This is a genomic window from Gilliamella sp. W8128 (assembly GCF_016100545.1).
In the GTDB taxonomy this organism is placed as follows: Bacteria; Pseudomonadota; Gammaproteobacteria; order Enterobacterales; family Orbaceae; genus Gilliamella; species Gilliamella apis.
Genome location: NZ_JACFSE010000003.1, coordinates 230,685 through 288,355 on the forward strand (window position 1 = coordinate 230,685; position 57,671 = coordinate 288,355).

Sequence of the window (57,671 nt, forward strand, 5' to 3'; positions counted from 1 at the left end):
TGTATAATCATAATGATTTCGCCTTGCTGTTCAGCCTCTAGCTGTTCATCGGGCGAAATTAGAAAATGCTCTTTTGGATTATCCGACATGTTTTTACATGGTATAAATTTTTGTGTTTTACCTGTATCAACAATCAACCCACAAGCCTCGTTCGGATACTCTTTTTCAGCGTGTTTTAAAATTGAATCAAATAATCTTTGTCGCATATTATTTACCTTGAAGATTAGCCGCGGGAAAACCACCGAACGGAAGGGGGTTATTGCCATGTCTTGCTTTGCAGTCTTTTAGTAAACCACCGCATTCGTCTTTTGATGGGTCGTCGGTCGGTATCCCATCTTTAGTAAAATAGTTATTACCTGCATAATCACAACCTGTACCAGTTCGATACCAACCTCGCATACACCACGTACAAACTGTAGCGATTTGGCGAGTTGGAAGCTGCAAGTTTTGAATATCAAATGGTGAACAAAGTTCAAACTTGATTACCGTTTTGCTTTCTTCTTTCTTTTTATTAATAAAAAATAATTGCAAACGTTCTTGAAGCGGATCGGCTTGTGGGTTACCTTCTTTCCAGTTATCCGAATCAAGATACTTAGCCATCGTAGTATGAATCTTGACTTTAGCTTGTACTAAATCATCGTAATCAAGACAAAGCCGAGTCACCCTACCGTCAATATTACCTACGGATAATTCTGGTGTCGGTTGTGAGCCTGTACTACTTAATTCGATACCGCTTAATTCGTATGGGAACGGCAAATATTCATTACCTTGCCAACGAATTGACGGTAAATTATCGGCAACAAAAGAAGCCCACCCATCCGGAGGTATGTTATGCGCATGAAATCGCAGAACCTCATCAAGTCCAAATTTAGTTCCGTCAACCTCAATAAGCTGTATTAATTGGTTACCTTCAAGCGATTGCAAGTCTTGAGTAATCGACATTTATTTTCTCCAGATAATAAAAAGGTCCACATTTGTGGATTTGGTAGGAATAATATGGCAATTAAGGCGCATAGGATTGTACAAACTGAAACGATAGCGAAACAACTTTACCGCCAGCAAATTCAGATTCGATTGATTTATTGACAACTCGATACAGCTTTTCTTCACCGTATGGGTTTATCCACTTAAAAGAGTTGATAATGTGAGAATTTAAAAAGGCTCTAACTTTCGCTATCTCTTCTTTTTCGCCCGTATATGTTAATTCCCATGTTTCACTATTATTGTTAATACCGTTACTGGATAACTGAGTATAACCATCACCGAATTTAGCTTCATTAACATTAGTTGAATCGGTACACTTCGGAGTACCCATAGTGCGCCATATGAATGTATCCACCATAATTTACCTATTATTTAATAAGTTATATAAATTTCCACCAGGCGAAGCTGATTTTTCAAACATGACATTCACGTCCTCTTGAACAATAGCTTTTACCTGTTGCCTTAGAGATGCCACATTGATATCTGTCTTGTTGGCTTGTGAATCGCTATTAGACTGCATATTAATCGCCACGTTTGTAGTTACATTAATAGCGCTTGATGAATTGTTAGATTTACTAGTAAAAGCTACTGGTGAAGCTGGGCTAAGATTGACATATCCACCTTTTGCATAACCGTGCTGAGCTTCTCTCATTAATGCGTATAAATTTGCTACGCCAAGTCGTTTGGTTGCTTCTTTTGTAAAAACGAATTCACCCTTATGCACAATGCCTGCTGGAGTGTATTTATTACCATTACCAGTAAACCCACCAGGTTCGTCGCTATAACCGACACCGCCACCTTTAGCGTAACCATGAATTAGCCCACCGCTATAGGCTTGTTGTAGCCCACCTGTAGCAGCTCCAGCTCCTGCTCCACCGCCTCCTGAGCCACCGCCCATCCAACCCATTGCGGATTGAATTGCCTGTGCAACTAACAACTTATTAATAATTTCAATAATGTTAGTTAAAATCGACTTTGTTAATGATTTAAAATTCATTTTCCCTGTTGTTACTAAATCAGTTAATGCACTACTAATAGAACTCATGGCATTATTTGCAACATCACGAAAACCTTTAAATACATTTTGCCCATCTTCCGCAAATTCACACATTCCCACTTTCAAACCAGTTAGCCAATCGCCTTGATTTTTGTCTTCCAATTGCCAGCTTTGTTGTAGCGCCTCTTTTGCCTTGTTGTATTCTTCAGTAACCTTGGCTATCTCATTAGGATTACCAGTTCCTTTCAATGCTATATCACGCTGAGCATTTAACTCTGACATTTCATTGTAACGACTAGCATTTTTAGAAGTCATTCCAAACGTGGCCTGTTCAGCTTGAGATTTTGCAACCAAGTTGGTAGAGTACTCTTGCATTTTACGAAGCGCTTTTGTTGCTGTTTCGTATTGTGCAATCTCTTCACTTAAAGCCGCATTTTTCGCTTGCTGTGCTAATAATGCCTCTTTGTGACCTAAAATATATTTTTCCTGTGCAGTAAGTTTGCTTTTATCGGTTTTGCTCTCCAGCACCTCGATTTGCGCTTGTAAGTCAAAGTATTTTTTACGCTCAGATGTGATAGTGTTGACTGTTAATGATTGTTCACGTAATGATTTTAGTTGATTCATCAAGCTGATTTCTTGCTGTCTTGATGATTGTAAAAGGTCATTAAAATGGTTGCCTTTTGTTTTTCCGTTTGAAGAACTTGCTTTGATACCAGCTTCAATTTTCTTCATCTCATCATCAGTGATATATCCTTTATCTGTCGGTTTAAGATGTTTGTTTATTTCATATGCATCTTTGCGCATTTGTGCAATATCTGCTGCTGCGCGTTCTGTAGGTGACATACCAGCTCGTCGCCACCTCTCAAAATTATTCGTGGCAGTTGAAAGTGCATTGATTTTATTTTTAAACAATGATAATACGTCTGCGCCTTCCAGTGCACTCTCCGTTATTTCTGAAATTATTGAAACTAAATTGCGTAAGTTTTCATTCTTTCCACCCGAAGATTTATTTAAATCTTGTAACTTTTCGCTCAGTTCAGCGAGTTTTTCGGCAGCTTTAATTTTGTCTGTTTCTTGTTTTATATCAGACATCAGACTAATTATTGAAACTGCAGTTTCTTCTGTTATGCCGAGTTGCTTCGATAATTCTTGTGAATAAATTTTAATATGACCGTATGACTGATAAGATGATGATGAGAGATTATTCATCAACTCATTAAGATCAACGCCTCTTTTCTTTAACGCATCTACAGACCTCAGCACATCAGAAAATTCGGTCGGCAACATAAATTCGTTAGAAGCTCGTTTATTATATTTATCAAAAATATCATTTATCGCATTAACTGACTCTTTAACAACGCTTTCGGCTGAAAATTTAGCGTTTAAAATCATTGTATCAGCTAGTTTTTTATTTCTCCTTGCAATTTTTGCAATTTCATCTGAAAGAGCTATTGCGCCATCTTTATTGCGAACAAATACTTTATTCAATCGTTCATGTGCATCAGCTAATTTCTCTGTCGCATTCTCAGCTTCAAACAATTTTGGTATCATGCTACCGAGCAATCCGACCATTGCTGAAATACCGATATTAAGTGGATTTAGCGATGTTAATAGCGTGCTAAAAGTGCTACCAATACCGTTTTTCATGATCATCGACATGCCAAGCGAATTCATGCCAGAAAAATTACCTCTCATTAGCTGCATTTGCATTTTAGCGGCTTGATTTGTTGCTGTTCTTGTCGCTGTTTCGTAATTTTTAGTGGCAGTAGAGGCTTGTGCTATCTTTTTAATATAGATATCAGCCGAAGAACTAACACCGAGTTGCGCAGCTTGATAACTTAGTAATTGTTCTTTTGTTAAATTCTGACTTGCTACCTGTGCTTTTAGTTTATTGATAAAGTCAGTTTTGGCTTTAGTTGCTAATGTCTCCGCGATTGTTACTTCTTTTTGTTTTACTGCAACATCAGATAGCAATTGATTATAATTGTTGATATCAATAGCACCAGATTTGTACGACTCTTTTAATTGACCAGTGATTTTCTCTAAATCTTTTGATGCGGTATTGACATTGTTTAATCCGTCAATCTGTTTCCTGTAGCTTGTATAAAGTTTGTCGCCAGATTCAGCAAGTTGTTTCCTAGCAGCCGCAAGCTTTCGTTCTTGTTCTGCCGCAATTCTAGAGGCTTTAGCACCTTTTACTGCATTCTGATAAACACGCTCAAAATCTTTTAACTCTTCATCAGTTACATTTAGTGAACGTTTTTTTGCCGCTGTTAATTCATCAGTAGCTGATGCCGCATCTTCTGCTTTTTTACTGAATGCATCTAATTTTCTGCTTGCTTCGTCAACGCTTTGTGTATTGATTTCAAGTGTAAGTGATGTAATCGCCTCTGCCATTGTTTCTCCAGACATAAAAAAACCGCCAGAAGGCGGTTGAATTAATGCTTTAAAATTTGTTATTCATTTATGATTCTAAGTTTATTGTTTAATAAATAATCTATTTTATCCCAAAAATTAGATTTATTTAGCTCTTTGTGCTTAATGGTTTCTGGGGACATTAACAATAAATCCGTCCCCGAATATCTTTCTACGTTAAATGTAATAGCTTCTAGCTTTGGTAAGTAAAAACCATAATTATCAGCATGGATTACGCTAAATTCACACAGCACAAGAGATTCAGGATTTATGTTAAATATTTTTTGGTCATCATAATCAAGTAGTACGTTATAATTATATAGACTTAAAAGTTTTTTATTGTAATCTTGTTCATACAATCCAAATTTTTTCTTAGAAATATATTTTTCCAGTTCATCATCATTAGCTTTTTTGATTATGACCGTTATTTTTTTAGGAGAATAAAATGACTCTGAATTAATGCTTTTTTTTATTATTGATGAACAATATTCTGCGGACTTGTAATATAGCAAATCATCATCGTGAACATATCTAGTAATATGATTAAAAATGATAATGCATCCTATGGCTGCTAGTATCACAATTAAAGCGACACACTTCAAAATAAACTTTTTCATACCATCTCCTTTTTAGGTAATGGTATGTTATTTAAGGATTTGGAGCAATAAAAAATCCGTCATTTATTTTGTATAAAATTTGATCTACCATGTCAATTCAACCCAACTATGTGACCGCATAGTTGTTAGTTAAATCGAGGTTATGGTTGATATGCTTCAAGAGGAAATAATATGTACGAAGACAATTTAGATTTTTTTAAAAAACTTCACGAGCAACCTGAGAAGGTATTTGAAATATTATACAGCAATAAAAATGCAGTCAATAAAGTTTTGCCTTTTTATTTTGCTGTACTTTTAAAAATGACACCAAATCATGAAAATTTTGGTGAATATATTATGAAAAGCCTTGATAAAATTTATGGCTCAGATAAAACGGGAAAAAGCCCTAAAGATATAGAAATTTCAAAATATGCTCATCAGTTCTATGGTGAGGTATTACACATTTATCAGCAACTAGATAAATATGAAAATTAATAAATATGCGGGTTATCCCGCATATCCTCCATCAATAATTGATTTAGCGTACTCAAAAGCATTTTTGTAAACATCACCCATTACAGTGCTTGGATTTAAATCTTCAACATATTTAAGTCGAACGTCTGCATCAGGAATTAACTTAAGAATACCTTTAATAATAACAGTAATTTTAATGGTTGGTATGAAGCCGTATTTTGATTCAGTATAATTTGGGCGAACGTCACCACTCATGTACATTAGTGTTATATCAAGCCCTTTATATTGAATTTTATCAACCAACATATCTGTACTCATTTATCTACCTACCTATTTTGATTTATGTAGAATTTTCAACGCCTCGTTTTCCATTATTTGAATGTCGTTAAAAATAGTTTCACTTTCTGTAATATTATTAATCTTCATGACCCAACCCATACAGTTATAATCAAGACCTAACACTCCACTCATGCTCGTTCGCCACTGCGTAGACATGGCTTTAAACAACTTGAAAGCATCCAAATTATCTTGCCATATCTCTACATATTCATCATCGTAATCCGATTCAGTTAACCCGAAAGCCGCCAATTCTTCTTTTGACGGCTCAGGTGTATATAGTGCAGTAACGAGCGCTATTAGTTTTTTTCTCGTACGCCGAATAACTCACGAGAATAAGTTTTGATAATAGCGCCACCTGATGCTGGATAGTTTTGGATGAGTGTATCAAGATTAGCCTCATTAAACTCATCATCCAAACTCCAACCTTTGACTATTTTTAAAAGGTAATCTACCAAAGGCTTACCTTCAAACTCAGTTTCAAAATTTTCTAGTTCTTTGGGAATATAATGCTTGAATGTGAATTCGATTTCTCCGTCCTCTTGCCCAGCTCGTGGAATTAAAACTTTGCATTTAAAAGTTGGCTCTGCTACTAATTTGAATTTTGCCATTAATATTATCCTTATTTATCTTTGTAGAAAGTGATTGCCGGTGATTCAACTGTCATGCTGATTTTTACAGTTTCAATCTCATTAATTGTGGTCGCTGGGGTCGGGTCAAACGAAACACGGACAGCATCATAACGAGTCTCTTTCGCCTTCGGCACATACATTTTCATTGCTACAACTTCATTAGTAAGGTCTAATTCCTCTAATAATGAATAAATAGGTAAAGAGCTATCATGAGCAATGGTAAAACTTTTGCTTTTAGCTGATTTAATGGTCGGTAACTGTCGCTCTGCGTCGTCATCTAAAAATTGAATTTGAGTAAATTGTTGTTCACCACCTTCAGTTGCAACTTCTTTGACTTGCGGTAATCGCTCCCATGCAGAAATCTTGGTTAAAGTCCCCTTACCTTCCCCTTCTGGAAATGATTTGGTGTCACTGGTATTAATATTGCCGAGTGTAACATCAGTGTTATTAACTTTAGTCACCTTAGCTACTGCATTATTAATTTTTGACCATCCTGATGTAATGATAACTTCATCGCCAACCACTAGCCCATGATTAGCTTTTAATGTCGCTACAGCCTCTTTAGCATTTGAAATAGTTTCAAATTCTAATGCTGTATCTTTTGATTTTTGCACGTATACACGTGAGCCGTTAGGTAATGCAAATGCCATATAAATTCTCCAATTAAATTGTATCAGCACGGTAATTCATGCTGATTGGTATTGTGTAAGTGGTTTTATCTGTAATCGCAGGATATGCGCTTGGTACAGAATTGATGTAAAGTGAAAGATTACCTTTTTTTAATTCAAGGTTGAGTTGAAAATGCTTGATTATTGATTCTACTATTTGCTGAGAGCGTGATTTACCAGTATTGATTGGAGCCACAACGCTTACCTGATAAACACCTTTATAAATCCGTGATTCGCCGTCTAAATCAAAGCTGGTTGTAATAGCTGGCAGAATATTAGATTTAAGGTAAATTTCATCGTTGGGTGTTGCTGCTATATTCTCGTAGACAATCTGTAAATTCAGTTGATTAGCGATAGTATAAAGGTGTGATTCAAGCAATTCAGAGATTGTTGAAATCAATTATTAACCTCCTTTTGCGGCGTTGTCGAAATGAGCTTGAGTGTTTAAGGCGGCAATTCTAACGATACCGTTAGGCGCTTGTTTAGAGTGTCCAAACTCTAATCTCACACTATAAGGTAGGTTGTTAGTGAAATAGACTGATTTAACGCCGTAAGTATACCGTCCAATTTGTTCTATCCCATCTTTTAACGTGTCCATACCTGTCGGGTCGATTCTGTCAATAGCATTAGTAACAGGAATATCAAATGAGATTTGCCAATTACCACGAAAAAGCCCACCTGAATAGTTTTTAGGTGGTTTGCTTTTCCAGATTGCAGGTTGCCCAACTGGTGACATTCTGATAATGTCTTGCAAAACATTAATACACCCCTTTTTTACTATTAACTCACTATTAGCCTTTGCTTTGTCTACAAATGCGTTAATAGATTGCAGAAAATTAGTGCTGTTGTTTGACATTACGCTTTCCTTAGTTGGGCTTTGTAGCAAATCAAAATATCAGCAGGTTTGACAGGGTTAGGTTGTTTAATTAAGTATTTTTCACCGTCGATAGTCACTAAATCGTTTATAGCCAGTTCTTTATCAGCAGAAAATACCATTTCAACATCACCTGATTGAATGACGGTACCATCAATTTCGATCGGTTTATAATTCTTTTTAATGCCTATCGCGGTGAACGTAACACTTTCTGTTACAACCTCTTTACCATTTACAATAGAGACCTTGCCTTTTCTGTGCACGCTGTATTTTTCGCCATACTTTGCAAGTAGCCTTGATGCGGTGCTCAATGAGCGACCATATAAAGTACCCATTAGCCCCTCTCAGCGATGCAATTTATAGAAAATCCTTCACCCACTACCAACCCCCTAAGAGTTGATATAACGGCAGGATATCGTGGTATAAAGCCTGATTTATCTATAGCGTAAGTAACACTTAGTGCTCCAGCTATTGATTCAGATTGAATTGGTGCGTCTCGAATGCTGGAAAGTAAATCACCTGCAATGGCTTCAATAGCTAGCATGCATTGTGCTTTTGCAACCTGAACTGGAATAACACCGCTAGGTAAAAGGTAACCGTCTAGCACAATATCTTTTCTTGGAAAAGACAAAGGCTGTTCAAGCTTAGCTTTTTTCCCCGCCCAATTAAGTCCATTCAAATAGTCCATAGCTTTAATAAGTAAGGATTCTTTATTGTCAGGTAAAGTAATGCCTCTAGCTTGAGCGAATGCTTCTAACTCTTCAATACTTGCATAACTGTTAAAGTCGTTAGAATTAGGATCGGTGTTTATCATTCATAGCCTCCTAAAAAATAAGGGCTTATGCCCTTACTTTTAAGCATTATTTTTTGCGGCTCTTGTATTCTGTGACGGTGCTTCTAATTTAATTAAAACACCAGCCGTAGATTTGTCACTGTCAAAATGTTTCTTCCAGTTTACTTTATCACTTAGTTTGGCTAAATCAGGATTAGCACCTTTTGAGGTATCCCAACTATAACCTAGTAAATCGATATTTACTGTGCCCTCAGCGCGATAAGCAACGGCTAAGTTTTCTTGATTATCAATGTTGTATGAGCGGAAACCCGGAGCTTGTGACTCTGTAATTTTTACAGCATTAGCGACTAAACCAAGAATTGCATCTGTTGGTGCGCAATCTGTTACAAGAACGGGTTTGCCTAATGTACCTGGTTGACCGCCATATACAACAACTCCCGCTTCTTCGTAGATTTTATTATCTACAGCCTGATCAACAATATCAAAGTAGGTTGTTGAATGCATGACAAACAAAGCAATACGATTAAATTTATCACCGTATTTACGGAAACCTTTGGTTAAGGTTTTTTTGCCGTCAGTTGCAATATCTGCGCTAGCAATCATCGTTGGATTAGCCTCAATAGCCGCTATTGTCGAGCGAATAGCATATTGGATATAGCCTTCTGTGGTTGCATCAGCAACATCAACACCGACTACTTCGGAAAACTCTGACACATCACGACCTCGTCGCTTGAATGCTTCTTCTGTAGTTTCATAGGGTCCGTATTTCCACGGGACTTTTACACCTACAGCTTCACCTGCGCCGATTTTTTTGCCCGCCACTGAAGCGGTTGAGTTAACGTCACGGCTTTCAATTGAACCTCCTACTTTGTAGAATGCTCGTTTACGAAAATCGCCTTCAAGTAGCTCATTATCAATTAAAATTGCGCCATTTGATGCGGTATTGAAAACTTCTAAATTATCTTGGCGGCGTTCTAAAAAAGCAGTTTGCGCCAAGTCATCATAAATGATTAAATCGTTATTTGTAGTAGTTGCCATTATTTAGCTTCCTCTTATTCTTTTGGTAATTTTAAATATGCTTGTTGACCGTATTTTTGGATGTAATTATGCTTTTCCAAACTGGTCATCTTTGAACGAACTAAATTTGAACCGCCAGACTTATGACCGCCACCTCCAGTGCCTTCAGCTTTTGGGAATAAATGCGGTGCATTATCTTTTAATGATTCAACCCATTCTTGTGGTGTTAAAGGGGTTTTACCATCTTTGCCAAGTAAAGGTTCGCCATCTTGTCCTACTGCGACAGCCTCGCCATCATCGCTTAAAACAAACATGCCCTTAGCACGTAAACTTATATCTTCTAATGCCTCCGATAACGCACCTGCTTTTAATGCGGCACTAGTCATCTTGTTGCTCAGAACGATTGAACTATATTTCTCAGCTTTCTTTTGTGCGTTATCAGCTTTTTCTTGTTCTGCTTTAAGTTTTTTATCGAACTCGTTTCTATAACGCTCTGTTCGTTTACTTAAAACTTCATCAATTTTTCCTGCTGAAATTAGTTTAGCTTCTTCATCATCTGAAAATCGCTGTAAGATAGCTTTGACCGCATCAGGGTCGATACCTTCAAACTGTTTAAGTTTTTCTGTCGTATCTTTTAGCTTTCCTAATAATTCGCTGTTTTTGTTCTTTAAACCTAGCGTTTTTTCATCAGAAACTTTATCAATCATCGCTTGAATTTCTGGCGAAATTGAAGAGCCTCCACTGCCTGCTTCTCCGCCTTCCTCTGCCTGTGAATAAAACTTTCGATTAATTTTTTGTAATAACATGATGTCCCCTTAGGATCGTTTTTTTAAAATAAAAAAGGCCGCATATAGCGACCTTAAATTGGATTGTTTTAATTTATTTGTGTTTTACTTTCTGATTTTCGAGTTTATTTATTACTGAGCTCATACTCATTGACATCATACGCTTGATTGGTACGCTTGATTCTTTATCGATCAATGCTTGAATCTGCTCCAATATATCATCACCCCACGGCTTATTTTGAATCAATTCGTGTACTTTTCTAAGATTATCGTTTGTCATGTTTTTTAAACCACTCAAGTATTAATGGATGGATACGTTTTTTTGATTTTTCATCACCTAACATATATAAAGCGAAACTTTCAGAAAATAACTCTTCATTTGAATCAGATGAATAATAACTGAGCACATAAGCCCATTTATCATTATATGCAGTTTGAGTTATTTGAGATAGATATCGTTCATCCTGGTAATATAAATAATGTCCAAACTCATGAGCTATTGTACCTTTAATACTTTGAACAGAAGCATAAGGTAGGACATCTAAGTTAGAAATTATTTTAGCTAACTGTTTTTTATCTGGTGATAAAGCAAGTTCATGGATAACTACATCTTTATACCCAAGCATAGCTGCATTTTCTGCAATTGCCTCCCACTCGCTTGCATCTAACATCCACGATGCCATATGGATAGAGTTTTGGGATATATAATAGGCTCCTGCAGCGCTATCTGAAAAGCCCTCTTTTGTACCAAGCCATGATAATTTAGGTAAATTAAACCGCCTAATAATATCTGACGATATTTCTGCAACTTCTTTCGCGCTTTCTAATGAAGTTCCCTTAGGGAATTGAACGCTATCAGCTATCTTTTTCTTTACCATCCAATTTTCAATATCTTCAATCGTTTTTAAGTTAACGGTTGAATCAACAATGCATTCTCTATTTTTTAACTGTTCAAGCGTTAACAAATGCCCGTCACGAGTAAAGAAATTTTCTGGTGCTATCTCCCCATCCCTCAACAATCTTGCTCGTTCTATACCTAAAATTTGCTCCTGTCTTTCTTTTGATTGTGCTTGTAACCACTCAAGATAGGAGGTTTTAGCTGGAACTTGCCCGTCCATTGATGCTCTTGTACCACTTGGTGCTTCGTCAATATTAATTCCTAATTCTCGATAGCTTTTTAGAATAAAGGTTTCAACTGAGCGACAACAAAAGTGTAGTTTGCCTGGTCCATCACCATAAGGGATATCATGCCCAATAGGCGTGTTATCTAATGTGTACTCTTTTAAATCACGAATTATGCACATTGGAGTGGTGCTAGTATCAAGCGTTGATAGCCATTGTTTACCTTTGATTATATCGCTGTTAGCGTTTCCAAATGATTCTCGAGCAATAGCCGCAGTATGAGAGACAGCAGAACGAATGACAGATGACACATTGCGTTTGCTAGCCTCTAATACACCATCTTTATATTTGTTTTTCTTTGTGCCTCTCACCCTTCTTATTATTTGCTCCGTAGTTTCACCTGTTGCGTAACCGGTCCGAACGGCGTTAGCTACTCGTTTAAGTCTATCATCCTCGATATTGCTCGCCCATTCAGATAATAACCGCCCCTGAAAGGGTTTAGCTTTAACGGCTGTAAATATCTGATTTGGTGATATTTGCATTAGCGGATACTTGCTTTTAACATTATCAGGTAACAATGATTCGAATAATGAATACTGGTAATTGATTTCATGCTCGCTAAGTGAACTCAATTCACCAAATAAGTAATCAGAGACAGATTTTAGAGATTTGGAGCTTGCTAGTATTGATTCAAGACGAGATATTTTAAAATCACTCGGTGATAGGTCTTCTAGCGCAACGTAAAGTTGTGCTGTTAACTCTTTGTCAACAATATCCAGTAATTTCAGTGATTCTCTGATTAGATTATTCTCATAGCCAATAAGATTGAACCGATGATAAATAGCTTCATTGCGGAGCTTTTTATTGATTGTCATAAACTACCCCGTAAACTGAGGTTCTGCGTCCTTTAGTTCTTGCTTAACCAGTTCAGGATCTGCACTAGGGTCAATGATGTCGATTTTTTGCATCGCTCTAATCATATCTTTATCCCTAATTGCTCCAGTTTGCCACGAACTAACAATGGCTGTAATCATCCCTGCATCAGCAACTTTAGAAATAAATTCTTGATTGATTGTATAAGTAACATCATTACTATTTAATCCAAGATAATGAGCGCACCATCTTAAGGCGGTTGTATAAGCCTCTGAGATATTAGAGCAACAAATGCCAAGTACCGATGTTGATGCGGTTTGATCTCCATTAGCTTGAGTAGCTGTTTTTACCGATGAGTTTTGCTCAATTAACCTTGCGCCGAGAGCTACCATGTAATTGCGCTTGTCATCCATGCCCTCTTTCGCTAATGAGTTAGGTTGCGCTTGAGCATAGATAAAACTACCACCCTGAGGTAACATTAATGGAGTACGAGAGCCTATTTTGACCCCGTTTTGTTCCAAATGATCTCGCCACCCTTCATCAAGCCCACTAATAGCTGGTTGCACTTGCCCACAGAAAAATAAGCTGTCCTCATAATCAGCGCTATTCCGATAATGTCCTAAATTGATTTCAATTAGTGAAGATAACGGCGAATCATCTATTGTTGGGTCGTTGCTTTGTGCTCCTACAAAAGTAAAAGGTATTTCATCCCAATTCTCATGACCTTTAGGTTTTGGAAGATAATTAGAACTAATTTCAAATGGTCCGCTGTTATTTTCTCCTGCTCGACGCCAAACACGACATATAAATTTATTATCCTCTATTGCTAATTCTCTATACTGAGTTATGTCTTTAAAACCATAATCTTCTGGTTCTTCGACAACCTCACGTAAAACGACTAAAACAAGTTTATCTTTACCATTAATGCGCTTGGTTCGCCAATTAATGATATCCTCTGCCTTATAAACCAAAATCATTGCCTCATTAGAATCATCGGAGTAATCAACATATAACCCATGCCTTCCAACCTCTAACACTGATTCAAGAGTAGCCTGTGATTGTTGGTAAATACTTGTTCCTGCACCATCAGCATTCGTTTTAAGGTATTCTAACTTATCAGGAAGGCTGACCGTCGGGTCTTTTCGAAATGCCATTCCAATTAACCCTATTTTAGTATTACCAGTAATATTATAAAAAACAGCTCGCTTGATATAATCTTGGTTTCGTCGCTTATTTCGTTCGCTTTCATCGGTAGGATCGAGAAAAGGTAAATATTTATTTCTTTTTGATTTAACTATTTCAGCACCAGCACAAACATCTCGCATTGTTTCCCAATGTATTGATGCCTGTTTATGCTCAGGTCGAATGAATGTAATATCATGTTTCATTAGAATGTTGTATCCATTTTAATAGTGTAAGCTGGTCTGCGTCTATTACGATTAGCAACAGCAAAATAACGGAATGCATCAGCGGCGTGTGATGCGTGGTCATGTAGCGGCTTATCTCGCCAACAACCATTTTTATCATCCCACGCTTTACGATACGCTTCTAAACTAGCAATACCTTGCGCACATCTGTCTGAATCAAATGCACATATTGGTAATAACTCACGAACTGATTCGATACCATCATCAACGCTGTTTTTGGGAACGACTTTAAAGTTAATGCTGTATTTTTCCCCGTCAATTTCGTAACCTTCTTTAGCAATTTGTTTTCGGCTTTTACCATCACCTGACAACTCACGGTTATCAATATCATGAGGTGCCCAATGCTCTGCATACTTATAGCCAAACTCTTCCGCTTTACTTTTAAGCACCTTCATGTAATGTCTTAGCCCTTCGCCACTATTTTCATAGTAGTCAATAATATGGAACTCATCACCAACCTTACGCACAAACCAAATAGCTGTTGAGTCACCCACACCTAAATCCCAGTATGTATAAACATCCAAATGACTATTATCGGGTAATATTGTGATGCGATTTTGACTATATAATTGTCTGAATTGGCTTGCGTAATAAGCGCCCTCTATTGATTGCTCGAACGCTTCACTTGGTATAGATGGATATTCACGCTTCATATCATCACCCAGTGTTTTCTCTTTAGCGTGATACCAAGCTTTTTGCTCTTCTGTTAAATTAATGTTGTGTTTTGATTTAAGTTTGTCGAAATAATCAATTAACCTTTGCGGCAGTTTTTCAACAGGCTTGATTGCATATAAAGGATTTTTCCACCACGAAAAGAAGAAAAATTTCCAGTCAAGTGCAGATAAAGACTTCCTTAAAATGAACGCCTTTTCCGCAGTGTTACAGTAATCATAGAAATAACCGGCTTTACCTTCAGCTGTGCTTTCTATAGTTATGAAACAATCTGTTGCTACAGCCTCAAAAGCACCTGTGACAATCTCTCTTGCTTTATCAGGAAATTTAGCGCAGATTTTACCGAACTCAGAAACATGTAAATATTTTAATGTACCACCACGAAATGAAGTGTTTACATAAACAGAGCCGCCATTATTAAAAACTAATTCACGCGCGGCATCGTTTTTTGCCGGGTTAGCTTGTTTTATTATTTCAGGTAGGTTGTCATAGGCAAACTTAACCTTTTCTCTAAACAGCCTTTTTGCATCTTCGAGATTGTGAGCAATTAACGCACATTTATCAGATTGAAATAATGCGGCGTCTAACTGAATAATACATACTTCAGTAGTGAAGCCGAGTTGACGTGCTTTTAAAATGATATTCCTTGTATGCATCCCGTTAAAATATTCGAGTTGCTCAGGTGTCATTTTGAATTTAATTTTCTTACCTGTTTTATCTGTTATGTAATACAGATGGTTTAATCGCCAGAATCTATCTTTGAGGTTCTTTTTCAATTCATCAAAGTATTGTTTTGATGCTGCCATTTAATTTGCCTCGTCGGATATCTCCTTCATTAGTGACGCCATTTCATCAGCCATGTTAACTGTAGTTTCGGTCTTCTCTTTAAATGCTTGCACACTTATATGTTTACCTAACAATTCAAGATTTTTTGTTTTATCTGGCCACTTAATTTTTTTCATAATCGCTTCAGTGTCTCCGCTTCCAATAATTGCAATATCCAATCCTGATAATGTGGTCCGCCATGTTCTCGGCCATTCTTTAATTGGGAGGAAGTCACCCGATGGGGAGAGGATGTCTAATATATCCATCTGGTCTATCTCAACTAATCGCTTTAGTACATAGTCGGCATCTATTTTATTGCGGTCATTGCGCTGTTGCTTTAACTCCATGATATAACCTTGCACCATAACATTTGATAACAACCTGCTACTCTGTTCTTGTGCCGAGCTTTCCTTATATCCAGCCCTTATTGCTGCCTGTGTCGCGTTTAAATCGATTAGATACTCACGACAAAACAGCTCCTGTTTGTCTGTGAGCTTTGCCATATTTATACCTTTATTTTTTAGATAATAAAAAGCCACACTAAGCGGCTATTTTTTGTTGTTCATCAAATAACTGTATGATGTGATTGCGTTTGAATAATTCCATTAACCTTAATTTCCTTTCTTCAAATTCCATACCTAATTGGATAAAAGTAGTATTAGCTCTTTGAAGATCGGTAATACATTTAATTTGGCATGGTGTAAGGTGATCTCGAATTGATTCGCTTTTACCTATATGATGAACATCTTTGAATTTTGATGCTGTCATACCTAATGCTATACGATTGATTAGGTTTGCTTCATTACTAAAATCATAGTGCTTTGGTGTCTTGCCTTTTATTTCTAGTTCATACTTTAACGCATCTGTCATAGGGCGATATTCAACTTTAGCTATATTCCGATCGTTTATTTTTGCACTTAACAATGATCGCATATCAAAAAATGCTTTTACTAACGTCTTTTTAAACTTAATTACTTGCTCGTTATTTCGCATGTACGTTATTAACAATGTAGCTTGCTGTTCATTTAAAATCGCTACACGAACTTGAGCATTATTATAACCAGCTCGGATTTCAAATCCGACCTCACCAAACTCATTTAAATCATTTAAATTGCGGTCAATTAACTTGATAACAGTGTCATGCGATTTATTAACACCCTGTGCGATTAAATCAGATTGAGTAAATAATTCGAATTTTTTAATTTCTACTAATTTCATTTTAATGTCCTCTATAGAATGAGCCTACGTCTCACACAGAATAAACAGCCCAAGAGTTAGACATTAACTGTCATTCTCATAGACTCATTCTGTAAAGCTCTCGGTTAATATTTGCCGTGTGATTGGCATTGTGATTGTAGAATTGGTTGCGGTGCGTTTTTGCACCGATTGAAGTTAAATTTTTTTGAATTTTAGGCACAAAAAAACCACCGATTAGGTGGCTATATGTCTTTTAGATACAAAAAAACCGCTCTAGGCGGTTTATTGGCAATATATATATTTGTATTAAAATTTAACCAAAAAAGTTGACGTTTGCAAACACCAAAATTAAATTATTTTTTAAATCATTTAAAAACAATTGGTTATTTAAAAGACCCTGTCGTGAAAATATTAAGAATATACTAACAGAGGAACAGGGTACGGTTACTGTAGCTAGATGATTTTTAGTAATTCGGGCTAGCATCTAGCCGTGCCCTTTTATTCTTTCCATGTTTGAGCTTTCACACCAAACATTTGACCTGTTAATAGCGAATGAAAGCTAAGACGCGAGGTATTCCCGTAATTCATCAGAATTAAATGAATAATCAACAATTTTATGTAATGTGATAGCCTTGTTTGGGTAACTCGCCATGAATAAATCATCATGGCTAAATAAAATGAGATCGTTGGGTGACATTGATTTTATTTTCCCTATCGTCTCATTTAAACACTCAATATCGCTATCACTGAGATAATCAAAATTAGCCATTCGTTTTGGCGCCAACATCCTAGCCCCTGATTGCCTAACATGATAGTTCAGAGATTCTGTAATTCCTTGGTAATGATGAAACTTCTTTCCCAAACCATCAATCATGTTGTGTAGAATTAATAAAACTATTTCATCATTTCTAATCACTGCAAAATCATTTATAACGAATCGCCCATATCGCTCCAAGTGATACCTGTTAGCAAAATAAATAATGGTATGTATGCGAGATATGCAGGCAACCCTAGATGCCACATATAGCAAAACCTCTAATCGTTTAGTGTGATCGAGGCGATCAATAAGCATTTGCTAACCTCTCTTATCGCCCTTTTTATTATAAATTGATTTAATTTCTCTTGTTTTTATGTATCTATCCAAGTCATGAGTATGACCGTATTCATCCAAAAAACATTTTCCATCAAACATGTCTAATATGTTCATAACAGAAAAGACCCGAAAACTGCCTATTTCAATCATGCTAACGTCCTTATCTTCAAAATGACGCACAGCTCGGTCTAATTGCACATATAAATACTTATTTACCCATTCAGGCAAATCTTTTCGTTGATTCAAAAGGCGCTTTAATACTATATCAAGTTGCATTTTCCCAAATTTAATATAGTGTTCAGCACCTAGCTCGTCATTATTTTTCATTTATTAATATCCCGAATAGCTCTTTTATCAGCATTACACTTCTCTATAACATTGAGTAAGTGTTCGTTATATTTCACGCTATCACCGAATGTCATTGATTTAGGCGGTAAATTTGGTAGGCAGTCACTTAATAGATTGGCTGGTATTGGTTGATTCACGAAGATTTTTCGCTCGGTTGTACAAGCTACCAGAAATGGGCATAGGCACAAACTGATTAGCACAGTTATTATCTTTGAGTTGCTCATTGATTTGCTCCTGCCGTTCTATTGATTGATTTTCTAGCTCACGTTTTGATTGCTCGTTATCTGCAATGACTTTATTGTTTTTAACGATAGTTTGCTGTAATTGTTCGATTTTATTTGTTAGCTCTAATTTATCGTTTTTGAGTCTATTTTTTTCCTGATAATTGTTGTAACCGAAATAAACAGCTAGCACAAAACTAACGACAATTAATGCAATACCTAATATTTTTGATTTATCCATCAAACTAACCCGTTTAAGTAAACAGTTTTACCGCCCTGTTTAACCGCTGTTAACACTATTTGCCGGTTGTTGTTAGGACTGAATCCAATATGCACCCACTGATTATGCTCTTGAATTAATTTATCGAACTGTACACCTGCATCGATTAAACGTTGGCAAATTTGTTTGGGCGTTCCATACGAACTATGAAAATCAACGGCTAACCCTTTAGTATGAGCACTGGTTGACACACCACCTACACGTTTGTTTAGCTTAGGGCAACGATATCCAGAATTAATAACGATTGGTTTACCTAGCGCCTTTCTTACGACTTCTAACTTGATAGCGGTTAGTTTGACGTTCGGCATTAAATCATCAGGTACAGAATTATCTATTTTCAATTTAGTAGCTGTTGGTGAATATGTGAATTCTTCAAGTTTAAAATGTTCTGTTAGTTGCATTTATTCTCTCCCTTACGTATCTTCCAGCAAGTCAAAATTCTTGGCCATTGCGCAGTCCTAAAAGCGCCCATGACGTTACCTTTATGCGCAACTAGGACTGCTAAAATAAAGCTCCTACCGATTATTTCTGTAAGGTCAATTATTTTGGGTTGTCCGATAAAAACCAAAATCGGGTCTGATATCATCGCTAGCATTAATGAGTAAGCAAAAAGCGAGGGCCAAAATCTAAATTTTGACTTACCTCGTTTATAACAAAATAGAACGCCTGCAGATGACAAGCATAACGCAACAACTATCCATCTAAGAAAAGGCTGTACTGCGTTCATGTCGAAGTTAAATAAGCTTGCTAAAAGATACATTATTCATCCCTCCTCTTGGAGAGCCATTTTATAAAAGTGCTAAAAATAGATTTCTCAACTTCTTGATTTTCAAGCATTGATACTAATACTTTTACTATAAATGCTGATGACAATAATGCGCCTAATGATTGATCAACAGTTAGTTGGACAAACGGGATTAATGAAGCAATGATTTTCCCAACAGCATTTGATGTTGTGATACCAAGAAAAAATGACAATATGAAATACAACCAGCGCCGTTTTAAGCTGATATTATGGCTAGATGTCATATAGAGCGTTGCGCCAGCAAATGAGCTAATAATTACTGGATATGCGTCAGATCCAGAAACAACACCTATAGCGCACATAACCGCCAGAAATGCTGATGTAGAGGCTGGCTCTTGCATGTTTATACCTTAATTAGTTGTTGATAGAAATGACAGCGTACTAGCTAATGATTAGTAGTGTGCGTATCTAGCGTTGCTGTCGATGCTGTAGAAGCCTCCGAGCGTATCTATATCAAAATGATTAGATTGAGATATTAGAAAGTGGCGTAGGAGGACTGTTATTTGAAAAAAGACAATCAGCGAAAACTACATACAGTGTTGTTAAATAAATGCTGATTGCCAGAAAATAAGCATAAAAAAACCGCCATTTAGGCGGCTTGATTAATTAGTACATTTTTCGGTAATGAACTTGTTATCATTACCCTGTATTTGTTCTATTTGTCGATTCCTGTCACATTCCCATTGTTCTGGCGGGTACATATCATTCCACGCCGTCATCAACTTATGGTCAGAATCCGATAAATTGATATTGTATTTATCTTGCATATAAAAATATGTGCGTGCAATCATGCCTCGAATTTCGTCACGAGGTTGAAATTTTCGCTCTTTAAAATCGACAGCTGATTGACATTGCCCGTACTGAGTAAATTCTTTTGTAAATTGTGAGTAGCGATAATTAGAGCGGTCACCGTTCACCTCGCCGATAGCTGGTTGTAGATTGTGTAGGTCGCCTTCCATAGTGTTGAACGTAACATCCTTTTTACACTCTTTGCGACCACCGTCACGCCAACATTGTAGATGCCGACCGAAATTTTCGGCCGGCATGACGTGCTCCCATTCTATACGAGATGCGCGTACCTCATTTTTCCGCGGTGTATAACCGCATTTGCTGAAATCTACAGAACCTTTTTTACCGTCAAATGAAAACTCACATCCGCAATAGAATGTCGTTTGTTCAGGGTTAGATTTATAGATTTTAACTAAATGATTTTTTGCATTATTGAAATTTTGCTGAGCCGTGAATGCTGGTGTAGAGATTAAACAAAAAGATAGAAGAATAAATTTTTTTAAGAATTCCATTTCAGACTCATAAATTTTAGATAATAAAAAAGCCCAACTTTTGATTGGACTTATAATTTATGCGCTTTAAACCGCATCTTACACTAATTATATATGCGCATTTGCGCAAAGTCCAGCATTTTAATAACATTTTTTTGAATTTTATGCTGCTTTTTTGAAAAAATCGTAAATATTACCTCTTATAAACATTTCGGCTTGGTTTAATAAATTAATAATATCGTGAGGTCTTTTGCCTACAGCTTGAGCTTGAGCATTACACGAAATATTACGCAAATAATAAGCAGTTAATACAATCCATTGTGAATAATTATCTAATTTAAGTTTGAGAACCGCATTATCAACAATCAGGGCTTCTTCCTCAGTTAAATACTGACGATAATCAAAATCCATTGGCGCACCATTAATACCTGCCGATTTTGAGGGGTATTCTGTTCCCATTCTTTTTAAAATACGGGTGTTTTTCCACGCCGTTAAAATTTCTTTAGTTTCTCTCATTACGCCCCCAATTTACTTATAGATAATTCTATTCTGCCACCCTTGATAACTTCTTTTCTTTCACTGTGTAATACATCTATTTGCTCATCATCCAAAATGACACCGCTATGAATTAATGCATCAAAAATAGCCTTATTTATATTATCTAGGTCTCGTTTTCTTCTATCTGGCATATAAGCTTTAATTTCAACCATTACCCTTTCAGATAACTTCTTATTAGCTTTATTCTGCAATACGATAGCTATAACGGCGTTTCTAAATTTAATGCCGTCAGGTTTAATGTATCTTCGCTTTCCTGCCGTTCCCCAATAATGATTAACCGTTGGAGGGTAAGGAAGTGTTAGTATAATCATGCTTTCATTACCCCTATTTTCCCTCGCCTTGCTAACTGAATAATTGTTAATACTATTGCTTTATCCAATAAAATTCGTCTTTCTTCTCTTGTTAATTCTTTACCGTTATCAATCTGATAATGACATTGATTACACAATGCGGCACATGCACAGTCATCCGTTTTCATACCCATTCCCTTGCCTTCATTTCTATGCGCAGGCTGAGTTTGACAATAACAACCACATAAGACGCAATATTCTATTGATTTAACAGCATCGAGCCATTTTGAGTTTCGATAAATAACCTGTTTTATCATCATGCCACCTTTGATAACTGGTCTTTGTACTGCTCTGCTAATCGTATGGCTTCTAACGCATCATTACTAAATTTAACGCCATTTTCCGCACCAAATTGTTCAGCACATGTCACCACGTCAGCAAATTCTTTTTTATTCATTTTGCGAGTTGATAGCCCCATAAACACTAGTCCGCCTTGAATGCCTTTTACGCATTTCTGCCCATGCAAATTAGCCGTGATTAAATGCTTCCATTCCTCTGATGTGAGCTTTTCTCCGTTCCATTCAACTTGCTTGGCAATATCATTCAAAACAGCCCACATCATGCGATTTTGTGCTAACGTGCGATTGTCTTCATTAATTACAATCCGCAATGGATGCTCGCTATCGACTGGCAATTGATTTATTACGGCAATCGCTATGTTGCGTGCTAGTTCGTGTGTTAATCGAAATTCTTTAATCACTTCTAAACCCTCACACACTGGAAATTACACACCTCAACATCAACTTTAGTATTGCCAAACGAGTTTTTAACTGTAGCCAGCGTTTTAATTAAACCCTTTTCTGTGAGTTTTGAATCACGATGCAACACGATTGTTCCCCACGCTTGCCAGCCTTTCTTAACTTCTGCTGTTATTTGATATTTTCTAGCCATTTTTGTATTAACTCCCTCAATTTTTCCCTTTCTTCGTCAGTGAGCTTCTTTACCCTTTCATCTAGCTCACGTTTAATTTTCGGTATATTTGTTTTTGGTTTTGGCCTCGCTATACTGATCGCATAGTCATATGCTATTTTGTCCAACATGTGATATTGACCGAGCGAGCAGTGGTTAACTCGCTTTAGCATATTTACGCTCTTTTCTGGCTGGCTCGACATTCGATTGAGCATAAGCCTCTGCCTGATTTATATCGTAAATTCGCGCGTTCTTAATTCCTGCATATACAGTAAAATTGCCTGCGCCATGACGATTTAATGCCACAATAATCTCCATTAGGTTTTTATCTGCCTGATCGTTGTAAACGGAATCGCGATAAATACCGATCCAGTAATCACAATCTTGTTCGATTTGTCCTGTATCTCGGCTATCGCTTGGAACAGGTCGTTTATCACCTCTGGATTCAAGATTTCGATTTAACTGTGTTAATAAAACAACTACACAATTCAATTCTTTAGCGAGCGCTTTAAGCCCTTTAGTTATTACCCCATAAGCTAAATCATTGCGTTGGTCATCTCCTTTTTCCTTGTCCATGAGCGTTAGATAATCGACCATGATCATGCCAATCTGTCCTTTCGCTTTTGCCATTCGTCTTGATTCTGATCTGATATGTGATAATGTGATTGCTGGTGTATCATCAATGTAGATATTGTCGGTTTCAGATAGCTCTTTGAGGTGATGCATAACTCGTGCGAACTCTGAATCAGCGCCTAAACCACCATCATAAAAAATATCGCTACTAACGCCTGATTCCTGCGCTAAAATGTTTTCGAGCATTTGCTCGTCTTGCATTTCAAGTGAGAAGATTAACACTGGTAATTTTTCATTCATTGCACAGTGACGTGCCATGTTAATCTCAAATGTTGTTTTACCCATTTTTGGGCGAGCACCAGCAACAAATAATGAGCCTCGAACCAAACCTTTTGGAGCTAGTTTTTCGTCTAACGCTTTCAGACCTGTAGATAATCCTCTTGCACTGTCGGAATTATCTAATCGTTTTTCAAGCGTTGCTGTCCATTTGTCAGCGATTGTATTTAGTGATTTAAGCCCTAGCGTTTTACCTGTTTTGTTATAGTCATCAATTTGTGTAAATAACGATTGAATAGCGGATAGTTTTTCACTGGTTGATAAATTAGATTTTTCATAAATCATGGCGCTACAATCGTTTAATTTTTGCAATGTGTAACGTTCGATTGCCTTGTCTCTAACAATTCCAGCATATGCAATAACATTCACCATCGATGGCGTGTTTTTAGATAATTCAGCTAAATACGCTAATCCGCCACATTCTGATAATGTGCCTTTTGCCTCCATGCTGTCTGATACGGTGATCAAATCAACTGGATAATTCTTTTTGCTCAGTTCGATAATTTGGCTAAAAATCATCTGATGTTGTTTGCTATAGAATGAATCAGCTTTTAACTGGCGGATCGCTTTTTGACAACGTGGAGAATCGAAATTAACCATCATTGTGCCGAGTACCGCTTGCTCTGCCACTAAATCGTTAGGTGTGATATTCATAGCGACCCCTCAATAAATTTTAAATACGTGGTTGTTTTTACAATGTAATCAAAATCAGCACGCCATCCTCTGTCATTTTCGCCAAAGTAAAACGGTTTTGCGTTGTCCACAAAATCATAAAAATAACCAGCCAAGTTTTGGAATGTTGGTTGTTCAAGCTCTTTAAGTAATTTCTTCACTGCGTTTTTTCTTGCAGGGGTCATTTTTACGACTTTAGGCAATCTGTTTTCTACAGCATCGTTGTATGCATCCATGACTAAATCAAAATCAATTGAATTTTCATTTTTTGGTGCAGATTGGTCATCGTCAGATGACATATTATTTTTATTATTACTTTCTTGTTCTAATACTTTATTGTTCTGTTGGTCATTCTTTTGGTCATTTGATTGGTCGCATCGTTGGTCATTAACCTCATTTGAGGTATTGATACTATTAGCTTTGCATTGGTCATTAGGTTGGTCATTCTTTTGGTCATTTGATTGGTCACAAAAATATGACTGATAAGCGTCATAATTCATGATTGTTATAACAGTACCTAAACGGTTTCCAACCCTTGAAATCATGCCTTGCTTTTCAAAAAATTCTAATGCTCGGCGTATTAATGTTGAGTTTACAGGTTTCCCACCAATTTCGATTTGGCTTGCTAGAATTTCTCTAGTTGTCACTAATTGACCTCTTGTTAACTCCCAATTAACACCCTTAAAATTAACACTTCTGCTTTTATAACTTGCATCGAGTAAAAGGTTTTCCCATAAAGTACGTTTAATTGCGCACTTAGCCCATTCAGCACGTCTAACACTTCGACTTAACGCAATATAACCCTTTTTAAAGTTATCCATGTTTACGCCTTTTTTAGCGTCATAAAAATTAATTACTTCTGCTGTAGACATGACGGCTCCCCTTTAGCTTTTTTAAATTCTTCGATCAACCGTTTCCCAAATTCAGGATTGTTTAATGCAATCATTGCTAACTCGTCGGGTTTATCTGCCCGTTGACATGTCTTACAATTTGTTTTATTCTTTTTCATGTATTTATTCCTTTCAATAAATGCACCCGCCACTAACCGCTAATTAGTGGCTTTTTTATGCCATTTCATCAATTTCTAAGTATTTTCTTGCTAAAGTTTTTATAGATTTCAGCTCTGCTTGTGACACTTCTAACGAATCATCAGGAACAACTTTTAACCCTAAACAAGTTATTAGTTTTGCAATCACGGGAATATCATCGTTTTTTAATCTAGATATTTTTGACTCGCTCATACCCAACTCTATTGCAATAGTTGTCTGTGTTTTTTCTGCAAGACGTTGCAAGATTATGCTTTCAATCTTTCTCGCTCTTTCATTTGTTTTATTCGATAATTTTTCCATTGATTTGATCTCTGTTATTTTTTCGATACAAAGAGCTATCTACCTTTAATTTTCCATTGGTAAATTCTTGTAGACGATACGCGTTTTTTTCTGGGATTATTTCGCCCCACTGGGAAACAGCAGCAGGACTAATCATCAAAGCATCAGCTACCTTTTTGGGGCTTTTAAAATAATTAATAACTATTTTTTTTAGCATAATTTAAATCCATTAATTTAAGACTTCTAAAATATTACATTGTTAGAAAACTTAAGTCAATATGATTTAAGATAACTTAAACAATAAAAGAGGTGTCAAATGGCAACAGAAACAATTGGCCAAAGAATACGGAGCCGAAGAAAGGCTTTAAATCTTACTCAAAAAGACTTAGCTAAATCTTTACAGGACGCTAGCCATGGTTCAATATCGCAATGGGAGTCAGATACTACATCACCTAGTGCAAAAAATTTATTCGATTTATCAATAGCACTTGAATGTGATTTTGCATGGCTTCTGAATGGTGGGGAAGAAGCCAATATTGTGCCTGCATCATTAAAATCTTTCAAGGTGCCATTAATTAGTTATGTACAAGCAGGAGTATGGACAGAGTCTTGTGAGCTTAGGGATTTAACTGGATTTGAATATATTATGACATCATTAGAATTATCAGATAAAGCATTTGCATTACAAATAAAAGGTGACTCAATGGAGCCAGAATTTAAGGAAGGTGATGTTGTTATCATTGATCCAGCCATTAAACCTATTCCAGGTGAATTTGTTGTTGCAATGAATGGTGAATCAGAAGCTACTTTCAAGAAATATCGCGAATTAGGACATGATGAACACGAACGAATGCAATTCGAGCTTATCCCGCTTAATCCAGACTACACAATCATGAGTACATTAAAACAACAAATTAGAATAATTGGTACTATGGTTGAGCACAGAATATTTAGACGTAAAAGATAATAGTTCCAAATAGAACACGGCTAACCGCTTCGGCGGTTTTTTGAGAGTGAAATATAGGTAACCGGAATAAGGTAGTAATATATCATGATAGAAGAAATTAAAATTAAAAAGTATTTAAAATTACACGATATTAGTTTTAAATTTTCAAATAACATCAATGTTATTTCCGGAGGGAATGGTACATGCAAAACGACTATTTTATACATCATAAGTAATTCATTTAAACAACCAAAATTAAAAAACAATCCAAGCTTAAAACTTATTAACTCATTAAACCAACTTATAAATCCAAAAATTGAATCTTTAGCCAAAGCGGGATTAGTAACAAAACAAGATAATAATGAAGGAAAAGTTTTTGATATAAAATATTACGACCGTCCCAATCCTATCCCTTTTAGAGTGAAGGATGATGGAATGTTAAATCGTTATAGAATTATCCCCAATTATGCAAAAGGCAAAAAAGAAAACTTACCTGAAATACCTATAATTTATTTAGGATTACCGAGGCTAATTCCAACTGGAGAAATTCCTGATGACACAGATGTAATCACTATAAAGAAGTTTTTACCACAAGAATATAGGGATAAGTACAATGAATTGTATAATGCTTTATGTAATATTGAAATAGCCGAGATTTTACCTCAAGAGAACATTGCAAACATAAAAAAAAGGCCAACATTTAGAAGCAACATCAGTGGGATTGATTCAAACACAATATCAGCAGGGCAAGATAATATACAAATACTATTAACAGCATTACTGTCTTTAAAATACTATTATGAAAATAGTAACCAAAGTAACAAATACGAAAGCGTGTTACTAATTGATGAGCTAGATGCTACATTACACCCAACACTACAATATAAAATATTGAAAATAATTCATGAGTTTTCTATTGATTATAAAATACAAGTTTTTTTCACAACACATAGCTTGTCTCTTATTGAATATTCAATAAAAAAAGGATGTAATATTTTATATTTGATTGATAACACCACACCTAAAACACAAAGTGGCTCTATAATACTGTTACCTGATCCGACATTACAGAACATATCATTTTTTCTCCAAAATAAAATTGATGACGGGAAATACAAATTAAAAAAAATCCCTGTTCTAACTGAAGATGAAGAAGCTAGAATTTTTTTAAAAGAAATACTTAATTACAAAAGAAAAGAAAATGATGATTTTTCAAAAATAGAAACCGCATTACACTTGGGCCAATTTAATATTGGTGCGCAAACACTGAAGCAAATGAATGATGATGAGTTTTTTTTCCGTTCTTTAACCCCTTCAATAACCATTCTTGATGGAGATGAGAGGCCTTCTAATCAAGATCCTAAAGCTTATAAACAAATTAAAACAATTTATAGCAAAAAAAACATTATTTTTCTTCCAAGTAATAAAAGTCCTGAGAAATTATTATTCGACTATTCATTATATATTTATGACAACGATCCTGATTTTTGGTCCAGTGATGATGTGTTACATGCACAAATAACAAAGGAGTATTATAGAGAAAATATAAAAATAGAAATAGAAAAAATAGATGAAATAGAAAAAAATTATAGAGAAACAATGAAACCATCAAATGGAGAAATTAGAAAGAAAAGAAAAAGCCATTTTAATCAAAATGAAATATTTTTTAAATTATTACTTCGACACTGGCTAGCAAATGACGAAAATAAAACAGCACTAGATGAGTTTATCCATGATTTAGAATGTTCATTTAAACGTGTTTGTACACCGAATGGAATTAATCCAAATATTTGGCCAAATTAAAATTTAGTTCTGGCCAATAAAATATAGTTGATATACACTAATAATCATATTCACTATTTTGATACCATCATGCACTATTCACCATTAAGATATCCTGGGGGAAAATCTAAGTTTTCTCCTCATATTAAAAATATAATAGAAACCAACAATATTGTTGGTTGTGACTATTATGAAATTTATGCAGGTGGCGCTGGTGTTGCTCTTAATCTTCTAATTGATGGTATTTGCAAAAACATTCACATTAACGATGCTGACCCGGCTGTTTATTCATTTTGGAAATCAGCTATATATGATACTGAAAATTTTTTACGTTTACTTAATGATACGCCTATAACAATCGATGAATGGTATAAGCAAAAAGAGATCATAAATAATCCATTAAATAACTCTGAATTAAACCTTGGATTTTCAGCTTTTTTCCTCAATAGAACGAACCGCTCAGGAATTTTAAAAGGTGGGGTTATTGGCGGTAAAAAACAAGATGGAATTTATAGAATAGATAATCGATTTAAAAAATTAGACTTAATAAAAAAAATTCAATTAATTAGCAGTTGGGCCAAAAATATTTTTGTTACCAATCTAGATGCATCGAAATTATTAACTCAAATAAATAAAACTAATAATAAAAATGTTTTTATTTACTTAGATCCTCCTTACTATGTAAAAGGACAAGGACTATATAGAAACTATTATAACCATGACGATCATGTGAAAATCAGAGAAATACTTGATGATGCACAATTCCATTGGTTAGTTTCATACGATAATAATGAGAATATTAAAGAGATATACAAGCAATATCGTCAAAGAGAGTATAGTTTAAACTATAGCGCTCAATTAAAAATGAAAGCTAAAGAAATTATTATTTATAGCGATTCATTAAAAATACCCGACAACTAATTGCTAAATTTTATTCGAGCGACAGAAGTCGCTTTTTTCACGCCCAAAATCCCCACCACAACTTTAAAACACCTTTCTATTAAAAAATAATTTGCAATTCAAAATTACTCATAACCCGCATATTAAAAATCAAGCTATAGAATACTTAAATTTATTTTAGATTTCTTAAATATTTTATTGACAAATAATTTTAGATATCTTAAATTATTACCCATCAAAACAAATCAACCTACCAATCAATTAGCAATACTACGAGTTACTAATTAGGTAGCAAGATTCAAGTAGCTAGCAGAGGCATATGAACATACTGCGGTTTTGGAAAGTAGCAATCACAGCAGTACGCATCGGGTGAGCGACTTAATCACTCCCAGCCTCGACAGAGACCGACTGGCCATCAAGTTCTTTAGTAAACAGATTGCTTAACTTTATATAGTAACCAGAGATTAGAGGCGGCTACTGGTTGCTGATTCCGCCTAGTGGGTAACTGGATGAATTGTGCAGGTAAACCACCAAGCAGGCTGAGAGGTCTGCGCCTAACATTCATAAGTATTTTTACGAGAGTACTTATGAATTACTGACAGCTGGAAAGACAGCACTTACTACATCCGCTTGCCCTCTTTATGAGGGCTTTTTTCGAGGTGATTATGACTAATAAGGATTTTGTCAATGTGAAAACTAAAGATAGGTTTCGCAATGATTATCAACTAACGGATAGCGAAGTTAAATTTGCCCTATTTTGCACTTTTATTGTTGTATTTAGTGGCTTGTTTGGCTTGTTTTATTGGATTTTGCAAATAGCAACGAGGTGATTTATGTCGTTACAAAGAGCTGTAGAGAATTGGCACGAACATGCATATTGCAAAATGATGGATGATGCAGAGATGCAAGATGCAAAAGAAGAATGGATTGAAAGTCGAGCAGAAGAGCTGATTCAAAACTTCGGCAATGACAATGACTGGCAAATTATAGAGCTACTAAAAATCAAGTTAGAAAGTAAAAGCATCGACGCTGATATCTACGATAAATTCGTTGTTGATATCTGCTATTCACAGGCTAATTTCGAATTAAATAAAAAGTTTCAGCATTAAGGCTTGGCGCCTGCCTCGAAAGCGCTATTTATTTCTATCATCCTTTGCCCTCTTTTGAGGGCTTTTTTACAGAGTTAAAACAATGAATTACAACGAATGGAAACAAGAATATTTAGAACTGTTAATTGAGTTAATAAAACAGCATGAGTATTCAAAAAATTACACGCAAACATACATAACTGAATTAGCTAATGAATTACTTGAACGTGGCGGGTTTTATAAAGATTTTGGTCACTGGGAAGTAACACCGCCAGCACAGGCAGTCAAAGAAAGTTTTGAATTATGGTTAACAGATTATTTTGAGGATTAAATTATGAGCGCATCAAAAGAAAAAAACAACAAGAATGATACTTATTCAGAATGTAAAAAATTAATTCAATCATTTTCAATTCGATGCCCTTTTTGTAACGCAGAGGCTGTTCTATATAAATATTCAGATGATTCCGAGCGAATAGAGTGCTTTGGTAATTTACATGAATAACTAAAAAATCACATTCAGGATTGAGGAATAAATTATGAACAGATTAGAAATAACAAAACAAAACGAAGAAAAAATACTTAATTCATTTTATAGCGAATTAGAAGAGCAAGGTTTTTCATTCTCGGTATATGACGGCGAGCTTTTTAATGAAGTGTCCTCAGTTGATGATATTTTAAATTTATATCACAACCTCGATGTAATGCACATTCATGTTCAGAAAGGTGACTATAAAGCTAGTGCGTCATTTATTTTCGGAAATGGAGAGGATGGGATTTATTGTATGTATGATTATTCATATTCATTACAAGAAAAAAATTTACTTACTAAAATATTTGAACTGATTGATGAGTTAGCAGAAGAAAGATGTGAAAGGCTCGCCCTTAGTTAAGGTTTTTACAGAATTTGAGGAAGAAAACAATGATTAGTAACGAAGTTAAAGAAAGATTATTACAAAAGGATTGGCGTGTTAAATGTAAAACTGAGCATGAATTAGCGTTAGTGTTAAATGCATGCTTGGATTCAGGTTTGCATTGGATTAGTGGAGATAAAGCTTCATTCATCCCAGAATCAATTCTTGAAGAGATGCTTGTTTTTATTGCGAGAGACTCTATTTTTGATAAACAAGGTATTTGCTGGGGCAGCTTTGAAGATTTTCTAACTGACAACTCTGATTGCGAAGACATAACTAATTGGTTTTTCGAGGAGTTGAGGAAATAACATGAACAGCATACCAATAGATTTTGTCGGCTGTAATGTTAGACAAACTGACCGAATGGCAATCAATTATGAACTTACTAGGGGCGAGCAAATATACGCCCTTTTTTGTGTCCTTTTAACGACATTTGGCAGTTTGTTTATGTTGTTTAGCTGGATGTTAGATGTGGCGTCGAGGTGATTACATGAAATGGGAAGAAATTTATCAATCGCTGTCAATTCAAGAAAGAATGATCGTTGATGTGGCAGAGGCATACAGAGTTGATTTAACAAAATTAGCTAATTTACAAGTTCAAAAACAAGAAAACGTCACGCATGTGATGGAGGAATTATATGGTAGAGATTAGAAAGGCGGTTAGGAAAAAAGCCAAATTAAGATTAGGTATAGCCGCACCCAGTGGCGCAGGTAAAACATATTCATCTTTGCTGTTAGCGTTTGGTTTGGGTCAAAAGGTAGGGTTAATTGACACAGAACAAGGTAGCGGTGATTTATATGCTGATTTGGGTGACTATGACATTATTCAAATTGAAGCCCCCTACACTATTGATAAATATCTACAGGCAATTAAGGCGTTCGAGCAAGCTAATTATGACGTAATTATTATCGATAGTCTTTCTCACGCATGGGCAGGCGATGGCGGTTTATTGGATAAACAAGGGAAAATCGCAGATAGCGGTAAGGGAAATGGCTACACAGCTTGGAGAAGTATCACGCCGGAGCATAATGCGCTAGTTAATGCAATGCTAGCAAGTCCATGCCACATTATCGCAACAATGCGAAGTAAGCAAGAATATGTGCTACAAGTTAACGATAACGGTAAACAAGCTCCCAAAAAAGTTGGTATGGCACCAATCCAGCGCGACGGAATGGAATATGAATTCACTGTCATGTTTGATATTGATATTAATCACAATGCAACATCAACAAAAGATAGAACGCGGTTATTTGACGGCAAAATTTTTAAGATTACATCAGAAACTGGCGAGCAATTGCTGGCGTGGTTAAATAACGGTGTTACAAAAGAGCAGGCGGAAGTTAATAATTTCAAAGAAAAGACCTCTAATATTTCATCTTTGGATGAACTGCAGAAATTATTCGCTATTAGTTTTAATAACTTACGTGGATGCAGTGAGCAAGAAGAAGTTATAGAGCACTACAATCAGTTAAAGATAAAGCTTTCAGAAGGTGAAAATAATGAGACAGTTTAATATTTATTTCGATATAGAAACAATTCCAACCCAGTCTGACAATATAAAAAACTATATTCAAAGTAATTTAACAGCGCCGGCAAATTATAAAAAACCCGATTCGATAAGTGCTTGGATTGAAGAAAATAAAGAGCCAGCTTATCGGAAAACTGCATTAAATGGTGGTTTTGGTCAAATTGTTTGTATTGGTTACGCAATCAATGACGGAGATGTGAAGGTAATTCATTTTGATAACTGGGCATCATCCGAAAAACAAATATTGCAATCATTTTTTAATGATTTAATTGAGTGTTATAGACCAAGTTCAGATATTACACCACATTTTATTGGTCACAATATCGAAAACTTTGACCTGCGCTTTATTTATCAACGTGCAATTGTGTTAGGTGTAAAACCACCGGCATTTTTACCGCTCAATAGTAAATCATATAACAATATGTATATATTCGACACAATGACGGAATGGGCAGGTAAACGTAATTACGTGTCTTTGAATGAAATTTGTTTGTCGCTCGGTATACAGCCAAAAGGTGACGAAATAGACGGTTCTAAGGTTTGGGATTTTGTGCGGGATGGAAAATTAAAACAAGTTGCAGACTACTGTGCTGATGATGTTGAAAAAGTCAGAGCTATTTATAAAAGAATAACATTTCAAGATGTTGCTTAATTAAACCGCATAACCGTCCAAGTAACGTTTTTTAAAGGAAAGAATTATGACTAGATTAACTAAAACTATCAAAGAACAAGTTTGTAAAAATGCAATTGAGCAATTATTAGTGGAGCAAGAAAATGGCAAATAATTTAAATCAGTGTTTATTCACGGGCAGAATCGGGAAAATTGAAGAACGTTACACTTCTGATAACAAGCTAATCATTAATTTCAGTATAGCAATTGGTAGCTATAAGAAGAATGGTGATAGTTATGAAAACGTCACAGACTGGGCTAATTTACGAGCGTTCGGTAAGATTGCGGAAAAAGTGCTAAATAAAGGCAAAGGCGCTTTTATTCGTGTGACAGCTCGCTATAAAACAGATAAATGGCAGGACCAATACGGCAATAACAAAACAGCTATTTATTTTATAGTTGATGATTTTGAAGCGTTAACGTTCGATAAAGTCAACAATCAGTCAGAACAATCACCTGAGCAAACACCAGCACCAGCTCAGGCTCAGGCTCAGGCTCAGCAAGATACATTTGATGATGATATTCCTTGGTAGGTAAATATGGATAAACAAGAAATAATTAAAAGGTGCATTGAGTCTTATTCAAGACTAAAAAATTTAAAATTAGTTGGGCTTGAAGTTGGTATTCCGTGGCAGACGGTTTATGTATATCTAAAACGAGAGGGAATAATGGTTTGATTATAAAGTTAATGAGAATGAACTTGCAGGATTCTTTAAGCAATTAGTTACAATATTATCCACAAAATCTGTTAATAACTCACTGAACAACCACCCTAATCTATTAATTTATTACAAATATCTGCGCTGATTATTTGGCGTGAGATAACTAATGTCTAAAGGAAAAAACCATGACAACACACGAACTAAAAATTAAATCAGAGCATTTTAATACAGAAAATTACTGAGTGTTATTTGTTGATGAGAGAGAATCAGAGGTAATTATGGAAAAAATTATTTTAACAAAGGCAGTATCGTTGCAAGGCGTAAAATCTATAACAAGCTTTAGCCGAGCAACAATATATAGAAAAATACAAACAGAAAACTTCCCAAAACCAATAAAAATATCAGCCAAAAGGGTCGTCTGGGACGAAGCTCAAGTAAAAAATTGGTTGCAAGAAAAGGTTAACTCGTATATTCAATAGTCCACTTATCTATCATATCAGCCCAATCTTGCAATAATTTTCGCCGTTGCTCTGAGTATTCAGCTTTATTGTAAACAGCTCTAACACCTCGTTGCTCATGAGCTAAAGCCTTTTCTATCCAGTCCGAATTGTAACCGGCCTCGTGTAAGTGAGTTGATGCAGTTCTTCTCATATCATGCACAGTAAAATCACCGAGATTAAAACCGTTTTTTTGGGCTAATTGAATAGTATGTGTGCATGCTCTGTTTATTGATGATTTAGATATATTACCGTACTTTGATTGTCCAAAGCTTGGTAAAACAAATGGCGATTCGCTTGATAATATCTTTAGTTGCATAAATAAATCAACAGCTTGTTTAGATAAATAAACAACATGAGGTCTACCTGCTCCCTGCCGGCTCGCTTTCATGCGTTCGGCAGGGATTGTCCATTCCGCATTTTTAAAATCTATTTCATCCCATGTCGCATCAACTATTCCGCTTTTTCTTGTCATTGTTAGCATAATTAGTTTTAATGCGATCTTTAATTGAAGAGAAGTTTTGCTAATTTTCAATGTGTTAAAAAATATACCCACTTCTTGCTTTGTTAACGCTCTATCCCTTGGCGCGAAAGTCGCTATTGAAGATCCTTTTACGTAATCGGCTGGGTTATCATAATTAGCCCCTCTTGCCTTTGCATATGTAAAGACCATACCAACAATATCCCGTGTTCTCACTGCTGCTACAGGAGCACGTTCTTTTAATTTTTCACAATATTGCCTAAGCAATGTCGGTGTTATCTCTGATAATAGTAGTTTACCAAATTTTGGAGTAACATCTCTTACTATTATCCCTCCGACTATATCCCTAGTACTATCAGCATAGCCAGTATCGTTAAACCATTTTTCAAGCCAATACCCAAAAACATCATTATTTTTTGTTTGCTTTTCACGTTGCTTTTCCTTAGCCGGTGAAAGCCCATTTGCAATTAATTTCTTTGCTTCAATTAGCTTATCTCTTGCTTCAGATAGTGATAATTCACCATGCTTACCAAAAGTAATTGTTTCTCGTCGCCCGTTAATGCGATAATCATAACGAAAAGACAACGTACCTGCTTTAGATACAGCAACATACAACCCATCTCGGTCTGGAATTTTGTATTGTTTGTCTTTTGGTTTTATTGATTTAAGCTTGGTTTCTGTTAACATTTTTATCTCCTATACCGTCATTCATGTCGGTAATTTTAGTAAAATATTCTATGTTAAAATTATGATACCGTCAAAGAAACCGTCAAAAAAAGTAAGCTTGTATGATACTAAATGATACTAAGTGATACAAAAAAGCCTTGATAAACAAGGCTTAGAGTTACTAAAAAAGATTGTATGAGACTAAATAATATCTATTGCAACTATTCCCACTCAATAGTCGCTGGCGGTTTGCCGCTGATATCATAGACCACGCGTGATATGCCATTTACTTCATTGATAATGCGGTTTGATACTCTTCCTAAAAAGTCGTAAGGAAGATGAGCCCAGTGGGCGGTCATGAAGTCGATGGTTTCTACGGCACGTAGCGAGACAACCCAATCATAGCGACGGCCATCGCCCATAACACCAACTGAACGTACTGGTAGAAATACGGTAAATGCTTGACTAACTTTGTGGTATAGTTCAGCTTTGTAGAGTTCCTCGATAAAAATCGCATCGGCTTGTCTTAATAAATCACAGTACTCTTTTTTCACTTCACCTAATACGCGTACACCTAAACCAGGTCCAGGGAATGGATGACGATATAGCATATCGTATGGTAAACCAAGTTCTAAACCAACTTTACGTACTTCATCTTTGAATAATTCACGTAAAGGTTCAACTAAGCCCATTTTCATATCTTCTGGTAAACCACCGACATTATGGTGAGATTTGATGACATGTGCTTTACCTGTGTCAGCGGCTGCTGATTCAATAACATCGGGATAAATAGTCCCTTGAGCAAGCCATTTTACATCTTTAAGTTTTGCTGCTTCTTCATCAAAAACAGCAACAAATTCACGACCGATGATTTTACGTTTAGCTTCCGGATCTGCTTCACCTTTTAGTGCCGTCATAAAACGATCTTCAGCATTAACAGCGATAATATTTAAACCAAATTTATCACCAAACATGTCCATCACTTGCTGTGCTTCATTTAAACGTAATAAACCATGATCCACAAAAACACAGGTTAACTGATCGCCGATTGCTTGATGTAATAATAGTGCAGTAACCGAAGAGTCAACACCGCCAGATAGACCTAATAATACTTTATCCTTACCCACCTTCTCTTTGATGCGCGCCACCGCATCAGTGATAATAGAAGATGGTGTCCACAATTTTTCACAATGACAAATATCGATAACAAAGCGTTGTAATAATTCAAATCCTTTAACGGTATGAGTAACTTCAGGATGAAACTGTACGCCATAAAATTGTTTTTCATCATTTGCCATAATGGCAAATGGACAGGTTTCTGTTTGGCCTATTACCGTAAACGAGTCTGGTAGTGAAGTGACTTTATCACCATGACTCATCCAAACATCAAGTTGATTAATACCTTGATCATTAATGCTATCTAAAATTCCGTCTGTTAATTTTGATTTTGCAACAATATCTACTTTAGCATAACCAAATTCACGTTGATTAGATGCAGTAACGACCCCGCCCTTACCTAACTGGATCGCCATTGTTTGCATACCATAGCAAATACCTAATACCGGCACTCCTGCTTTAAACACATATTCAGGTGCACGAGGGCTATTTTGCTCGGTGGTACTTTCCGGACCACCCGATAAAATAATACCTTTAGGATTAAATTGTTTGATTTTTTCTTCCGAAACATCCCATGGCCAAAGTTCACAATAAACACCGATTTCACGAACTCGTCGAGCAATTAATTGCGTTACTTGTGAGCCAAAATCCAAAATCAATATGCGCTGCTGGTGGATGTCTTTATTCATCAATCTTAATTCCTAAAATATGGGCTAATATAAAAATTGGTGGCTATTGTATCATCTAATCATTATGCTTAAATAGCCTAGCAGTATTTTTTTTGTATATTGTGTCTATGTATTAATAGATCGATAACTTGCTTAGAGAAATGAACTGCGTAATGGAAATAATTCTATAGGCACTTGAAGTAATAGTTGTGGGAAATTTTTCAAAATAGTTTATGAAGAATAAAAAAATATATACATAGTAACTATAAAGCAAATTACTATGTATATATTAGTAGATAAAACTAAGCAACTTTATGTATTACCATTGATACTACCATTTGTGCTCAACACCAATATTACCCTGATAACCTTGATGTTTAGCACTACTGAAATTATGTTCGAAGCGCGCATCACCATATAAATAGGTATCTTTAACTATTGGTGTTTTTGCGCCTAAACCAATTTCCCCCCAACTACTGTTATATTTTTCACTTAAACGGTCTCTACCCACTTCAATACTACTTGGTTTAATAAAATCGTGCCAAACATTGGCTATAGTATAAAGAGAAGATCTTTGTTCCGATTGAACCTGATCATTGTAAGCCAATCGAACACCAATGCGGCCACGAAGTAATTTTTGGTTATTTTGATCCACACTTCGATATTTATCCTTAAAGTTATCCAAATTAATATACTGATAGACAAGTTGCATTTGTGGTTCTATTGACCAATCGCTTTGCTTAATATCATTTTGGCCAAAATTAAAAGCAGATCCAGCTTCTGCGGAAACCGCTACACCAAAGCCATTTTGGTGAATTGAACTAGTGCTTTTATGCGCATCGTATTTGTTTCGTAATGCCGAGAATTGGCCTACTAAATCGATGTAACTATTATCAACTGAAAAATAAGTATTAGTTAATCCAAGGTTAAATGCTTCCGAGTTACCTTTACCTGTTTTTTTGTTATGAGCAATTAAACCATTAACTGCACGATATTTATCGGAAAAATCGGTATTGGCTTTAGTATATGAAAAATAGGCACCGATATAATTGTGGCTACCATCGGCAAATAAATTATTTACCAGATCATGACCAAGTTGTAGTCCATAGACATCAGTATCTAAATTCAGCCGTTTTTTCCCATCTAATTTTAGATGTTTTCCTAATATTCTCCCCCATGTTTCACTTAGATAGTTATCACAGGTACTACATTTTGCTAAATTAAAATTGGTATAGCTACCTCTACGTTCATGCAAAGTACCAACACTTAATAGACCTTGCTCTTGGTTTACTCGTGGCATTGAAACATATCCGGCCACTGCATGTGAATAAATCACTTTTTTTGGTGGCGCCGGAGGGACTAGTGATGATGATGGTGTTGTTTGCTTAGCAGCATCCATAGTCCAATAGTATTCATCACCATTAGCTGTTTGGCGTTTTGCTAATTGAATTTCAGTCGCACCTTTGGTTTGAGCATCGCCAATAAAATTGTTTACGGTGGTTGATTTTTCTATTTTAATAATCGGTGTACTATTCAATACTGTAGCAACTTGATGTATATTGCCATCAATAACATTTTCATCGCCATTGGTATCAACTGGTATGATTTTGGTCAAACCTTTAACATCACCAGTAATTTTCAGTAAATCTGATTGCGAATTGTTTGCATAACTATCACTTACATTATTCCATAATGTATTCATCTTAACTATCGCATTATTGGATGCAAAATAGTTACCTTGAATGGTTAAAATATCATTATATTCTCCATGAGAACGGTTATCCATACTGATAATGCCACCATCATTGATAACATTACCTTGTAAAACAAATTCATTGCCGCCGGCATTATCAAATGCCGCATTAAGTACTGCACCATTTGCTAAGGTCAAATTATCAAATAATGCGGTTTTATTAGTACCATTTGCTTTCAAATTCCAAGTAAAACCATTTTTTAAGTTTAAATTAAGTGATGGTGTTTTATCGGTATCTAATACTTCACCCTCTTCTGTTTTAACCAAACCTTTATAAACTAACCCAGTCATACTACCCTTATCAGAAGCATTAAAAGTTACCGATGACGCTAGATAGGCATCATGGCCCTGTTCATCACCAGCTTGATCATAAGTGTTAGAAAAGAATTGATATCCAGAAGCGGTATAATTACCACTCACATTAATAATATAACCAGAATCATTTGCCGTAAGATCTGTTTTATCACCACTAAATGATAAAACGGTATTGACTTGCCCTTGATCGACAAATATTAAATCTTTACGACCTACAGAACCACTAATAGCTGGATCAGCACTGGTACCATTAGTAGTAAATATGGCATTTTTAAAACTAGCACTAACATTATGTGAGGCAGCTTGTTCAAACTCGCCATTTGAATTAGTATCATCATGGGTACCTATTTCAAGTGCATAACCATTGGTTTTAATAATTGTCGAACTAGTATCATAATCAGCTTTCAATAAAGAATTTCGTATCATTTTGATACCAGAACCATTTAAAGCATTAGTCGTATCAATGGTGAGTTCGCCGTGAGATTCTAAAATACCAGGCCCTTCACCCATATTACGTGCCTTACCTAATTTAATACCACTACTATCCCAATCTATTGATGAGCTATCACTACCTTTATTCAAAACAATACTATTCTTAGCTCCTTTTAAAATCACTATTGGTGTCAATTGACCACTAGAACCTGTTTCGTTGGCTCCATTATAATTGGTTGCATTACCAGATACATAAATACCTACAGCACGATTACCTGTCAACGTCATATCCAAATCATCATTAACAATAACTCGGCCGGTTGAACCATCGCCGCTATTAGTATATGCACCTTGAATAGCGCGAATACCATTATTTAATAACGGTGAAGTTTTACCTCCTGATGTTGTTTGATTGATTGTCAATTTATCGACTGTAATTGTGCTATATTTACCATTATAGGCGTTTCCTTCATCTGAATTGATAGAAGAGCCAGCTAATATTCCATAAGCTTGAACCGTACCACTAGAATTTTGACCACGGGTATAATTATCAGTTATATTTAATGCAACATCTTTAGCAGTTATATCTACGTTGTTGTAGGTAATCAAACCCACCACATTACCATTATTATTAATAGTAAAATTCAAATTACCAGCATTAATTGAACTACCGTAAACACCATAAGTATATTGGTTACCTAAACCGGTATAATCGCCTCTGACATTTGCAGTAAGGGTTGTATCACCAACATTAAGTTGTTCATGTAATTTACTCCTTGTTAAAATATAGAAACTTGCATTACCTGTTTGTGTTACAGTTGCCGAATTTATATTATTGCAACTAGGGCTATTTTGACCGACTAAATAAGATCCATCAGCACTCGGTGTACAATCTAAAGCAAAAGATGAGGCGGAGGCAGATAAAATTGAAACCGTTATCATTACTTTACTAACACGTCGTGTCAATTCAGAACAAACTATGCTAGTACCAGTAATAAAATTATATTTAGTTTGGTATATTCGATTCATAATTTAATCCTTATAGACTCTAACATTGAACTTTTTTTACAACAGTGTTTGTTTTCGATTTGTGATAACCAAAAAAGCAGAGATTATTTTTTAGGACTTTTTTACATATTGATTTCATTAAGAGAGATTCATTCAATCCAAATGGACAAAAAAAAGATAAAATCCATAAATTTTTGCTATCATCTTTGGTATTGCATTGAACAAAATTCACATAATTATCTTTTTTATTTAAGTAGTTATATTCTTCTTCTGAGTTCAAATAAGCCCAATTGAGATAACCCAATGGTCGGTTATTTTTAATGAGTAAAATGAAATTTTTAGACTGAATGATAGGTAGTAATGTTTCCACCGCCGAGTTTATGGCAGCATTTCGGTAATATGAGTTTCTGTTCCACAACCAAACCATAGCACCTAATACTTCTGCCTCATTCCAAGAGGTGTCATGATATATATTTGGCGCAATAACTCTGATGGAGTCATGATTAAGACAGTTCATTTCGTTCTACCTTTTTATAAAATTAATGAGAAATTGATCTATTTGAAAAAATAAAACCTAATTTTTTAACGTAGAAATAGAGACGTAAAACCGTCATTTTTTTAATTAAATAATTAAAGAGGTAAGGCATAACAGCAAATGTAACCAAATGATTCAATTAAAGAAATATAGGTCAAAAATAAAAAAATTATTTAAATATTAACCAAAAACTATTCAATAATTATGAGAATAAGATCAAAAAACAGCATTAAACAATGTAAAACTTACATCATCCTTAACTAATTTTGCCATTTATAACAATGATAAGACTGGTGAGACAGGAAAATTGAGAGGTTATAGAAAAACCTCTCATAAATTAAAACATAGATTTTAACTATTTGCTAGCATTTTGTTCTTGAGCAGATTGAATAGCAGTTAGTGCAATAGTATAAACAATGTCGTCAACTAAAGCGCCACGTGATAAATCGTTCACAGGTTTACGCATACCTTGTAACATAGGACCAATTGAGACTAGATCCGCTGAACGTTGTACCGCTTTGTAAGTGGTGTTACCAGTATTTAAATCAGGGAAGATAAATACTGTTGCTTTACCAGCTACTTGTGAATTAGGTGCTTTAGATTTTGCCACATCAGGCATAACGGCAGCATCATATTGTAATGGACCATCGATCATTAGATCAGGGCGTTTTTCTTGTGCTATACGAGTAGCTTCTTTCACTTTCTCAACATCGGCACCTTGACCAGAACTACCGGTTGAGTAAGAGATCATTGCAACGCGTGGTTCAATACCGAAGGCAATAGCGGTATCAGCAGATTGAATAGCGATTTCCGCAAGTTCTTGTGCATTCGGATCTGGATTAATCGCGCAGTCACCGTAGATATACACTTGGTCTGGCATCAACATAAAGAACACTGATGATACAAGTGAGCTTCCTGGTGCAGTTTTGATTAATTGTAATGGTGGACGAATTGTATTAGCTGTAGTGTGTACCGCACCTGAAACTAAACCATCAACTTCGTTTGCTTCAAGCATCATTGTACCAAGTACTACATTATCCGCTAATTGCTCACGAGCAATGACTTCAGTCATACCTTTGTTTTTACGCAATTCAACTAAACGTGGTACATATTTTTCACGAATACTATCTGGATCAACAATTTCAACACCAGCGCCTAAGGTAACACCTTGCGATGCAGCCACTTTACGAACTTCATCTGGATTACCAATCAGCACACATTTTGCAATGTTACGCTCGGCACAAATTGCAGCAGCTTTGATGGTTCTTGGCTCGTCGCCTTCTGGTAATACCACCACTTTTTTCGCATTACGAGCAAGTTCAGTTAATTGATAACGGAATGCAGGAGGAGATAAACGTCGTGCAGAATTTACAACTTCATTTAATGATTTAATCCAATTTGCATCAATATGGTCAGCAACAAAGTTTTGAGTATTATCCATACGCTCTTTGTCATCAACTGGGATTTCTAGATTAAATTGTTGTAAGTTAATTGAAGTTTGGAATGTATTTGTTTTAACCGTAAATACCGGTAAACCAGTATCAAATGCTGGTTGACATAACTTATACACTTTGTCATCAATCTCGTAACCACCAGTTAACAGTACCCCACCAATGGCAACACCGTTCATCGCTGCTAAACTAATAGTAACCAATACATCAGCGCGGTCGGCTGAAGTTACTAAAAGCGCATTTGGTTGCAGGTGATTGATGATATTTTGGACGCTACGAGAACAGAAAGAAACGTGTTTAATTCGACGATTTTTAATTGCACCTTCATTAATAATTTTTGCGTCAAAATGTTTAGCAATATCGATTGCTCGACAGGCACTTAAATCGATATTCCAAGGAATACAGCCAAGGACTGGTAATGGACTATGCTCGCTTAAATCCTTAATAGTGATTTTTTTATTATCAAATTTTGGCGTATGATAAATTTCGGCCACATCAGGACGGGCAAGATTTTGCTCTTCAACAGGAGCATTGACTTTATTAACAATGACACCAATGATCTTATCATTTTTAATGCCACCAAAATTAGAACGGGCAATCTCAATACGATCTTTTAGCTGTTCAGGATTATCTTTACCCATATTTACAACAAAAATAATTTCAGCGCCAAGTGTTTTAGCAATGTTATTATTTAACTCATTAGCAAATGGATAATCAGTTGTCGGTACAATACCTTCAACTAAAACAACATCAGCACCTTTGGTATTTTCAGCATACAGAGCGACAATTTCTTCCATTAATACATCTTGTTGATTTAAACCTAATAGGTTCTCAACATGACTCATTTTTAACGGTTTTAAAGTAGGAATGGATGTGTTTGAGCTAACTAAAGTAGTTGTATTATCAGGGGCATCGCCACCTGCTCTTGGTTGCGCAACAGGTTTAAATACATTTAAATTAATACCTTGACGCTCCATTGCTCGAATAACACCTAGACTTACACCTGTTAAACCAACATTGGTACCTGTTGGAATCAGCATAATGGTACGAGACATAATTTGTTTCCTCTTAATTCTTTTATTAAATCCAAAAAACAAACCGCCTTGTAGGCGGTTTTAAAAGCTTTTAAGCTGTTAAACGTGCAGCATCTTGAGCAATGACAAGTTCTTCATTGGTTGGAATTACCATCGCGATTGCTGAACCATCTTTAGTAATTTTACCACCTTTACCAAAACGAGCCGCTAAGTTGCGTTCTTGATCAAGTTCAAAACCAAGTAAGCTTAATTTTTGTAAAGTCATACGACGAACTTCTTCAGAATTTTCGCCGATACCGCCAGTAAATACGATTGCATCTAGACGACCGTCTAATAACATTGCATAACCACCAATGTATTTTACTAAACGATGAACAAAAACATCTAAGGCATTTTTTGCATTTTCATCTTTATCGTAATTTTCGGTTACATAACGACAGTCACTGCTAACCCCTGTTAAACCTAGTAAACCAGATTTTTTGTTTAATAAATTGTTAATGTCAGCAACAGACATTTTTAAGTTGTCATGTAAGAAGAACATAATAGCCGGATCAATATCACCACTACGAGTACCCATAACTAGACCTTCAAGTGGCGTTAATCCCATTGAAGTTTCAACACATTTACCATTTTTAACTGCAGTAATAGAGGCACCATTACCTAAGTGACAAGTAATCACGTTAGTTTCTTCTACAGGTTTATTTAATAATTTAGCAGCTTCACGGCTAACATAATAGTGACTTGTACCATGAGCTCCATAACGACGAATACCATGTTTAGTATATAATTCATTAGGAATTGCATATAAATATGCTTCTTTAGGCATTGTAGTATGGAATGCGGTATCAAATACTGCGACGTTTTTATCTTTTAAATGAGGAAAAGCAACATAAGCTTCACGAATACCAATTAAATGAGCTGGATTATGTAAAGGTGCGAAAGCTGCTGCTTCTTCAATCCCTTTTAATACTGAATCATCAATTACAACTGATTGGGTATATTTCTCACCACCATGAACAATACGGTGCCCAATTGATTTGATACTATCTAATAATTCTGGTTTTTGTGGAAAAATACTGTTTACAATAAATCTAATTGCTTCGCTATGCGCTGCACCAGCACCTAAAGAAGCTTCTTTCTTTTCACCATCTAATTTCCATTTAATACGAGCATCAGGAAGGTGAAAACATTCAGCTAAGCCAGATAAAAATTCATCACCATTTTCAGGGTTTATGATTGCAAATTTTAAAGATGAACTTCCACAATTCAGAACAAGAGCGTTATTACTTGATGACATAGTAATTCCTATAAATTGAATAAAAAGATATATACCAATCAAAATTGGTAACTCTACACATGATTAAATAATCAATGTGATATACAAGGCGACTTCTGATATCTTAGTTTTTAAGATAAAATAAAGAGAGCCCCCAATTTGAATGACACTATTTTAAGACATTAAAATGTGAATGTCGAGGAATCCAAATCAGATGAATTTAGTTAAAAAATTTAAGGCAGGTCAAACATATATGGATCTTTGCCCCAAAGATAAGGCGCTTTCATATTCATTTCCGGAACTAAAAATTATTAACCACATAAAAACCACGAAAAAAATCTTACCACCCATTATTATTGGCCTAATTGTTTGGCAATATTATTTGCCGGCACAATTAGCGGTAACTATTGTTACCATTTTATTTGCCTTGAGCTTACCCATTCAAGGAATATTATGGTTAGGCTATCGAGCTCAATCACCATTACCACTAAATTTGGTTGATGATTATAACCGTATTAAATTACAACTAATCGAAAAAAAAGTAATCAGTCCAAATCGCAATCCTAATGAAAAATTAACGTTTGAAGCATTAATGAAATTGATGAATCTATCTAAAATTCATTTAGGCAATTATTTTGGACAAGATGATGATACATCTAACCAACAATGAAGATATATTTATGCAGAACTTTTTGGAAAAATTAAAAGAGCAGATCAATCAACTTGAGCAACAGATCAATCTAGCTGATCAACCGGCTTATCAAGAACACTATTTTGATGAACATCTGTTTAATAGCAGTAAGATTGAAGTCGATTTTCAATTTTATATCGATAAGATAAAGCTTACTTATCAATCCCTCTGTGATGCCGCTTTAACCGAAAAACTAAGTCAGATTGAATTTTTATCAGAAAAACTTATTGACCAAATCACTGCACTAAGTCGAGAGCTTGCTACTGTGCATTTACGTAAGCAACCAACCAGTTACGTGATTAAAGAAACCGTTGCGGAAAAACATTCCAGACATTTAGATTATCTACGTCGATTGCAAGAGATGAAATACGAATTAGAACTATCACCTGAGGCTATTGATTATACAAAAATAGCAGCATTAGATAATCGAATATATCGTTGTGAACAAGCGATTAAAAAAATTGAGTTAGATATGGAAAATGAGGTCTTCGATTAAGTTGAATTATTTTTATCAATGTATTGCGCTTAAAATATTCCTTTTTCTATATTCTCTTTTTTATCTGTACAACATAAATTTAGTAGACTTACTGTAATTTGGCGATAGATATATCTGCCAATTTAAGCTAATCCGTTTTTCATCATGATAATGTTCAAGCATTTGCTCTTTTAATCTATTGCTTATTCCCAAAATGCATATTGTTATAATTATTAATTAGTTTCATCTTTTATAGTTATATTTATAATGATATTAATATTAACAAAGTGATACTATTTATCATTAGGCAATAAAAAAGGATTCAAACATGAGTAAAATATTTGATGATAATTCACAGACCATTGGCCATACGCCTTTAGTTCGCTTAAAACATTTCGGACGAGGAAATATATTAGCCAAAGTAGAATCTCGTAACCCTAGTTTCAGTATTAAGTGTCGCATTGCATCAAATATGATTTGGGATGCTGAGAAACGTGGTTTATTAAACCCTGATGTTGAACTTATCGAGCCAACTAGTGGTAATACCGGTATCGCACTTGCTGCGGTTGCAGCTGCTCGTGGATATAAATTAACTTTAACCATGCCTGAAAGCATGAGCATTGAACGTCGTAAACTTCTAAAAGCTTTAGGTGCTAATCTCGTGCTAACCGATGCAGCTAAAGGAATGAAAGGCGCAATCGAAAAAGCGGAAGAGATTGTTGCTAGTAATCCTAAACACAATATTATGCTGCAACAATTCAGTAATGCTGCTAATCCAGAAATTCATGAAAAAACTACCGGACCAGAAATCTGGCTTGACACAGATGGACAAGTCGATATTTTTGTTGCTGGGGTCGGCACTGGTGGGACTTTTACTGGTGTAACTAAGTACATTAAAAAAACACAAGGTAAAAACATCACTGCAGTAGCGGTTGAACCAAGTACCTCACCTGTTATTAGCCAAGCCCTTGCGGGTGAGCCAATCAAACCAGGACCACATAAAATACAAGGTATTGGTGCAGGATTCATTCCTGATAATTTAGATTTAAGTTTGATTGATTTGGTCGAAAAAGTAAGCAATGAAGATGCTATCGATACTGCGCGTATAATAATGGAAAAAGAAGGTATTTTAGCAGGAATTTCTTCTGGTGCGGCCGTATTTGCCGCCGACCGCTTGGCGCGACTACCAGAAAATGCTAATAAAACCATCGTGGTTATCTTACCATCTTCAGGTGAACGTTATCTTAGTACTGATCTATTTAGTGGGATTTTCACCGAAAAAGAACTCGGTTAATTTATACTACAAAAGCAAAACACCGCCAATCGGCGGTGTTTTATCAAATATTCGGCAATTTAAACTGAAAGTCAGCTGGTCTAGTTAATCATCTTGAACAATACCAAAATGTCGATAAGCATGAGGTGTGGCAATTCTGCCTCTCGGCGTTCTTTGGATATAACCTTGTTGAATCAAAAATGGTTCTAACACATCTTCAATGGTTTCACGCTCTTCACCTATTGCAGCTGCAATATTATCTAAACCTACTGGCCCACCCATAAATTTCTCGATAATAGCCAGAAGTAACTTACGATCCATATAATCAAAGCCTTCATTATCTACATCTAACATATCTAATGCTTGAGTGGCAATTCGTTCATCAATAACGCCTTTAGATTTGACATCAGCATAATCCCTAACTCGTCGTAATAAACGGTTAGCAATCCGTGGCGTACCTCGAGATCGTTTAGCAATTAAGTAAGCCCCTTCTTTAGAAAGGTCCATACCTAAAAATTTTGCACTACGGCTAACAATATATTCCAAATCTTCTACACGATAAAACTCAAGCCGTTGCACAATACCAAAACGATCACGTAATGGTGATGTTAATGAACCAGCTCGAGTCGTTGCGCCAATAAGGGTAAAAGGAGGCAGATCTATTTTAATTGAACGTGCTGCTGGCCCTTCACCAATCATAATATCAAGTTGATAATCTTCCATTGCTGGATATAAGATTTCTTCAACAACTGGCGATAATCGATGAATTTCATCAATAAATAGCACATCATTAGGTTCTAAATTGGTTAGCATAGCAGCTAAATCACCCGCTTTTTCCAATACTGGTCCTGATGTGGTACGTAAATTAACATTCATTTCATTAGCAACAATATTTGCCAATGTAGTTTTACCTAGACCTGGAGGACCAAATATTAAAACATGATCAAGTGCGTCACTACGCTGTTTAGCAGCTTGAATAAAAATTTTCATCTGCTCACGAACTTGAGGTTGGCCAATATATTCATCCAAATACTTAGGACGAATGGCTCGATCTAAAGACTCTTCTTCTTTTTGTGCCTGTGGAGCAATTAAACGATCCGCTTCAATCATTATCAATACCTACTTTACAATACTGACTTTAATGCTTCACGTATTAGCATTTCACAATCCATTTCTGGTTTAATGACTTTACTAATAATACGGCTGGCTTCTTGTGGTTTATAACCCAGAGCAATAAGCGCTGAAACTGCTTCACTTTCAATTTGGTTGGATGATTTTTTAATATCACCAATATCAATAGCGGGGTTAACATTTGATAGTTCTTCACCAAAGCGTTTAACACGATCTTTCATTTCAACAATTAATCGTTCAGCGGTTTTAGTCCCTACCCCCGGTAATTTGACCAATGTTTTAATTTCACCTTGTTCAACAGCATTAATAAATTGTGCTGCTGACATCCCAGATAAAATCGCCAGAGCTAATTTTGGGCCAACACCATTAACTTTAATTAATTCACGAAATAACTCTCGTTCTTGTTCATGATTAAAACCATAAAGCACTTGAGCATCTTCCCGAACAGCAAAATGAGTTAACACAATCACTTCTTTGCCATTGTCGGGTAACTCATAAAAACAGGTCATTGGCATAAAAACTTCATAGCCAACACCACCAACTTCAATTAATACTTTAGGTGGTTGTTTTTCAATAATGATTCCACGTAAACGACCTATCACAATATATCCTTAATAAATTTAATGTTGATTGAATAAGTTTGCTTAAAATAACCCTAAATTAAACAATATTTAAGATTCTAGATTAATCAAATTGATATAATCAACATTGAAAGTGAATTGAATGTAATTATCAGTTAGTTTACCTGATAGGAAAAAATTAATAAAGAAAAACTGTATAAATAGACAGGAGATAAAAAGAAATTTTGCCGACTTAGTCGGCAAAACGTATAAGACGATATCTGATTAATTTTTCAACTTAAAATGGCATTTTAAAGCCTGGAGGTAATTGCATGCCGCCAGTTACTTGAGCCATTCTTTCTTTTTGCGCTTCTTCTAAACGACGAGTTGCATCATTGTAAGCAGCCGCAATCAAATCTTCTAACATTTCTTTATCATCTTCAGTTAATAAAGATGGATCAATTTCCACACGTTTACAACTATGCGCACCATTTACAGTTACTTTAACGATACCAGCACCTGACTCACCGGTAACTTCTAATTTAGCAATTTCTTCCTGAGCTTGCTGCATTTTTGCTTGCATTTGTTGGGCTTGTTTCATCAAATTACCCAAACCGCCTTTTCCACCTGGAAACATAATTATTCCTCATTAAAAAACATTTATTCTGTAATTATACAGGACGAATACTCGATTCATCAATCTTGGCATCAAAATATTGACAAATCGTCTCAACTTTAGGATCTTGATGAATCGTCAATTTAGCTTGTTCAAGCTTTTGTTGATATAAATCCTCACGCATTTCTAACGGCGTCTTATTAGCCTTATTATCATCAATCACCACCTCTAGATTGAGTGTTTTTTGACGATAATTTGACAGCGCAGTTCGCAACTTAATACAATTTGCTGACGATTTAGCTAGATGCTCCACAGCCGAACGCGTATGCAAAATAATATGATTATCATCAATTAATTCAGGGTAGGAATTAATCGCAATTTGTTTAATTAATGGCGCAAGTTCTAATTGTTCAATTTCAGCACACCAAGCGTCTTTTTCAGCCATTTCGACAATTAATTTTTTAACCATTTCTGGCGTTTTATCAACTTTGAAAGAATCGCATAATGTTTTTGCATCAAGTGCTGGTTCATTTTTTGTTTCAACTATGCCACAAGCCTGCCATTGATAATTTTCAGCAGTTATCTCTTCTTGTTCCACTTCCTCATCATTTTTTTCACTATCATTACCTAGATTGGCAAGCTGCTGAACGTCATCCCGTTTACTGTTAATTAAAGAATTAGATGGTTGATGATAATCAACCAATTCAGGCTTTTTTGGCTTTTGTTCCTCTTTCATTAACTGCATTCGCATCTCTAAAATATTTTTAGTGATTGATGATGCATCATCAGGAAGTGATATTTCTGGTTGTGAAACAGTATTTTCATCACTAGTAGCTGGTCTTACTATTGTACTGTCATTTAATTGCTGATTCTCAATAGCTGACTTAACAGTTTGCTGTATAGGCGCTGCCTCATTTGCGTTTTGTGATGAAGTCGTCACAACCTGAGCTGGTTGTGTTCTAATAGGCGATTCAACTTTTTTTGTCGGTGTAGTCGGTGTAGTCGCTGTTGCAGCTGGTGGCATAATCGCATCGACATTTTTAGGCATAAATGCTAAGGCGCGTAAAAAACTCATTTCAACACCCATTTTTTTATCTGGTGCAAAAGCAAGTTCTTTCCGACCCATTAATAAAATTTGATAAAACAGTTGCACATCATTAGGCGCCATATATTGAGCTAAGAAGCGTAACTGTTCTTCATTATCTGTATAATCACCCAATGCTGTCGGCACAACTTGTAATAAGGCAATTTGATGTAACAAAGCAATAGATTCGGCTAATAAATTATCCCAATCTGCACCTTGCAAAGCAGCCGCTTCAATCTGTTGCATCAAAGTATTACCATCATTTTGATAAAGAGCATTAATTAATGAAAAAGGAATTGCTTTATCTAAAGTACCAAGCATGGAGGCTACTGACGCAGCATCAATTTTACCATTACCAAGCGCTATTGCTTGATCGGTTAAACTTAATGCATCGCGCATACTACCATTTGCTGCTTTAGCTAACAGCTGTATTGCTCGCGGTTCACTTTCAATTTGTTCTAATTGCAAAATATGTTTTAGTTGCTCAGCAATTAATGATGTATCAAGCACATTTAAGTGCAGATGCAGACAGCGAGATAAAATAGTGATAGGTAATTTTTGCGGATCTGTTGTTGCTAATAAAAACTTAACGTGTTCTGGTGGCTCTTCCAATGTTTTTAATAAAGCATTGAAGCTACTACGAGAGAGCATATGTACTTCATCGATTAAGTAAACTTTAAAACGACCTTTGCTTGGCAAATATTGAATATTATCTAAAATTTCCCGAGTATCTTCGACTTTAGTACGTGAGGCAGCATCAATTTCGAGTAAGTCAACAAAACGACCCTGTTCAATCTCACGACAATTATCACAAACACCACAAGGCGTTGCCGTTATACCACTTTCACAATTTAAGCCTTTGGCTAACAATCGAGCAATCGAAGTTTTACCTACACCTCGAGTACCAGAGAACAGATAAGCGTGATGTACTCGACCAAGAGAAAGAGCATTAGATAAAATTTTTAAAACATGCTGTTGCCCTACTACTTCAGAAAATGATTTTGGTCGCCACTTACGTGCTAAGACTTGATAACTCATAATCACCATTACTTTTACTAATAAATTTTGCTAATCATACCATAAAGTGTCAATTTAGTCTTTAAGATGCCGATAACCGATTCGATATTAGGTGAGATTTTTAAGCAATAAAAATCCCCTTTGCACAAATTTTCAAATTATTAGGCTGTTTTGGGGAGTTAATTTATTGAAAAATGATTTATCAACCTTCAAACAGTAAATCGAAGGTTGATAAGTAAAGAAAATAATCAATTGATGATTAATTATGAATGGCTAATCTTGATTTAAATAGGCCCATGCATATTGTGCATAAAATTCTGCACCTAACGCCATACCATCTTCGTCAACATTAAAACAGCCATGGTGATGTGGCCATTGAGTATCTTTTTCAGGATTACCAGATCCAACTAAAGCAAAAGCACCAGGAATGTTTTCAGTATAATAACTAAAATCTTCACCACCGGTAGTTGGTGCTTCAAAATACAATGCATCTTCACCAAATGATTCAACAATGACTTTTTGTGCTAATAGTGCGCTTTCTTTATCGTTTATAACTGGTAAGGTCCCATAGATATACTCGACTTCAGCGGTCGCTCTATACATAGCTGCTACTTGGTTGGCATAACGTCTAATTGCAGCTTCAATTTTTTCACGCACTGCAACATTAAAACATCTCACAGTACCTTCTAATACCGCATTTTCAGCAATTACGTTAAAACGCGTACCCACATCCATTCGACCTATAGTCACAACCGCAGGATCGAGAGGCGATATTTCACGAGAAACAATTGATTGAACATTCATAACAAATGCAGATGCAACCATAACCGCATCCACAGTATCATGTGGCATTGAACCATGACCACCACGACCTTTAAATTTAACCGTTAATAGATCTGCTGAAGCAAAGCTTGAACCAACAACACAAGATACTTTACCTACTGGCATTTGTGACCATATATGCATACCAAAAGCGCTATCAACACCTTCAAGTACGCCTTGTTCGATCATCCCTTTTGCCCCTTGTGCAATTTCTTCAGCTGGCTGAAATACTAATCGCACATTACCTTTTAACTGTTCCCTAATAGAATATAACGTTTTAGCAGCAGTGAGCAGCATAGCGGTATGAGTATCATGTCCACAAGCATGCATTTTGCCATCAATAGTGGATTGATAATCAATATTGGTACTTAATTCCTTAACCGGTAAAGCATCAATATCTGCCCTAAGTAAAATCGTTTTACCTGGTTTACCGCCTTGGATCTCAGCAATAATACCTGTCGGCTTAGTGCGTCGATAAGTAATACCAATTTTATCAAGTTCTTCAGCAATTCTATCAGTGGTTCTAAATTCTTCCCACGGTAATTCTGGATGGCGATGTAAATCACGACGAAACGTAATCATGTCGTTAATGTTCTGTTTTATTGAATCTTTAATAGTTTGATTAATCATGTTACTACCTTTTATATATTTCATATGTATTCTTTTAATAGTGCACATATTTGCACAAATCTACAAGTTGAATCTGATAATTAAATTTCCAACTAATTAATTGGCGTTAACGGACCAACAATCATATTAACCATGATGCCAGCTAACACAACCGATACCATCGTTACTGAAATAAATCCTCCAATTAACATCGGTGGTAACATATGGCTAGTTAATACCTCTTTTTCTTTTGGATCTTTGGTTAAATTATTAATAACCTCGTTAGTGATAATATAATCGGCCGGGAATCCATATAGTGCTGTTAAAGCGATCGAAAAAGCCATTTCTTTACTTACTTTTAAAAATTTACCAACAATAACCGAAAAAATAAACATCCCAACAACAGCAGAAAGAATAAAAATAATTAAAGGTGTGATAAGTCTAATTAACATATCCGGCGTTGCTCGGCTCAAAGTATCAAAAATAAATAACATTAACCCCATAACCGCAAGCCCAAAACCACCGGCTTTCTTTAAAGGGTGACGTTCTAAAAAACCTAAAGAAGCAGCAACAACACCAAATAATAAACATAAAACAAATGGACTAATACTAACGACAGGTTTCAATACTTCCGATACTGAGTAAGCTAAAAAGCCCACTATTGCAATACGTAAAAAGATAAAGTACGAAGAATTATAACTTGCTGGAATTTTAGCAAACAGACCTGGCATCGGATTTTCATCGGTAGTTGCAGCTTGTTTATCCATAGTACTAACATCCTTTTCAACGACCCAAGTCCCTTCATGATATTTTTTCAATACTCGGCGACCTTCTTTTTTCAGCATAATAGAAGTTAATGGATAACCAATAAAACCTTGCATTACATAGATTATAATTGCAAATACAGCCAGATCTGGTAATCCTGCATCAGTTGCCCCTTTAGCCATAATAATGGCTGAAACAATACCACCTACTAATGGTGGAATAGCGACAATAATGGTGTTGAGGTCAAAAAATAGATATCCCACTATAATAGCAACAACAATAATACCCACAATCCCTGAAAGCGATATAAGTATTGTCTTCCATTGTAGTATCAACTCATTTATTGATAACAAAGTTCCCATGTTCACAATCAATAAATACATAAACATAACAGCTACTACATTTGGAATACCTGCTCGAGCCACAATATCAGTTGGGAAGAATGTCCAATAACCTAATAAAAACAGGACAGCACAAATAAAAACTGAAGGTATCCAAGCTTTAGTCCGTGTTGAAACAACATCACCTAGATATAAAATAATAAGCAATAAAACTAATGCCAACATCTGTGGCATATCATTCATAGTGGGCATAAAAACTCCATTTTTAATAAATTAAATTATAAAAAATAATTAAAATGATTTAAAAAATAGCTATTATAAATAATATTTTAAACATTGTTATAAGTTTTTTATCATAAAATCATTAATTTCGTCTAAGAAAAGATTACCATATTTTTCTAATTTAATTTTACCAACTCCGGTAACATTAATCAGTTGTTTCTTACTTTCTGGTTTAGTTTGCACCATTTCAAGCAAGGTTGCATCACTAAATACAATATAAGGAGCAATATCTTCCATATCAGCAATTTCTTTGCGCAACCGCTTAAGATTGTTGAATAATATTCGTTCTTCATAAGATAATATCGTAGTTAAATTAATCGCTCTAGCATAACGATTTAAACGACTTTTCTTCACGATTTCTAAACGTGGTTTTGCTAAAGATAAGGCTACTTGACCTTTAAGTATCGCACGTGCTTGTTCGGTCAATTGTAACGTAGTGAAGGTAGAAATATTTTGACTGACATATCCCAAATAAATTAATTGTCTAATTACACTAAGCCAATAGTCAGAAGAATGCGCTTTACCTATACCATAAACCGATAATTTGTCATGGCCATTTTCTTTAATTTGCGAGCGCGAAGATCCTCTTAATACATCGACAACATATTGAGCACCATAACGCTGCTCAACTCGATATATACACGAAAGAATTTTTTGTGCATCAATTAATCCATCATAATGCTCAGGAGGATAAAGACAGATATCACAGTTGTTGCAAGGTTCGGTTCTATTTTCGCCAAAATAGTTAAGTAATACCGTGCGCCGACAAGTCATACTTTGGGCAAATGACTCCATAGCTTGTATCTTATGTAGCTCAACTTGCTTATGTTTATTCTCTGGTTTATCGGCGATTTGTCGATGGTACCAATTTAGATCTTTACTATTAAATAATAAAAGTGCCTCTGCCGGAACGCCATCCCGGCCAGCTCGACCAGTTTCTTGATAATATGCCTCAATCGTTCTAGGGCAATCAGCATGTACTACAAAGCGAACATTAGGTTTGTTTATTCCCATACCAAAAGCGACGGTTGCAACAATAATTTGCACATTATCTTTCAAAAAATTCTCCTGTGCTTGTTGACGTTCAGCAGTGGTTAAACCAGCATGATAAGCAACGACAGAGAACCCCCTTTTAGCAAGTCTGGTTGTCATATCCTCAACTTTGGAGCGACTTGAACAGTAAACAATACCACTATTCCCCTTTTGCGTTTCAATAAAAGAGACAACTTGCTCAGTAAGATTAAATTTTTCAACTACCGTATAACGTATATTTGGTCGATCAAAACTACGTACCACCACCAAAGGATCGATTAAATTAAGTTGATTAATCACATCAGCTTGAGTCAATTTATCGGCAGTTGCTGTTAACGCTATAATAGGCACTTCAGGGAAACGCAATGATAAATGGCTTAATTGACGATAGTCAGGTCTAAAATCATGCCCCCATTGTGAAATACAATGCGCCTCATCAATAGCGATTAATGAAGGAGGATGAGCAGTAATTAATGAAGAAAAGGACGACACAGCCAGTCGCTCAGGTGAAATATATAATAATTTAATTGAATGATTTAAATATTTTTCAATAATATTTTGTTGCTCTTCTGGAGCTTGAGTTGCATTTAAAAAAGCGGCTGGAATCCCATTAACTAATAATTGATCGACTTGATCCTTCATTAACGAAATAAGTGGCGAAATAACCAATGCGGTACCGGGCAATAATACAGCCGGAATCTGGTAACAAAGTGATTTGCCACCACCAGTTGGAATAATGGTTAATGAATCTCGTCCGGCAATAACTGATTCAATTATATCTCTTTGCTGATTTCTAAACGATTTGTAACCAAAAACATTGTGTAACACGTCCTCAATCTGATCTCTAAATGACATACTAACCTGAACCAGTAATACCTTATCTATTTTTATGGAGTATATCGAATTTGATATGAACTAACCACCGTGAATTTACATTTATTTACAAATCGTAATAAATAGAATTTCTTCAAAAAATAACATCGTTGAGTAAAAATGGCAAAAAACAAGAATCTGTATATTATTGGATTAACAATATTGACTGTTTTTCCAACAAACAAACGCAAAAGATTAAAAAAACAACTAATTTTGATTTTTTTTACTTGAAACAAAACAATTTGCCAGCTAATATTTGCATGTTTCAAATGTACGCCCGTAGCTCAGTTGGTTAGAGCATCACCTTGACATGGTGGGGGTCAGTGGTTCGAGTCCACCCGGGCGTACCAATTCAAAGTCTTATCCTACAAGCCTTACAACAAATTTAAATCACCTAAAAAAAACTGTTGAGGTAAAACCGGGATTACCCTATGTCAATAATTAGTTATTTTAATATCAAAATAACTAATTTATGTGAGCCGTCGCTTAATCATTTTCACTAAACAATATTAATCGATAATCAATCAAAATAACAATTATTGAAAAATAGAGTAACAATAAAAATCACTAAAGTTTACATAAATCAGTTATCAAATAAAAAACTAAATATGATAATCCAAATGCAGATTATCATAATGACTTTCAGAAACTAAGATTCATTGATCAACTTTTTTTAGATTTAGTTATTTTTCCACCAAAATTAATACCTGTTCTTTCTACAAAATAAAACGTAAATATACTAACCAATAATGTTATAAATATTGTTATTAATGTATTGACTAAATAGCTACCATTTCTTAAAAATACCAAATTTATTAAAAATAAAATCAAACCATGAATTAAATAAATACTATAGCTAATGGTACCAAGTGAAATTAAGATTTTTGTCTTTAATAGTCCAAAAACAGAATTGCCATTGCTAATAACTATAAATACCAAC

Annotated in this window: 67 protein-coding genes, 1 tRNA gene and 1 pseudogene (2 of these 69 cut by a window edge); 18 read left to right on the plus strand and 51 right to left on the minus strand. The window is 35.5% G+C overall.

What is annotated here, in order from left to right:
* From H3U97_RS04280 to H3U97_RS04300, 5 genes are all read right to left on the minus strand, one after another.
* On the minus strand, window positions 1-206 hold the start of the coding sequence (locus H3U97_RS04280) for a C40 family peptidase (RefSeq protein WP_198198297.1). Its footprint begins 517 nt before the window's first position; only the first 206 of its 723 coding nucleotides appear in the window; it begins with the start codon at window positions 204-206; the stop codon falls past the left edge of the window.
* 1 nt (window position 207) lies between these two features.
* Window positions 208-942 (minus strand): phage minor tail protein L, encoded by a 735-nt coding sequence (locus tag H3U97_RS04285; protein WP_198198298.1) that lies wholly within the window; start codon window positions 940-942, stop codon window positions 208-210.
* A 61-nt stretch (window positions 943-1,003) separates the two neighbouring features.
* Window positions 1,004-1,342: a phage tail protein gene (locus H3U97_RS04290; RefSeq protein ID WP_255548094.1), complete on the minus strand. Its 339-nt coding sequence runs from the start codon at window positions 1,340-1,342 to the stop codon at window positions 1,004-1,006.
* A gap of 3 nt (window positions 1,343-1,345) precedes the next feature.
* The gene (locus tag H3U97_RS04295; RefSeq protein ID WP_198198303.1) at window positions 1,346-4,393 is read right to left on the minus strand and encodes a phage tail tape measure protein; all 3,048 of its coding nucleotides are present in this window, start codon (window positions 4,391-4,393) and stop codon (window positions 1,346-1,348) included.
* A 44-nt stretch (window positions 4,394-4,437) separates the two neighbouring features.
* Window positions 4,438-5,013, minus strand: coding sequence for a hypothetical protein (locus H3U97_RS04300; RefSeq protein WP_198198305.1), 576 nt, complete (start codon window positions 5,011-5,013; stop codon window positions 4,438-4,440).
* Between the two features lie 171 nt (window positions 5,014-5,184).
* On the opposite strand from H3U97_RS04300, the gene H3U97_RS04305 reads away from it, so the two are divergent.
* Window positions 5,185-5,487, plus strand: coding sequence for a hypothetical protein (locus H3U97_RS04305; RefSeq protein ID WP_198198307.1), 303 nt, complete (start codon window positions 5,185-5,187; stop codon window positions 5,485-5,487).
* A gap of 12 nt (window positions 5,488-5,499) precedes the next feature.
* Here the strand turns inward: H3U97_RS04305 and H3U97_RS04310 are convergent, their stop codons facing one another.
* The 32 genes and pseudogenes from H3U97_RS04310 to H3U97_RS04465 all read right to left on the minus strand — a co-directional run bounded on the left by H3U97_RS04310 (window position 5,500) and on the right by H3U97_RS04465 (window position 25,657).
* Complete coding sequence (locus H3U97_RS04310) at window positions 5,500-5,784, minus strand: hypothetical protein (RefSeq protein ID WP_198198309.1); 285 nt, start codon at window positions 5,782-5,784, stop codon at window positions 5,500-5,502.
* A 12-nt stretch (window positions 5,785-5,796) separates the two neighbouring features.
* Window positions 5,797-6,054: a DUF1799 domain-containing protein gene (locus H3U97_RS04315; protein WP_198198311.1), complete on the minus strand. Its 258-nt coding sequence runs from the start codon at window positions 6,052-6,054 to the stop codon at window positions 5,797-5,799.
* Window positions 6,055-6,101: 47 nt separating this feature from the next.
* Window positions 6,102-6,413 carry a phage tail assembly chaperone gene (locus tag H3U97_RS04320; RefSeq protein WP_198198313.1) on the minus strand — a complete coding sequence of 104 codons (312 nt, stop codon included), beginning with the start codon at window positions 6,411-6,413 and terminating at the stop codon, window positions 6,102-6,104.
* A gap of 11 nt (window positions 6,414-6,424) precedes the next feature.
* A complete protein-coding gene (locus H3U97_RS04325; RefSeq protein ID WP_198198315.1) occupies window positions 6,425-7,084 on the minus strand; it encodes a phage tail protein in 660 nt (219 codons plus the stop codon).
* A gap of 13 nt (window positions 7,085-7,097) precedes the next feature.
* Window positions 7,098-7,502, minus strand: coding sequence for a phage tail terminator-like protein (locus H3U97_RS04330; RefSeq protein WP_198198317.1), 405 nt, complete (start codon window positions 7,500-7,502; stop codon window positions 7,098-7,100).
* A gap of 3 nt (window positions 7,503-7,505) precedes the next feature.
* Window positions 7,506-7,958: a hypothetical protein gene (locus tag H3U97_RS04335; protein ID WP_198198319.1), complete on the minus strand. Its 453-nt coding sequence runs from the start codon at window positions 7,956-7,958 to the stop codon at window positions 7,506-7,508.
* A complete protein-coding gene (locus tag H3U97_RS04340; protein WP_198198321.1) occupies window positions 7,958-8,311 on the minus strand; it encodes a hypothetical protein in 354 nt (117 codons plus the stop codon). The genes H3U97_RS04335 and H3U97_RS04340 overlap by 1 nt, the downstream gene beginning before the upstream one ends.
* A complete protein-coding gene (locus H3U97_RS04345) occupies window positions 8,311-8,790 on the minus strand; it encodes a DnaT-like ssDNA-binding protein (protein ID WP_198198323.1) in 480 nt (159 codons plus the stop codon). The genes H3U97_RS04340 and H3U97_RS04345 overlap by 1 nt, the downstream gene beginning before the upstream one ends.
* Before the next feature lie 39 nt (window positions 8,791-8,829).
* A complete protein-coding gene (locus tag H3U97_RS04350; protein WP_198198325.1) occupies window positions 8,830-9,807 on the minus strand; it encodes a major capsid protein in 978 nt (325 codons plus the stop codon).
* Between the two features lie 14 nt (window positions 9,808-9,821).
* Window positions 9,822-10,592, minus strand: a complete 771-nt coding sequence (locus tag H3U97_RS04355) for a hypothetical protein (RefSeq protein WP_198198327.1) — start codon at window positions 10,590-10,592, stop codon at window positions 9,822-9,824.
* Between the two features lie 917 nt (window positions 10,593-11,509).
* Window positions 11,510-12,568 (minus strand): annotated as a pseudogene (locus H3U97_RS11580) (hypothetical protein); the annotation flags it as partial.
* Window positions 12,569-12,571: 3 nt separating this feature from the next.
* Window positions 12,572-13,954 carry a DUF4055 domain-containing protein gene (locus tag H3U97_RS04365; RefSeq protein WP_198198331.1) on the minus strand — a complete coding sequence of 461 codons (1,383 nt, stop codon included), beginning with the start codon at window positions 13,952-13,954 and terminating at the stop codon, window positions 12,572-12,574.
* Window positions 13,954-15,471 (minus strand): hypothetical protein, encoded by a 1,518-nt coding sequence (locus H3U97_RS04370; protein ID WP_198198333.1) that lies wholly within the window; start codon window positions 15,469-15,471, stop codon window positions 13,954-13,956. Before H3U97_RS04370 ends, H3U97_RS04365 begins: the two co-directional genes overlap by 1 nt.
* Window positions 15,472-15,993 (minus strand): terminase small subunit, encoded by a 522-nt coding sequence (locus tag H3U97_RS04375; protein ID WP_198198335.1) that lies wholly within the window; start codon window positions 15,991-15,993, stop codon window positions 15,472-15,474.
* A 37-nt stretch (window positions 15,994-16,030) separates the two neighbouring features.
* On the minus strand, window positions 16,031-16,708 hold the full coding sequence (locus H3U97_RS04380; RefSeq protein WP_198198337.1) for a Rha family transcriptional regulator: 678 nt from the start codon (window positions 16,706-16,708) through the stop codon (window positions 16,031-16,033).
* Between the two features lie 538 nt (window positions 16,709-17,246).
* Window positions 17,247-17,759 carry a type II toxin-antitoxin system antitoxin SocA domain-containing protein gene (locus H3U97_RS04385; RefSeq protein ID WP_198198339.1) on the minus strand — a complete coding sequence of 171 codons (513 nt, stop codon included), beginning with the start codon at window positions 17,757-17,759 and terminating at the stop codon, window positions 17,247-17,249.
* Between the two features lie 3 nt (window positions 17,760-17,762).
* Entirely contained in the window at window positions 17,763-18,107 is a 345-nt protein-coding gene (locus H3U97_RS04390; protein ID WP_198198341.1) for a hypothetical protein, read from the minus strand.
* A 123-nt stretch (window positions 18,108-18,230) separates the two neighbouring features.
* Window positions 18,231-18,590: a hypothetical protein gene (locus H3U97_RS04395; protein ID WP_198198343.1), complete on the minus strand. Its 360-nt coding sequence runs from the start codon at window positions 18,588-18,590 to the stop codon at window positions 18,231-18,233.
* Window positions 18,590-19,030 (minus strand): D-Ala-D-Ala carboxypeptidase family metallohydrolase, encoded by a 441-nt coding sequence (locus H3U97_RS04400; RefSeq protein ID WP_198198345.1) that lies wholly within the window; start codon window positions 19,028-19,030, stop codon window positions 18,590-18,592. Before H3U97_RS04400 ends, H3U97_RS04395 begins: the two co-directional genes overlap by 1 nt.
* On the minus strand, window positions 19,021-19,389 hold the full coding sequence (locus tag H3U97_RS11585) for a phage holin family protein (protein WP_198198347.1): 369 nt from the start codon (window positions 19,387-19,389) through the stop codon (window positions 19,021-19,023). Before H3U97_RS11585 ends, H3U97_RS04400 begins: the two co-directional genes overlap by 10 nt.
* Window positions 19,389-19,775 (minus strand): putative holin, encoded by a 387-nt coding sequence (locus H3U97_RS04410; protein ID WP_198198348.1) that lies wholly within the window; start codon window positions 19,773-19,775, stop codon window positions 19,389-19,391. Before H3U97_RS04410 ends, H3U97_RS11585 begins: the two co-directional genes overlap by 1 nt.
* Window positions 19,776-20,036: 261 nt before the next feature.
* Window positions 20,037-20,735 carry an endonuclease gene (locus tag H3U97_RS04415; protein WP_198198349.1) on the minus strand — a complete coding sequence of 233 codons (699 nt, stop codon included), beginning with the start codon at window positions 20,733-20,735 and terminating at the stop codon, window positions 20,037-20,039.
* Window positions 20,736-20,876: 141 nt separating this feature from the next.
* Window positions 20,877-21,230, minus strand: coding sequence for an antiterminator Q family protein (locus tag H3U97_RS04420; RefSeq protein WP_198198350.1), 354 nt, complete (start codon window positions 21,228-21,230; stop codon window positions 20,877-20,879).
* A complete protein-coding gene (locus tag H3U97_RS04425) occupies window positions 21,230-21,583 on the minus strand; it encodes a RusA family crossover junction endodeoxyribonuclease (protein ID WP_198198351.1) in 354 nt (117 codons plus the stop codon). Before H3U97_RS04425 ends, H3U97_RS04420 begins: the two co-directional genes overlap by 1 nt.
* Window positions 21,580-21,882, minus strand: coding sequence for a hypothetical protein (locus H3U97_RS04430; protein ID WP_110447370.1), 303 nt, complete (start codon window positions 21,880-21,882; stop codon window positions 21,580-21,582). The genes H3U97_RS04425 and H3U97_RS04430 overlap by 4 nt, the downstream gene beginning before the upstream one ends.
* Window positions 21,879-22,322 (minus strand): recombination protein NinB, encoded by a 444-nt coding sequence (locus H3U97_RS04435; protein WP_198198352.1) that lies wholly within the window; start codon window positions 22,320-22,322, stop codon window positions 21,879-21,881. The genes H3U97_RS04430 and H3U97_RS04435 overlap by 4 nt, the downstream gene beginning before the upstream one ends.
* A gap of 2 nt (window positions 22,323-22,324) precedes the next feature.
* A complete protein-coding gene (locus H3U97_RS04440; protein WP_198198353.1) occupies window positions 22,325-22,513 on the minus strand; it encodes a hypothetical protein in 189 nt (62 codons plus the stop codon).
* A gap of 174 nt (window positions 22,514-22,687) precedes the next feature.
* Window positions 22,688-24,094, minus strand: coding sequence for a replicative DNA helicase (locus tag H3U97_RS04445; RefSeq protein ID WP_198198354.1), 1,407 nt, complete (start codon window positions 24,092-24,094; stop codon window positions 22,688-22,690).
* Complete coding sequence (locus H3U97_RS04450) at window positions 24,091-24,984, minus strand: replication protein (RefSeq protein ID WP_198198355.1); 894 nt, start codon at window positions 24,982-24,984, stop codon at window positions 24,091-24,093. The genes H3U97_RS04445 and H3U97_RS04450 overlap by 4 nt, the downstream gene beginning before the upstream one ends.
* A complete protein-coding gene (locus H3U97_RS04455) occupies window positions 24,966-25,121 on the minus strand; it encodes a hypothetical protein (protein ID WP_198198356.1) in 156 nt (51 codons plus the stop codon). The genes H3U97_RS04450 and H3U97_RS04455 overlap by 19 nt, the downstream gene beginning before the upstream one ends.
* A gap of 55 nt (window positions 25,122-25,176) precedes the next feature.
* Window positions 25,177-25,461 carry a CII family transcriptional regulator gene (locus H3U97_RS04460; protein WP_198198357.1) on the minus strand — a complete coding sequence of 95 codons (285 nt, stop codon included), beginning with the start codon at window positions 25,459-25,461 and terminating at the stop codon, window positions 25,177-25,179.
* On the minus strand, window positions 25,442-25,657 hold the full coding sequence (locus H3U97_RS04465; protein WP_034945234.1) for a Cro/CI family transcriptional regulator: 216 nt from the start codon (window positions 25,655-25,657) through the stop codon (window positions 25,442-25,444). Before H3U97_RS04465 ends, H3U97_RS04460 begins: the two co-directional genes overlap by 20 nt.
* Before the next feature lie 99 nt (window positions 25,658-25,756).
* Between H3U97_RS04465 and H3U97_RS04470 the strand changes: the two genes are divergently transcribed.
* The 13 genes from H3U97_RS04470 to H3U97_RS04530 all read left to right on the plus strand — a co-directional run bounded on the left by H3U97_RS04470 (window position 25,757) and on the right by H3U97_RS04530 (window position 34,407).
* Window positions 25,757-26,407, plus strand: coding sequence for a S24 family peptidase (locus H3U97_RS04470; RefSeq protein ID WP_198198358.1), 651 nt, complete (start codon window positions 25,757-25,759; stop codon window positions 26,405-26,407).
* 84 nt (window positions 26,408-26,491) lie between these two features.
* A complete protein-coding gene (locus tag H3U97_RS04475; protein ID WP_198198359.1) occupies window positions 26,492-28,189 on the plus strand; it encodes an AAA family ATPase in 1,698 nt (565 codons plus the stop codon).
* A 69-nt stretch (window positions 28,190-28,258) separates the two neighbouring features.
* Window positions 28,259-29,089 (plus strand): DNA adenine methylase, encoded by an 831-nt coding sequence (locus H3U97_RS04480; protein WP_198198360.1) that lies wholly within the window; start codon window positions 28,259-28,261, stop codon window positions 29,087-29,089.
* An 812-nt stretch (window positions 29,090-29,901) separates the two neighbouring features.
* Complete coding sequence (locus tag H3U97_RS04485) at window positions 29,902-30,177, plus strand: hypothetical protein (protein ID WP_198198361.1); 276 nt, start codon at window positions 29,902-29,904, stop codon at window positions 30,175-30,177.
* 82 nt (window positions 30,178-30,259) lie between these two features.
* A complete protein-coding gene (locus H3U97_RS04490) occupies window positions 30,260-30,487 on the plus strand; it encodes a hypothetical protein (protein ID WP_198198362.1) in 228 nt (75 codons plus the stop codon).
* Between the two features lie 205 nt (window positions 30,488-30,692).
* A complete protein-coding gene (locus H3U97_RS04495; protein ID WP_198198363.1) occupies window positions 30,693-31,046 on the plus strand; it encodes a hypothetical protein in 354 nt (117 codons plus the stop codon).
* A gap of 29 nt (window positions 31,047-31,075) precedes the next feature.
* Window positions 31,076-31,375, plus strand: a complete 300-nt coding sequence (locus tag H3U97_RS04500) for a hypothetical protein (RefSeq protein ID WP_198198364.1) — start codon at window positions 31,076-31,078, stop codon at window positions 31,373-31,375.
* A 1-nt stretch (window position 31,376) separates the two neighbouring features.
* Entirely contained in the window at window positions 31,377-31,553 is a 177-nt protein-coding gene (locus H3U97_RS04505; protein ID WP_198198365.1) for a hypothetical protein, read from the plus strand.
* Window positions 31,537-31,719, plus strand: a complete 183-nt coding sequence (locus H3U97_RS04510; RefSeq protein ID WP_198198366.1) for a hypothetical protein — start codon at window positions 31,537-31,539, stop codon at window positions 31,717-31,719. Before H3U97_RS04505 ends, H3U97_RS04510 begins: the two co-directional genes overlap by 17 nt.
* Window positions 31,706-32,581 carry an ATP-binding protein gene (locus tag H3U97_RS04515; protein ID WP_065560686.1) on the plus strand — a complete coding sequence of 292 codons (876 nt, stop codon included), beginning with the start codon at window positions 31,706-31,708 and terminating at the stop codon, window positions 32,579-32,581. Before H3U97_RS04510 ends, H3U97_RS04515 begins: the two co-directional genes overlap by 14 nt.
* Window positions 32,568-33,248, plus strand: coding sequence for a ribonuclease H-like domain-containing protein (locus H3U97_RS04520; RefSeq protein ID WP_198198367.1), 681 nt, complete (start codon window positions 32,568-32,570; stop codon window positions 33,246-33,248). The genes H3U97_RS04515 and H3U97_RS04520 overlap by 14 nt, the downstream gene beginning before the upstream one ends.
* A gap of 122 nt (window positions 33,249-33,370) precedes the next feature.
* Window positions 33,371-33,799 (plus strand): single-stranded DNA-binding protein, encoded by a 429-nt coding sequence (locus tag H3U97_RS04525; protein WP_198198368.1) that lies wholly within the window; start codon window positions 33,371-33,373, stop codon window positions 33,797-33,799.
* Between the two features lie 407 nt (window positions 33,800-34,206).
* Window positions 34,207-34,407, plus strand: coding sequence for an AlpA family transcriptional regulator (locus H3U97_RS04530; RefSeq protein ID WP_198198369.1), 201 nt, complete (start codon window positions 34,207-34,209; stop codon window positions 34,405-34,407).
* Here H3U97_RS04530 and H3U97_RS04535 read toward each other — a convergent pair.
* From H3U97_RS04535 to H3U97_RS04560, 6 genes are all read right to left on the minus strand, one after another.
* Window positions 34,388-35,593 carry a site-specific integrase gene (locus H3U97_RS04535; RefSeq protein ID WP_198198370.1) on the minus strand — a complete coding sequence of 402 codons (1,206 nt, stop codon included), beginning with the start codon at window positions 35,591-35,593 and terminating at the stop codon, window positions 34,388-34,390. The genes H3U97_RS04530 and H3U97_RS04535 overlap by 20 nt on opposite strands.
* 200 nt (window positions 35,594-35,793) lie before the next feature.
* Window positions 35,794-37,377 carry a glutamine-hydrolyzing GMP synthase gene (gene guaA / locus H3U97_RS04540; protein ID WP_198198371.1) on the minus strand — a complete coding sequence of 528 codons (1,584 nt, stop codon included), beginning with the start codon at window positions 37,375-37,377 and terminating at the stop codon, window positions 35,794-35,796.
* Window positions 37,378-37,687: 310 nt separating this feature from the next.
* Complete coding sequence (locus tag H3U97_RS04545) at window positions 37,688-40,885, minus strand: autotransporter outer membrane beta-barrel domain-containing protein (protein ID WP_198198372.1); 3,198 nt, start codon at window positions 40,883-40,885, stop codon at window positions 37,688-37,690.
* 19 nt (window positions 40,886-40,904) lie between these two features.
* Window positions 40,905-41,381, minus strand: a complete 477-nt coding sequence (locus H3U97_RS04550; protein WP_198198373.1) for a toxin-activating lysine-acyltransferase — start codon at window positions 41,379-41,381, stop codon at window positions 40,905-40,907.
* A 373-nt stretch (window positions 41,382-41,754) separates the two neighbouring features.
* Window positions 41,755-43,905: a phosphate acetyltransferase gene (pta, locus tag H3U97_RS04555; protein WP_198198374.1), complete on the minus strand. Its 2,151-nt coding sequence runs from the start codon at window positions 43,903-43,905 to the stop codon at window positions 41,755-41,757.
* A 70-nt stretch (window positions 43,906-43,975) separates the two neighbouring features.
* A complete protein-coding gene (locus H3U97_RS04560; RefSeq protein WP_086356956.1) occupies window positions 43,976-45,181 on the minus strand; it encodes an acetate kinase in 1,206 nt (401 codons plus the stop codon).
* A 193-nt stretch (window positions 45,182-45,374) separates the two neighbouring features.
* Between H3U97_RS04560 and yfbV the strand changes: the two genes are divergently transcribed.
* The 3 genes from yfbV to cysK all read left to right on the plus strand — a co-directional run bounded on the left by yfbV (window position 45,375) and on the right by cysK (window position 47,620).
* The gene (yfbV, locus tag H3U97_RS04565) at window positions 45,375-45,830 is read left to right on the plus strand and encodes a terminus macrodomain insulation protein YfbV (RefSeq protein WP_165754889.1); all 456 of its coding nucleotides are present in this window, start codon (window positions 45,375-45,377) and stop codon (window positions 45,828-45,830) included.
* A 10-nt stretch (window positions 45,831-45,840) separates the two neighbouring features.
* On the plus strand, window positions 45,841-46,347 hold the full coding sequence (gene priC / locus H3U97_RS04570) for a primosomal replication protein PriC (protein ID WP_165601670.1): 507 nt from the start codon (window positions 45,841-45,843) through the stop codon (window positions 46,345-46,347).
* Window positions 46,348-46,654: 307 nt separating this feature from the next.
* Entirely contained in the window at window positions 46,655-47,620 is a 966-nt protein-coding gene (gene cysK / locus H3U97_RS04575) for a cysteine synthase A (RefSeq protein WP_065651249.1), read from the plus strand.
* Window positions 47,621-47,704: 84 nt separating this feature from the next.
* Here the strand turns inward: cysK and ruvB are convergent, their stop codons facing one another.
* From ruvB to recQ, 7 genes are all read right to left on the minus strand, one after another.
* Complete coding sequence (gene ruvB, locus H3U97_RS04580) at window positions 47,705-48,709, minus strand: Holliday junction branch migration DNA helicase RuvB (RefSeq protein ID WP_065612869.1); 1,005 nt, start codon at window positions 48,707-48,709, stop codon at window positions 47,705-47,707.
* A 14-nt stretch (window positions 48,710-48,723) separates the two neighbouring features.
* Window positions 48,724-49,332 carry a Holliday junction branch migration protein RuvA gene (ruvA, locus tag H3U97_RS04585; protein ID WP_086356960.1) on the minus strand — a complete coding sequence of 203 codons (609 nt, stop codon included), beginning with the start codon at window positions 49,330-49,332 and terminating at the stop codon, window positions 48,724-48,726.
* 256 nt (window positions 49,333-49,588) lie between these two features.
* Entirely contained in the window at window positions 49,589-49,927 is a 339-nt protein-coding gene (locus H3U97_RS04590; RefSeq protein ID WP_065578932.1) for a YbaB/EbfC family nucleoid-associated protein, read from the minus strand.
* 34 nt (window positions 49,928-49,961) lie between these two features.
* Entirely contained in the window at window positions 49,962-52,028 is a 2,067-nt protein-coding gene (gene dnaX, locus H3U97_RS04595; protein ID WP_198198375.1) for a DNA polymerase III subunit gamma/tau, read from the minus strand.
* A gap of 252 nt (window positions 52,029-52,280) precedes the next feature.
* Entirely contained in the window at window positions 52,281-53,459 is a 1,179-nt protein-coding gene (locus tag H3U97_RS04600; RefSeq protein WP_065578934.1) for a M20 family metallopeptidase, read from the minus strand.
* Between the two features lie 92 nt (window positions 53,460-53,551).
* The gene (locus H3U97_RS04605) at window positions 53,552-54,778 is read right to left on the minus strand and encodes a hypothetical protein (protein ID WP_065651267.1); all 1,227 of its coding nucleotides are present in this window, start codon (window positions 54,776-54,778) and stop codon (window positions 53,552-53,554) included.
* 105 nt (window positions 54,779-54,883) lie between these two features.
* Complete coding sequence (recQ, locus tag H3U97_RS04610; RefSeq protein WP_198198377.1) at window positions 54,884-56,713, minus strand: DNA helicase RecQ; 1,830 nt, start codon at window positions 56,711-56,713, stop codon at window positions 54,884-54,886.
* 291 nt (window positions 56,714-57,004) lie between these two features.
* Here recQ and H3U97_RS04615 point away from each other — a divergent pair.
* Window positions 57,005-57,081: transfer RNA gene (locus tag H3U97_RS04615), tRNA-Val, on the plus strand.
* Between the two features lie 313 nt (window positions 57,082-57,394).
* On the opposite strand, the gene H3U97_RS04620 is transcribed toward H3U97_RS04615, so the two are convergent.
* Window positions 57,395-57,671, minus strand: partial view of an acyltransferase gene (locus H3U97_RS04620; RefSeq protein WP_165601605.1) — the 3' portion only. The gene runs 818 nt beyond the window's last position; 277 of the gene's 1,095 nt are visible here — the last part of the coding sequence; the start codon falls outside the window, past its right edge; the stop codon is at window positions 57,395-57,397.

Coding starts and splice junctions, on each gene's coding strand:
- H3U97_RS04285 (WP_198198298.1), bottom strand. CDS start 942: ATGTCGATTACTCAAGACTTGCAATCGCTTGAAGGTAACCAATTAATA.
- H3U97_RS04290 (WP_255548094.1), bottom strand. CDS start 1,342: ATGGTGGATACATTCATATGGCGCACTATGGGTACTCCGAAGTGTACC.
- H3U97_RS04295 (WP_198198303.1), bottom strand. CDS start 4,393: ATGTCTGGAGAAACAATGGCAGAGGCGATTACATCACTTACACTTGAA.
- H3U97_RS04300 (WP_198198305.1), bottom strand. CDS start 5,013: ATGAAAAAGTTTATTTTGAAGTGTGTCGCTTTAATTGTGATACTAGCA.
- H3U97_RS04305 (WP_198198307.1), top strand. CDS start 5,185: ATGTACGAAGACAATTTAGATTTTTTTAAAAAACTTCACGAGCAACCT.
- H3U97_RS04310 (WP_198198309.1), bottom strand. CDS start 5,784: ATGAGTACAGATATGTTGGTTGATAAAATTCAATATAAAGGGCTTGAT.
- H3U97_RS04320 (WP_198198313.1), bottom strand. CDS start 6,413: ATGGCAAAATTCAAATTAGTAGCAGAGCCAACTTTTAAATGCAAAGTT.
- H3U97_RS04325 (WP_198198315.1), bottom strand. CDS start 7,084: ATGGCATTTGCATTACCTAACGGCTCACGTGTATACGTGCAAAAATCA.
- H3U97_RS04335 (WP_198198319.1), bottom strand. CDS start 7,958: ATGTCAAACAACAGCACTAATTTTCTGCAATCTATTAACGCATTTGTA.
- H3U97_RS04340 (WP_198198321.1), bottom strand. CDS start 8,311: ATGGGTACTTTATATGGTCGCTCATTGAGCACCGCATCAAGGCTACTT.
- H3U97_RS04345 (WP_198198323.1), bottom strand. CDS start 8,790: ATGATAAACACCGATCCTAATTCTAACGACTTTAACAGTTATGCAAGT.
- H3U97_RS04350 (WP_198198325.1), bottom strand. CDS start 9,807: ATGGCAACTACTACAAATAACGATTTAATCATTTATGATGACTTGGCG.
- H3U97_RS04355 (WP_198198327.1), bottom strand. CDS start 10,592: ATGTTATTACAAAAAATTAATCGAAAGTTTTATTCACAGGCAGAGGAA.
- H3U97_RS04365 (WP_198198331.1), bottom strand. CDS start 13,954: ATGAAACATGATATTACATTCATTCGACCTGAGCATAAACAGGCATCA.
- H3U97_RS04370 (WP_198198333.1), bottom strand. CDS start 15,471: ATGGCAGCATCAAAACAATACTTTGATGAATTGAAAAAGAACCTCAAA.
- H3U97_RS04375 (WP_198198335.1), bottom strand. CDS start 15,993: ATGGCAAAGCTCACAGACAAACAGGAGCTGTTTTGTCGTGAGTATCTA.
- H3U97_RS04380 (WP_198198337.1), bottom strand. CDS start 16,708: ATGAAATTAGTAGAAATTAAAAAATTCGAATTATTTACTCAATCTGAT.
- H3U97_RS04385 (WP_198198339.1), bottom strand. CDS start 17,759: ATGCTTATTGATCGCCTCGATCACACTAAACGATTAGAGGTTTTGCTA.
- H3U97_RS04390 (WP_198198341.1), bottom strand. CDS start 18,107: ATGAAAAATAATGACGAGCTAGGTGCTGAACACTATATTAAATTTGGG.
- H3U97_RS04395 (WP_198198343.1), bottom strand. CDS start 18,590: ATGGATAAATCAAAAATATTAGGTATTGCATTAATTGTCGTTAGTTTT.
- H3U97_RS04400 (WP_198198345.1), bottom strand. CDS start 19,030: ATGCAACTAACAGAACATTTTAAACTTGAAGAATTCACATATTCACCA.
- H3U97_RS11585 (WP_198198347.1), bottom strand. CDS start 19,389: ATGTATCTTTTAGCAAGCTTATTTAACTTCGACATGAACGCAGTACAG.
- H3U97_RS04410 (WP_198198348.1), bottom strand. CDS start 19,775: ATGCAAGAGCCAGCCTCTACATCAGCATTTCTGGCGGTTATGTGCGCT.
- H3U97_RS04415 (WP_198198349.1), bottom strand. CDS start 20,735: ATGGAATTCTTAAAAAAATTTATTCTTCTATCTTTTTGTTTAATCTCT.
- H3U97_RS04420 (WP_198198350.1), bottom strand. CDS start 21,230: ATGAGAGAAACTAAAGAAATTTTAACGGCGTGGAAAAACACCCGTATT.
- H3U97_RS04425 (WP_198198351.1), bottom strand. CDS start 21,583: ATGATTATACTAACACTTCCTTACCCTCCAACGGTTAATCATTATTGG.
- H3U97_RS04430 (WP_110447370.1), bottom strand. CDS start 21,882: ATGATGATAAAACAGGTTATTTATCGAAACTCAAAATGGCTCGATGCT.
- H3U97_RS04440 (WP_198198353.1), bottom strand. CDS start 22,513: ATGGCTAGAAAATATCAAATAACAGCAGAAGTTAAGAAAGGCTGGCAA.
- H3U97_RS04445 (WP_198198354.1), bottom strand. CDS start 24,094: ATGAATATCACACCTAACGATTTAGTGGCAGAGCAAGCGGTACTCGGC.
- H3U97_RS04450 (WP_198198355.1), bottom strand. CDS start 24,984: ATGTCTACAGCAGAAGTAATTAATTTTTATGACGCTAAAAAAGGCGTA.
- H3U97_RS04455 (WP_198198356.1), bottom strand. CDS start 25,121: ATGAAAAAGAATAAAACAAATTGTAAGACATGTCAACGGGCAGATAAA.
- H3U97_RS04460 (WP_198198357.1), bottom strand. CDS start 25,461: ATGGAAAAATTATCGAATAAAACAAATGAAAGAGCGAGAAAGATTGAA.
- H3U97_RS04465 (WP_034945234.1), bottom strand. CDS start 25,657: ATGCTAAAAAAAATAGTTATTAATTATTTTAAAAGCCCCAAAAAGGTA.
- H3U97_RS04470 (WP_198198358.1), top strand. CDS start 25,757: ATGGCAACAGAAACAATTGGCCAAAGAATACGGAGCCGAAGAAAGGCT.
- H3U97_RS04475 (WP_198198359.1), top strand. CDS start 26,492: ATGATAGAAGAAATTAAAATTAAAAAGTATTTAAAATTACACGATATT.
- H3U97_RS04480 (WP_198198360.1), top strand. CDS start 28,259: ATGCACTATTCACCATTAAGATATCCTGGGGGAAAATCTAAGTTTTCT.
- H3U97_RS04485 (WP_198198361.1), top strand. CDS start 29,902: ATGTCGTTACAAAGAGCTGTAGAGAATTGGCACGAACATGCATATTGC.
- H3U97_RS04490 (WP_198198362.1), top strand. CDS start 30,260: ATGAATTACAACGAATGGAAACAAGAATATTTAGAACTGTTAATTGAG.
- H3U97_RS04495 (WP_198198363.1), top strand. CDS start 30,693: ATGAACAGATTAGAAATAACAAAACAAAACGAAGAAAAAATACTTAAT.
- H3U97_RS04500 (WP_198198364.1), top strand. CDS start 31,076: ATGATTAGTAACGAAGTTAAAGAAAGATTATTACAAAAGGATTGGCGT.
- H3U97_RS04505 (WP_198198365.1), top strand. CDS start 31,377: ATGAACAGCATACCAATAGATTTTGTCGGCTGTAATGTTAGACAAACT.
- H3U97_RS04510 (WP_198198366.1), top strand. CDS start 31,537: ATGTGGCGTCGAGGTGATTACATGAAATGGGAAGAAATTTATCAATCG.
- H3U97_RS04515 (WP_065560686.1), top strand. CDS start 31,706: ATGGTAGAGATTAGAAAGGCGGTTAGGAAAAAAGCCAAATTAAGATTA.
- H3U97_RS04520 (WP_198198367.1), top strand. CDS start 32,568: ATGAGACAGTTTAATATTTATTTCGATATAGAAACAATTCCAACCCAG.
- H3U97_RS04525 (WP_198198368.1), top strand. CDS start 33,371: ATGGCAAATAATTTAAATCAGTGTTTATTCACGGGCAGAATCGGGAAA.
- H3U97_RS04530 (WP_198198369.1), top strand. CDS start 34,207: ATGGAAAAAATTATTTTAACAAAGGCAGTATCGTTGCAAGGCGTAAAA.
- H3U97_RS04535 (WP_198198370.1), bottom strand. CDS start 35,593: ATGTTAACAGAAACCAAGCTTAAATCAATAAAACCAAAAGACAAACAA.
- guaA (WP_198198371.1), bottom strand. CDS start 37,377: ATGAATAAAGACATCCACCAGCAGCGCATATTGATTTTGGATTTTGGC.
- H3U97_RS04545 (WP_198198372.1), bottom strand. CDS start 40,885: ATGAATCGAATATACCAAACTAAATATAATTTTATTACTGGTACTAGC.
- H3U97_RS04550 (WP_198198373.1), bottom strand. CDS start 41,381: ATGAACTGTCTTAATCATGACTCCATCAGAGTTATTGCGCCAAATATA.
- pta (WP_198198374.1), bottom strand. CDS start 43,905: ATGTCTCGTACCATTATGCTGATTCCAACAGGTACCAATGTTGGTTTA.
- H3U97_RS04560 (WP_086356956.1), bottom strand. CDS start 45,181: ATGTCATCAAGTAATAACGCTCTTGTTCTGAATTGTGGAAGTTCATCT.
- yfbV (WP_165754889.1), top strand. CDS start 45,375: ATGAATTTAGTTAAAAAATTTAAGGCAGGTCAAACATATATGGATCTT.
- priC (WP_165601670.1), top strand. CDS start 45,841: ATGCAGAACTTTTTGGAAAAATTAAAAGAGCAGATCAATCAACTTGAG.
- cysK (WP_065651249.1), top strand. CDS start 46,655: ATGAGTAAAATATTTGATGATAATTCACAGACCATTGGCCATACGCCT.
- ruvB (WP_065612869.1), bottom strand. CDS start 48,709: ATGATTGAAGCGGATCGTTTAATTGCTCCACAGGCACAAAAAGAAGAA.
- H3U97_RS04590 (WP_065578932.1), bottom strand. CDS start 49,927: ATGTTTCCAGGTGGAAAAGGCGGTTTGGGTAATTTGATGAAACAAGCC.
- dnaX (WP_198198375.1), bottom strand. CDS start 52,028: ATGAGTTATCAAGTCTTAGCACGTAAGTGGCGACCAAAATCATTTTCT.
- H3U97_RS04600 (WP_065578934.1), bottom strand. CDS start 53,459: ATGATTAATCAAACTATTAAAGATTCAATAAAACAGAACATTAACGAC.
- H3U97_RS04605 (WP_065651267.1), bottom strand. CDS start 54,778: ATGCCACAGATGTTGGCATTAGTTTTATTGCTTATTATTTTATATCTA.
- recQ (WP_198198377.1), bottom strand. CDS start 56,713: ATGTCATTTAGAGATCAGATTGAGGACGTGTTACACAATGTTTTTGGT.